Origin of the sequence: Eggerthella sinensis, assembly GCF_003339815.1 — a bacterium.
GTDB lineage: Bacteria > Actinomycetota > Coriobacteriia > Coriobacteriales > Eggerthellaceae > Eggerthella > Eggerthella sinensis.
On sequence record NZ_PPTT01000029.1, the window covers coordinates 1 to 51,268 of the forward strand.

The following is a 51,268-nucleotide window of genomic DNA, read 5'->3' on the forward strand; positions in this document are numbered from 1 at the left end:
GGCGAGGGCTGCGGCTACCACTTCGCCGACGTTCTTGTCGAACACGGTGATGTCGCACACCGCGTTGCCGCCGATACGGTTGTTGCCGTGGATGCCGCCCGTCACCTCGCCGGCCGCGTACAGGCCGGGGATGGCGTTGCCGGACGCATCGAGCGCTTCGTTCTTCTCGTTGATCTTCACGCCGCCCATTTCGTGGTGGATGCCGGGAGCAACCTTGATGGCGTACATGTTGCCGTCGGCGAAGGCGATGCAGCCCTCCGTGCGGCCGAACTCGTCGGCGGCGCCGTCGGTGGTGATGGCATTGTAGGCGTCGATGGTGGCCTGGAGCGTCGCCGGGTCCACGTCGATGGCGGCCGCAAGCTCGGCCACGTTGGCGCCCTTCTGCACGAGGCCCGCCTTGTCGTACTTCGCGATGGCCTTGTTGGCGTCGTACACCTGCTGGTCGAACGTGCACCAGGCGAAGCTGCCCGGCTGCTCGAGCTCGGCCGCCGACACCTTGTCGCGCGTGGACATTTCGTCGAAGAAGCGCTTGCCCTCGCTGTTCACGAGGATGGCACCGCCGCCGCGCACGCCTTCGGCAATGAGCGTCGAGGACGACTGCTCAACCGTCGGGTGAATCTGGATCTGATCCATCTGCACGAGTTCCGCACCGGCGCTCTCGGCCATGGTGTAGCCGTCGCCCGTGGCGCCCGGCTGGTTCGTGGTGACGTAGCCCTTGAGGTCGGGGCGGTACTGAACCACCATGTCGGGGTTCGCACCGAGGCCGCCCGTGGCCAGAATGACGGCCTTCGCGCCAAGCACCTTCTCCTTGCCGTCGGCCTTCACCTTGACGCCCGTCACGGCGTCGCCGTCCTTGATGAGCTCCTTGGCCTCGCAGTTCATCATGACGGGAATCTTGCGCTCTTCGACAGCCGCCAGCAAACCCGGGACCATGGTGAGGCCCACGGCAGAGCCGTCGGTGGGACGATGGCAGCGCTTGACGGACATGCCGCCCGTCAGCGTGATGTTGTCCAACTTGATGCCCAGGCTGTCAAGCCAGTCGATAGCGCCGGCGGAGTTGTCGCACATGAACTTCACCAGCTGCTCGTCGCCCGTGTTGTGGCCGCCGTCGAGCGTCTCCTTCGCGAACAGGTCGTTGCTGTCCTCGATGCCCTGTTCCTTCTGGAACTTCGTCTCGGAGGCGTTCATGCCGCTCGACGAGTAGTTCGTGTTGCCGCCGTTTACGCCCATCTTCTCCAACAGCACGACGTTCGTCAGGCCCTTGTCGTACGCCGCGATGGCCGCGGACATGCCCGCGCCGCCCGTGCCGATGATCACCACGTCGTAGGATTCGCCCTCGGCAGCGCCCTCGCTGCCGCCGTTGGACGCGCCCTCGCTCTGCGGCGAGCAACCGGCCAGGCCGAGGCCGCCGAGCACGCTCAGCGCGCCCATTGCACCCACGCCGGCGATAAAGCTGCGGCGCGTCAGGCGATGCGGTGCCTGAAGCGTCGAACCAATCGTATCGTTTTCGCGTTCTGCCATGTTCCTTACTCCTCCCTTGGACCCGAGTGCATCCGTTCGCACCGGGCTTTGCATTGCAGGTGAAACCTTACGCAATTGGTTGACAATGCCTACACCCACGATGGGTGTATTGCCAAAACCCGTATAATGGGGTGCGGAAACCGAAGCGAAGTCCGGGAGGGAACTCGCATCGCTACGAAGCATACAAGCGCGCCAAGCGCCTGGCAAACCATATCGTTCAGCACGGCGGCCGCGGGACTGGCCTGCTTGTTTGCAGGCATTTGGACAAGCGACGGCGCCGCCCTGACGCTGCTCAACCCGCCGGGCGACGATCTTGCCATGCGCATTTCGTCGCTCATCGTGTACGGCGGGCTGTTCCTACTCGTGTACGGTGCCATGCGCCGCGCCCCGGGCGACCCGAGTGCCCCGAGCGCCCCAACCGCGCCGGGCGCAACGCCGCGCGGCGCCTACCGCCTCTTCAAACTGGCAACTGTGCTGTGCGCCCTCGCCTACGTGGCAGGCAGCGTCATCATGCTGGCAGGCGGGCCCTTCGGCACCAAGGAGCACGCTTCGATGGCCGTCGTCGCGCTGTTTCTGCTCAAGGGCATCGGCGCCCCGCTCAGCGTCGCGCTCGTCTGCCTGTGCGCACGGCTCCCCTATCGGCTGATCGCCCAGGTGTCGACGCTGGGCGTGCTGGGAGCGTTCGTGCTCAAGGAGCTGCTCGGCTACGTTGCCGAGTTCGCCCACCTGAACGCCGTCGCCACCTTCGCGATGGGCAGTGCCCTCATCGTGCTCGCCGTCTGCCTCACGGCTCCGGCCCTGCTGCATTTCGAGAACGCGCCGAACGACGACCCGGAGCACGCAGGCGAACGCGAGCGCGCAACGCCGCTCCAACCGCTCGGCGCGCTGTTCAACCGCAACCTTGCCGCTGGCGTGGTGGTGGCCTCCATCATGCTGGGGTTCCTGCGGGCGAACGCCCCCGACGGCCCCGTGGACCTCACATTCGCCGTGGTGGTGGCGCTCCTGCTCATCGCGCTGGTCACCTGGTTCGTGCCGAACGTGGGCGTGCACGAGCTGTTTCGCGGTGCGCTCATGTGCACGGCGGCCGGATTCCTGCTGGGCCCCGTGCTGCACCTGGTCATGACGGGCGGCGGCGACCTGCTCGCCGGCGTAGGCACGGCGCTGTTCGAGGTCGTGGTGTGGCTCGTGGCCGTCATGCTGGTGCGATCGTGCACCGAGCCGCTTCTTGCCGCCGTCACCGTACGCCTTGTCATCGTGGTGGGCCACCTGGCCGGCGCCGCGCTGGGCATGGGCGCCGAGGCGTGGGCGCGTATCGAGCCGAGCGCACCCGAGGCGTTCTCGCTCGTCATCGTGTTCGCCTACGTCATCATGCTTGCCTACCTGTTCAACGACCCGGTAGCGAAGCTGCCGTTCACGTCGAACCGCCTGCCCGCGGCGGCCGGAGCAGCGATGCCGAGCGAAACGGGCGGCTCAAGCGAGCCTGCCCTCGCCGCTTCCCCGGCGGCAATCGAAGCGCAGCTGTGGCACGACCTCTGCGAAACCGTGGCGCGCAAGCACGGCCTGACGCCGCGCGAGACCGACGTGCTCGAACAATTGGCGCGCGGACGCGACCTCGCATTCATGGAGGAGAAATTCGTGCTCTCGCGCAATACCGTCAAAATGCACATCAAGCACGTGTATGAGAAGCTGGGAGTACACAGCAAGCAGGAAGTTATCGACCTCGTTGAAGCGTCTCGCCCGCCGACGGAGCCTTCGCCCGCTCGTCCGCAGCCGTAAGGTAAGCAACCCCCTGCTGCGTGACGGCATACGAGCACCCCGTCTGTCCCCCATCATCGCGAAAACACATCTGCCGACGGATGAGGCCTTCTTCCTCGAGTTCGCGTACGGTGTAGCGCGCCTGCAATCTCGTCATGTGCAGCGCAGCGCCCAAATCGGCCAGCGACACCGTTGTTTCAGAACCCGCCTCGATCGAGCGATCAAGCAAAAAGCGCAGAACAGTTCTCTTGCGAACTTCAAGATCAGCACGGCTCGTTCGCGCCACCGGGCCTCACCTCCTCGCCCGCAGGCCCCGCCGCATCGGCCGGACCGGGAATCAACAAATCCTTCACTTTGATGCCACGCAAATACTGGTCGATGCCTTCTTGCACCGCCTCGTAGGAGTACCGCACGGGACAGGCATCCCGCGCCCAGCTATCGTCAACGCAGTCTTCTTTGTAGTTGCCATCAATACGCATCGTGCCTTCAAGAGCCCCAACGACGTCGAACATCGTGATCTCGCGAACGTCGCGTGCAAGCGTATACCCACCCAAATGCCCCGCATGCGTTCTCACGATTCCTGCTCGCTTCAGCTTTCCACCCACTTGAACGGTGTAGTCGCGAGGAATGTCCATCGCACGGGATATCTCGCGAGAGTTCATCATGCGCTTTTCCGCGGCAAGGCAGAGGATCATCCGTATTCCGTAGTCAGTTGTCATGCTCAATCGCACATTCCGTCCCCTTTCGAAGCACATCATATTTGGAGGACGCACCGTTCTTGCTCCATCACGTCAGGGCTGATCCCAAAATCGCGCGGTAAACGGCCCATCGAAGATCGCAAACATCATTGATGATAAATTCTGTTCGCAATCCCCAAAAACGACGAAAGACGCCCGAGGGCGTCTTTCTTGTAGCTTTTCTCATTGTCAAAAGGCGCGGACCCTCGTCGCACGTCATCGGTCTGACGAAGGGAACCCAAGCGCTAGGACAATTGTACGCAAATGACAACAACCGTCAATCATGATCGCTGCTGTCCGGTTTGGAGGTCATTGTTCAGCGATCGTGTTTGCAGGCGCATCTACAGCGGCGCAACGACACGGCAAACGTCCGGCGGCACTTCCGTACAACCAGGTACCTTCCCCCTCATTTTCTTCTAAAGTAGTTCCACTCTATCCGGCAGCGCACCGGGAAGCCGCGTGCGCATTTGAGAAGAAAGGCGGCATCTATGGGAAAGTTCAAACGCTTTTGCATGATCGTGTTCGTCATTGCTGCCGTGCTGGGCGTGGGCATCCTCGCGGCCCTGTGGTTTGCGTGGGAACCGCTCTTCCCGGCAATCGCATGGCTCATGGGCATGCCTTGGTTCTTCATCGTCGAGGCCGTGCTGCTGGGCATCACGGCGCTGGGACTGCTGGTCGTGCTAATTCGCGCCATTTCCGCTCCGGGCAAGAACTCGCAGCTCGAACTTGAGCGCGACAATGGCAGCATCGCCATCACGCAGAACGCCATCCAGTCGACGGTCAAGCACGTCATCGACGGGCATAGCGGCCTCGTCACCGACAACGTGAAGGTGCACATCACCAACAAGCACGATCCGCGCATGAGCATCCACGCGAAAATCGATCCGGGCCGCAACGCCGAGCTGGGTCAGCTGGGCGCGAAGCTGCAGGACGAAATTGCCGCGACGCTCGAGGCGTTCACCGGCTACCCGGTGGATTCCGTGCGCATCACGTTCGCCGGCGATGCCGACGTGGTGACCCCCGCGTTCACGCAGCAGGCCACCAAGTTCACCGACGACACGCACCGTCAGCACCATACGCAGCCGGTGCCGGCGCACGTGGTTGAGTAGGTGGTGAGCTCATGACGCAATCCACCATGCGCATCCACGCGAACCCGATGCCGACGACTCCGGCGAAGCCGAAGCCGAAGGCGACGACGCAGGTGCAACCGCAGGTGCACATGCAGGCGAAGCAGCAACCAAAGCCGAAGCCGCAGGCGACGACGCAGGCGCAGGCCCCCACGCAGGTGCAGCAGAAGCCGCAGACGCAGCCGAAGAGCGAGCCGAAGCAGGCCGACACGCCGTCCGACGTCATCGCGAACGCCGCTTCCGAGACGAAGCGCGACAAGGGCGTGTACGCCAGCATGAAGCGCGCGGTTTCGCCGTACGTCGAGCACCACAGCCATGCGGTGCTGTACGGCATCCTCGGCTTCATCGCCGCGGCCCTCATCCTCATCATCGGATTCTGGCCCACCGTGCTGCTTGCCGTGTTCGCCGCCGTCGGCGTGATCATCGGCAAGTATCGCGACGGCGACCGCAAAACCCGCGAGCAGATGAAGCATATCCTCGACCGCATTAATTAGCGACCCGCTTCCGCGCCGCGTTTTTCCCGACACCGAGATCAACGCAGCCGGAGGCGTTCGCACCCTGATTTCTCACGCTACAGAAAGGAACCACCATGACTCAGAGCACTATGACCAAGCCGTCCACCAGCACGTCCACCTACAACCCCTACTCCGGCGTTGACAGCGCCGAGCCGAAGAAGACCGACACCGACGCCCCCACGGCCGATTCCGTGCCCGCCGAGCCCATCTACAAGCTGGTCATCGACGAGAACGTCGTCGAGAAGATCTCCTCGTTGGCCGCGCAGAAAATCGACGGCATCATCGACATGAAGGGCAACGTCCTGTCCCGCATCCAGGAAGGCCTCGGCGGGGACGACAAGACGAAGGGCGTCAGCGCCGACATCGTCGACGACGCCGGTGCCAAGCTCGACCTCGATGTCATCCTCGAGTACGGCAAGTCGGCACCGCAGGTGTTCGACGAGATCAAGAAGGTTGTCGGCGGCGACCTCAAGGATATGACGGGCCTCTCCGTGGTCGAAATGACCGTGAACGTGGTGGACGTTATGACCCCGGAAGAGTACGCCAGCAAGAACGGCTCCAACACCGACGACGGGCAGCAAGACGAGTCGAACAACTAACGTTCGCTCTCGGTAAGCGTCGTGCTGCGGAGCCGTCCCGTCCGCGCTCCGCACTCCGTTCCTCAAGCCCGCCCCGCATCGCTGCGTGGCGGGCTTTCTCGTGCGGCGGCAGCTTGTGCGCCCTTCGACATTCGCTCAGGCGATGGCGCGCACCTCGTCGGTGATGGCGGCGAAGTCGGCCGATGCGGCGACGTAGCGCGCGAGGTCGCGCGTGTTCACGCTCTCCGCGCCGTCGAGGCGCGTGACGGCGCCCAGGCCGAAGCCGATTTGCGGCGCGCCCGCGGCGACGCGCATCGCGAAGGCATCCTCATGCCCGGCGCGCGCGAAGCGCAGCGGCAGGTATTCGGCGAAACCGTGCTCCGTGAGCGCGTCCCGCATGTCGTCCAGCTGACGCGCGGCCTCCTCGGGCGCAGCCGCATGCGCGTCGGCCACCTGCACCAACTCCACATGCACCGCATGCGAGCGCGCCGCCGCAAGCGCGGAGCGCCGCACGTTGAGCGCGCCGTCCCCGCCCTCGGGGGCCGCATGGCCGAAGGCCAGCACGAGGCCCAGCGTGTCGTTCGCGTAGGCGTGCAGGAAATGATCGCAGATGATGGGCAGGTCGTTCAGGTTGTCCACGCGGTTGAGCCGCACGAAGTCGACGGGATTGAGCGACAGCATCTCGAAGTCGAAGCGCGTCACGCCCGCACGGCGGAAGAACGGCATGGTGGCGCCGCTCACGTTCGCAATGGACGAGCGCATGGTGACGGGCGCGCCGTCGGCCACCTCGCAGGTCTGCCGCAGGGCCCGCATGATGCGCGCGACGCCCGCTCCCGCGTTCGATGCCACGCCGCCTCCCAGATGCACGGCGCGCACGCGGCAGTCGTCGAACTGCCCTGCATTCGCCTCGATCTCGGCCACGAGGGCATCCACGTACGCGTTCATGCGCGCGCTGTCCCACCCGAGGATCATCCCTTCGCGCTGCAGCGCCCCGTCGCTCACGCAAAACGGAACACGCACCTGCGCGATGACGTCGCGTTTCTCTGCCATGTTCATGCTCCTTCTCCGTTCAGAACCTCAGAACCGGTGCGAAGCGGCGGCTACCCGAAGGCAACCGCCGCGCGCGATGGGCCGACCGACCCGAGGGAGGGAGGGGTTGGGCGGCCGGCCCCGAATCAGCTTGCTGGGCGGTCGATTACGCCTTCACGTCCTCGATCACGCTTTCAGCGGCGCAGTAGCCCGAGGTGAGGGCCGAAGCGCAGCTGTTGCCCGCCGTGGGCGTGGCGTACTGGATGCCGTAGCGCTGGCCGCAGGTGTTGCCCGCGGCGTACAGGCCGGGAATGGGCTCCTTCGCGCCCGTCAGCACCTGGTAGCGCCCGTCGGTGCAGATGGCCGCATGCTGGCACAGGCCGCCGGAGGGGTTGCCGCCCGTCGTGCCGAAGGAGGCGAAGAAGGGGGCGTCCTTGATGGGGAACAGGTTCTGCGCGTCGCAGCCCCAGTCGTCGTCATGGCCCTTTGCGCACAGCTCGTTGTAGCGCTCGACCTCGGCCAGGAAGTTCGTCTTGGCCTCGCCGGTGTACCCGACGATCTCGGCCAGTTCCTCAAGCGTGTCGGCCGCGTACACCGTGGAGTATTCCTTGCCGAAGCGGGCGAAGGCGCGCACGTCGAAACCGTCCTTGCCCGTCTTGTAGTTCTCCATGTTCTCGCGCACCTCGGCCACCATGTAGTCGGAGCTGCGGTCCATGGTCTCGTGGCCGTAGCCCTGGTGCGACAGGTACTCTTCCCAGTTCGCGTCCGTGACGTTCACCAGCAGCTGACCCGCGGGCAGCATGTCCAGGTAGCCGTTGGAACCGTGCTTCACCATGGTCTCGTTCATGAAGCGCTTGCCGTCGTTGCCGAAGCACGGCCACGCGCCGCCGAACGCGAAGCCCGGCACACCGTTGATGCCCGCGGCCTGGCCGGCGCGGGGGCCGCCCTCCATGGTGCCGCCGGCCCACATGCACATGCGGATGCCGGAACCGTCGCGACCCATGCCGCCGATGCTCGTGGCGTCGGTGCGGTCGTTGCCGTAGGACCAGGCGATGTTGCGCATCTGGTCGGACAGGTCGAGGCGCATGTCGGGATTGCCGCCGAAGTCGCCGGCCGCCACCACTACCGCCTTCGCGTCGATCTGGTGGTAGGCGCCGTCAACATCCTGGAAGATGGCGCCGGTCACGGCGTCGCCGTCCTGCACGAGCACCACGCCCTGGTAGCCCCACTTGATCTCGCCGCCGGCTTCCTCGAACGCCGCGTGCACCGAGCGGATGACGAACGGCCACATGTTGATGTTGCTGTCCTCGTCGCGCCACTGCGTCATGGCAGGCCACGACTTCTGGCCGCAGCACTCGCCGCTGAAGTTGTCGTTGCCCTTGTAGTTGGAGGTCTTGGCGTACTTCTCCACGTACTCGGCCGGAATGTGCTCCACCATCCAGTCGAGCATCTCGCCGGAGCGCGTGGCGTAGTCGCGGACGATCTTCTGGTGCGCATGGCCGCGCGAGAGGCGCATGTACTCGTTGAACACTTCGGTGGTGTCGATCTCGGGCGTGCCCTTGTCCAGGAACAGCTTCGAGTTGTAGCAGGCCATGTCGCAGGCGTACTCGTCGTATTCGTCGTAGGTCTGCATCTCGGCGAGGAACACCTTCGCGCCCGACTCCTGGCAGCGCAGCGCCGCCGTCGTGCCCGCGTTGCCCGCGCCGATCACCAGCACGTCGCACTCCTCGGTGTCGGCGATGTCGCTCACCGTGGGAGCCTCGCCCAGCCACGCCGGCACGTTCAGCATGAAATCGGCAGGCTTGATGTTCAGCTGCTCGCACCCGCCGCCGGCGGCCAACACGCCGTCGCCCTTGAGCGTGATGTACTCCTCGGGCGTGGTGGGCGCCTTCGCGCTGGCATTCTGACCGCGGTTGAACGTGGACAGCTCGCTCATCACGTCGTAGGTGCCCGCTTCGACCGAACCGGTGGCCGCGGTCGCGGTGGACGCCGACTGCTGCGGCGCGCATCCGCCGAGCGCGCCCATGGCGGCGACGCTCATCGTACCGGCGGCAGCGCCCTTCAAGAAGTCGCGACGCGACCAGCTGTGCTTCGAGGTGGTTCCCATGATCCCTCTCCCTTCAATTCATACCTGTGTCATCCGTTCGTTGCCGCGGGGTTTGTTGTGCGGCACCGAACGTTCGGCTACACTACGATTCAGGCTTGGGTTCCGCCATCACTGAAAGCGATGATTTCGCCGGTCGCGCGGCGCGGTGCCTGCATCAAACCTATCGCTGCTTTTGGTGATTTGCGCTATCTACGAGGGAAAACGCTACGGCGTTGCGGGGAGGATATGGAAAGCGCACAACAAGACGTTTCTCAGCGGTCGCATCCTGCCACCGTTTCGTTCAAGCCGGCTCTGTTGGGGGCGGGCGTGCTGTTCTCTGTCTTCCTCAACATTCTGCGCTTCTTTCCGGAAGACGAATCCGCGCTTGCTTTTTCGCTCCACCCCTTCGCGGTGTTCACCGGATGGGGCTTGCTCGGGTGCGGCATCGTGCTCGTGGCGCTCGCGCTTGCGGCGAAGCGCGCCGGACGTGCCCTGCCCGACCCCACCGGCACCGTGCCTTTGCTGGCGGGGGCGTGCCTGACCGCCATCGGCCTGCAGTTCGTGTTGCCGCTGTACGGGCGCTTGGCGCTGCCGTACGTCGAGCCCACCCTGTTCGGCCTGTCGCTGGGCGTGGGGCTCGCCATGCTCACCACGGCGTGGGGTTCGGTGTTCGCGCGCCTTGAGCCGGAGAATCTGCTGTTCAACAGTGCGCTCAGCATCATGCTGGCGGCGGTGCTGCACTTCATCGCCGAGCCGCTGTCACCCTCGCCGCTGGGCCTGGCGCTCATCGCGTGCTCGCTCATCGGCTCGGTGGCGCTGCTGTTCGTCGCCCGCACCTTCGACAAACCCGCCGCGCAGCAAGCGGCCGAAGGCGAGTCGTCCGACGACGCCGACCATCGCGCGCGGCTGCGCAAGGCGCTCGTCATCCTCTGGATGCCGCTCGTGGGCGCCTGCATCACCTGCTTCATCTTCGGGCTCACCTGGGACCCCATCATCTCCAACGAGCACACGCGCCTGCCCGACCCCCTCGGCGCATGGAAGTCGCTCATCGGGCCGTCGCTGCTGGCCATCATCGTGGCCGTCATCGCGCTGCGCAAGCCGGACTCCTCGCCGCTTCGATTGCTCAACCAAGCCGTATACCCCATCGCCGTGGCGCTGCTACTGGCCCTGCCCGTCATCAGCACCGACAGCAACGTCGCCGCGGGCGTGATCGACGTGCTCACGCAGGCCAGCTTCGCCGTTATCGCCTTGGCCATCTGGTGCAGCATGGCAAGCGCCGCCCGCAGCGTGCCGCTGGCCGCGATGCTCGTCTTCCCCGCCTGCCTCGTGCTGCTGGCGCTCGCGTTCGTTATCGGGCTGTGCGGCATCGCCATCATCGGCACCGACGGGCGCACCATCTGCCTCATCATGCTCACGGTGTACCTGGCTCTCATCGCCATCTCGTTCGCGCAGGGCTCGCGCAGCCGCGAGGGGCGACGCACCGAGCCGCGCGTGGCCGACGACTCGCGCACGTACATCCACCGCCGCTGCGACACGCTGGCCGCCGAGCGCGGGCTGTCGCCGCGCGAGCGCGAAGTGCTGTACTACCTGGGACGCGGCTACAACCACGGCTACGTGGCCGAGAAGCTGTACATCTCCGAGAACACCGTGCGCACCCATGTGCGGCACATCTACGGCAAGCTGTCCGTCGGCTCGCGCGAAGAGCTGCTCGCGCTCATCGACGCCATCGAGGAGAAGGAAGAGAAGGCGGTGAGCGCCTCGTGAACCTGCTGGATTACCTGGGCACCGAGTTCGCCACGTTCGAGGAAAAGCCGTTCAATCCCGTAGACTCGGCCGTGCTGTCGCAGTTCTGCATGGTGCGCGCCGAAGGCATCGTGCCGCCGCTGCGCGAGCGCACGGCATTCCGCGCGATTGGAACCATCGTGGAGAACCTGCTGTCCCCCACCGGCCGGGCCGCGCATTTCAGCGACGCGCTGCGCGCCGAGCGCTACGAGCACATGTTCTCGGGCCTCATCCCCGGCCGCGTGAAGGAGAACCTGCTGGCGCTGGCCGCGAGCCCTCGGTTTCGCGAGGTGACGGTGCGCGACTACCTCAGCCTCTTCGACACCGAGCGGCAAACCCAGTTCGCGGCCATGACGTTCGTGTACAAGAAGGACTTCGCCTACGTGGGGTTCCGCGGCACCGACACATCCATCACCGGGTGGCGCGAGAACTTCAACATGGCCTATACCGCGCCCGTGCCGGCACAGGCACAGGCGGCTCGCTACCTGGAGGCCGTCGCTCCGCATCTGCCGCGCCGCCTGTTCGCCGGCGGCCACTCGAAGGGCGCGAACCTCGCGCTGTACGCGGCGCTCCGCGCGTCGAAGGCCGTGCAAGATCGCCTCGAGCGCGTCTACACGCACGACGGCCCGGGGTTCAAGGCGGGTACGTTCACGCCCGAGGACTGGCGACAGCTTGAGGGCCGCATCCATCGCACCGTGCCGCAGGATTCCGTCATCGGCATGCTCATGGAGTCGCACACGCCGCCGCGCGTAGTGCACAGCACCGAGCGCGGCCTCATGCAGCACAGCCCCTTCACCTGGGACGTCGACGGCGACGATTTCGTCTACCTCGACAAGCTCACCGACAATGCCGTGTTCACCGACGAGCTGCTCACCGAGTGGCTCGCGCGGTACTCCGACGACGAGGCCGCCGCCATCGTGGACGCGCTGTTCAAGGCCATCGAGGCGTCGGGCGCGCAGGATGCCACCGAGGTGTTCTTCGGCGGCGCCAAAACGGTGGCCCTGCTCACCGAGGCTGCCAAGAACATCGACGGCACCGCCCGCGACACGCTGCTCACCGCAGCCGGCTCGCTCGCCGAGATCGCCGCCCGCCACGTCGCCCAAGGAGTAGCCAGCTGGCTCCCCGGCACCCGAGGCTAAAAGAGAGCGCATCCGAAGACGCGCTCTCCAAGGGGAGGGAGGGTATGGCTGAATAGCGTGCCTACGCGATGACCGTTTCCGCTGCAAGCTTCTGACCGGCGATGCGACCGAAGGCGAACGCGAAGCTGACGTAGCATCCGCATCCGGGATAGTTGCCCGGTACGCCGAAGATGTTGGTGCCCACATCGTTGCCCGACGCGTACAGGTGGGCGATAGGATTGCCGTCGAGATCGAGCACCTGGGCATCCGTATTGATCTTCACGCCGCCGTGGCATTCGGCCATGTTCATGGCGGGCACTTCCATGTATCCTTCGTCATCCATATTCAGCCATGAGTTGAACACGTCGTTGTACTGCGGGTCGTACTGGTACACCTGCGCCACCTCGATAGGGTAGAAGTTGCACATGTTGTAGAGGTCGGCACCGATGGTCATGGCGGCATTGATGCCGTCGCCTTCGCAGTCGTAGCACATGTACGTGGTGTACGGCAGCGCCTCCTGGCAGAACTTCATCTTCATGTCGTCCGAGGCGCAGTAGCCGCCCGTAGCCAGCATGACGCCCTTCGTGGCCTTGATGTTGATGTCACCTGCATCCGTTTTGGCAACGACCCCGATCACCGTGCCGCTATCGTCGAGGATGAAGCGGGACAACGCCGTTTTGAACGCCGTTTCAACCGTCCCATCCTCCACCTTCTTGTTGATGTTGCGATACAGGGGCTCGAACAGCTCGGGACCCGAGTTCGCAGCATTGCCGTCGGAGTGAGCCCAATGGGAGCGCGCCACCGCTTCCGCTTTCGTAATACCGAAGGAATCGTACTCGCATCCCACCGCGTTGAGGCAGCCCGCGGTCACGCCGTTGCCGCCGTCACCGGTAGCCTCGTTGCCCTGCGCGCCTTCGTTCTCGACGGCCATCCCCACCTCGAACAAGTCGCGCTTGCAGTAATCGGTGCACATCTGCTGCAACCAGTCGACGTTTTCGCCCGCGTGCTCTGCATAGGTTTTGATGATGGCGTCGGGGCACAGATCGTAGTTTTGATTGACGCAGGTCTTCACCCAGTTGTACAACCCGTCGGGTGTGTCTTCCACGCCCAGGTCGGCCTGCACCTTGGTGCCCGCGCCCATGATGGCGCCGCCGCAGCGCGCCATCGAGCCGCCAGGCAAGGCCGCCTTCTCGATGATGAGCACCTTGGCTCCGTTGTCGGCCGCCTCGATGGCGCAGGATGCGCCCGCCGCTCCGTAGCCGCACACCAGCACGTCGGTTTCTTTATCCCACGCGATGTCCGACCCCGAGCTTGCCGCACTCGCCGGCGTCGAGCCCGACGAGCATCCCGCCAAAGCTCCCGCGCCAACGGCGCCGAAACCCATCACGGCGAGCGACTTCACGAACGAGCGACGCGATAGACTCTCTTGCTTCATGATCTCCCCTTTCAGGCGCCTCTGCGGCACCAGCTTATAGGCACGGGACTCCTTGATTCCCGCTGCTGCTCTCACACGGCGTGGCAGGTGCCGCATTCGTACACGTTGGCGTGATGGCACGACGAACAGGTGCGCTGCGCGGATTTCTCGGCTGCGGTGGACGAGTGCACCTTATGGCAGCTCGCACAGTCAATCTCCGCATGATCGGCGTTTTCGGGCAGGGCATGAGGGTTCACCACCGTGCCGTTTTCATCGGTCAGCGCGGTGCTCGCCGCCGTCGCTGCAACCAATTCCTCGATGGTATGGCACGACTGGCACACGGCTTCCGTATCGACGGACGTCTGCTTGAGCGCCGAGGGGATGGCATCTCCCGCCGTTGCAGCAGCGTGCGCGGTTTCGAGCGCGCCCGTATCCGTATGACATTGCACGCACTTTTGATCTGCATGCTTCGAAGCCAAGCACGCAGCATCGGCCTGACTCTCAGCCTGCTTGCTGTGACATGTCGAACAGTCTCCCTCAGCGGACCACGCCACCGTGACGGCCGGCTGCTCTGCGCCGCCGCCTTCCTCGGCCGATGCCTGCGTGCGATCGGCCTGCTGAGGGCTGCACGCCGAAAGCGCCGCCACCGCCACGATCGCCGCAAAGGTCACGATTCCCCATGTCAGACGCGTGCGAAGACTCGCCGTCTTCCCCATTGCATCCCCTTTCCCCTGGTATCGGGAAGCGCGTTCGCCTCCCTCTTCGCCCTCCATGATAGAAGGGCACCACGCGCTGCGTTTCGCCGACAATCGCAGCCCTCCCCTCGAAGTCGGCCACGCCGCGCTCCGTTCACACGGAGGCGCGTTGCAAATGCTGCAATCGACTTTTCGCGGTGTCGCAGGTAGTTGCGGGACCGACTGAGCTACCATGGAGGCAGCAGGATGCTGGGGAGAGCACGACCTGCGAGATTTCACTGGCAAGGAGGGGCTATGGAAATCGATATGCTGCGTGAGTTCATCACGTTCTCTCGTCATATGAACGTGACGAAGGCCGCCGACGAGCTGCATCTTGCTCCTTCGTCGTTGAGCAGGCACATCTCCATCATGGAGCGGGAGCTGGGCATTCCCCTCGTCGCGCATAAGGGTGCGCGCCTGTTCCTGACCACGGCGGGTTCGCAGCTGCTCGACGAGGCGAGCGCCATCACGGCGCGCTATGATGCGCTGCTTGAGCGCATCAGCGGCTTGAAGCATTCATGCTTCGAAGACGTGCGTATCGCGTATGCGCTGGATGATCGGTCGGTCATCGACACCGTTTCGCTTGCGTACATCTCGCTCAAAGACGCGCTGAACGGCATGTCGGTGCGCTCGGAGAACATCCGCGTCAAAGGGATTTTCGACGCGCTCAAAAACAACGAGATCGACATCGCCATCATGTACGACCTGGCAGACGTCGATCTGGCCATCTATTGCGCCGTCCCCCTCATGGACGACTCGATTCTCGTTGCGTTACCGAAAAGCGCCGCCACCGCGAGCCTGCGCGAAGTGACGCCGTCCGACGTCATGAACCGCATCGTTCCTTGGCCTTCGGCATCGCGCGACAACTACCTGCAGCGCGCCTTGCGCTTGTTCGACGCCTGCGAGAAGAAGCCCGCCATCCATTGGGTGGACGCCGACAACATGGATACGTTCTTCATGCACATCCTCGACGAGCAGGAGATGTGGTTCTTCTCGAAACGTCAGTACGAGTCGTACGCGAACTGCGTACCCACCTGCTTCATGAGCTCCATCGTTGTGTGCGAGGTCAAGGATGCCGATGCGGCCTTCAAGCGCTACGCCGTGTACAGGCGAGACACGCGAAACGAGGCCGTTCCCCTGTTCGCCCAAGCTTTGGCGGACGTACTCGAAGACGAAGCGTGACGTCAGTCCAAGAACACGCCGCTCAGGGAGTGGTGGCGGAGGGCGAGTTCTACGCGCGGGGTGAGACGCCTCGCGAGCGACGACAGGTACGCCTGCGTGTCCGCGTCGACGGCCAACGCCGCCCCGGTGCGCTCCGCGGCGCCGACGAGCACGCGCTGCAAGCGAGCGCCCGCGAGCCCTTCGAGCGCGCTCGCGATCCTCGCGCGCGCCTCGTCGTCCAGGTACAGCTTCCGCACGTCGCACCCTGCGAGCGTGCAGCCGATGGCATTCGTGGCGATGGGTTCGAACAGGTTGAGAATCAGTTCGCCGTACTCGGGGTGCACGTTGCGCAGCAGATGCGTGCAGCGCTCGAGGTCGAACCGTTGCAGGAAGCGGCACTCGATAAGCAATCGCTCCAGGTAGGCGGTCACGTAGTCCACGCCGAGCGTCGTCTCAGGGACGGGGCGGCACAGGGGGTAGTCGATGTCGGCGGGAATCTCGTGCGCGAAGAACCGCGGCTCGTAGCGCGCCGCGAAGTCGCGGAAGCTCTCGAGCGTGTCCTTGAGCGCGACGCTTTCCAGCAGCGGCATGCTCAGGCACGCCTCCGTCCACAGCTCGCTCACGCGCGCCGCCTGTTCTTCGACGCGCCGCAGATTCCGCGAGAACACCGCGTCGGCACCGCGCTCCACCACATCGCGCATGATTTCTACATCCGCGTCGTCAGGATCAACGCCCAAGATGTAGCAGGTGGAAGCCAGCAAGCGATGCGCGTCGTACTCGGGAAGCGACGTGCTCTCCCCCATGGTATACAGCTCCACCTGCTTCGACAGCACGCCCCACACCTGCATCTGGAAGGTTGCAGCCACATCCGCTTCGTCGTCGAGGCGCGTGCGCAGCCCGCGCCCACCCTCGTCATCGCGAGAGCGTTGAGCCTCCGATGCGGCTGTTGGTGTCGAATCCGATACGGTACAGCTCGTTGTAGCCGTCGTAGAAACCGGCGGCGTAGTCGTTATCGGGTCGCTCGAGGCGATCTTCGTCGTACACGCGGTCGAGTTCGTCGTGCGGTCGCTCGTCATCTTCGTCATCAGCCTGCTCCTCTTCCGCCGCTTCGCGCTGCGTCGTCCCGTCGTATTCCCCCGCGCGTTCGCGCTCGGCTTGCACGCGCAGCTCCGCCAGCTTGATGTCCTCGAGCGCGTCCGTCGAGCCATGCACGCGCTCGTCGAACGCAACGCGCAAGGCGCTCAGCAGCTCCTCGTCGGCGATACCGCCGTCTGCCTCCGCTTCTTCCTTGAAATGGTAAAACGCATCTTGCAGATCCACGAGCGTCTCTTCGTAGGTTTCCTGGTGCAGATACGGCGAATCGCGAAAGGTCGTCACGATATCACGCAGCGCCCCGCGCCCGAATTCCACGCGCCCCGTCGCCCGCAACGCCTCGCGGCGGCGCTCCACGATGCCCGTCATCTGCTCTTCCGTCAAAGACAACCCGTACGCCGCCGTCGCCTCGTTGCAGATCGCCAAATCCTCTCGCGCCGCCGCCACCTGCAACGCCTGCTGCCACCCCGCCGACAATTCCATACCCATGCGCATCACCTGCCCGTGCATCCGTCGCATCTGCCGCGCCCGAAGCGCGGCCCTCCCATAAAAGTGCGTGCAGCTATATATACCGCGCACAACGGCAAAACGCACGACTCGACTTTTTCCTCATTTTGTGGTAATATATCCCCAGATCAGGGGCGATTTATTCCAATTGTCAAGCCTCTTTTTCACATTTTGTTTGCTCCACAGACGCTTCGATTTCGTTGCGAGCGCTCCCCGCCACCATCATCGAACGTTTCGGGTTCCGACTTCCTTCACCCTCGTTCCACAGCGCGCGATTGCGAGACCCCACCCACAAACAAATGTTTCACGTGAAACATTCGACTCCTACAGAAACCACTCCAGGTGGCCGCAGGTTTGGTGGATCCTCCCTATAGGTCGGCCATGATTTCTTGTTTTTTGGCTTCGAACTCTTCTTCGGAGAGGACGCCGCGCTTGCGCAGGTCGTCGAGCTGAGAAAGGCGCTGATACGCCGCCGCACTCGCGCGCTGCGTCTCGTCAACCGGGTTGCGCCGACGCGTGATCGCGCGGACGATCACCACCACGATAAGAATCGGAACCGCCATGGTGCAGAGGATGATCAGCATCTCAGGGAACCCCATACCCAGGATCTTCATATCATCCGCCTTTCTCTCGGTACCCCCAGTATACCAAGGGCAGCGCACCCTCAGGATGCGCCGCCCTTTGAATCTCTGCGTTTCGGTGGATGTTAGTCCGTGAAGTAGCTTACGCCGCCTTCGAACAGCTGCTGGTAGCGTTCGCCGGGCACGTTGTGGTACAGGCCGTAGCCGCGACGCTCGCTGTGGCCCATCTTGCCCAGGATGCGGCCGTCGGGGCTCGTGATGCTCTCGATAGCCAGCACCGACCCGTTCGGGTTCACATCGAGGCCCATCGACGGCACGCCCGCGGCGTCCACGTACTGCGCAGCAATCTGGCCGCTCGCGGCCAGCTTGGCCACCAGTTCGGGCGATGCCACGAAGCGGCCTTCGCCATGGCTCACCGGCACCGTGTGGACGTCGCCCACCTCGCAGCGGCTCATCCACGGCGACAGGTTCGACGCCACGCGCGTGCGCACGAGACGGCTCTGGTGGCGGCCGATGGTGTTGAACGTGAGCGTGGGGCACTCCTCGTCCATGGGACGAATGTCGCCGTACGGCACGAGGCCCAGCTTCACGAGCGCCTGGAAGCCGTTGCAGATGCCCAGCATGAGGCCGTCGCGGTTCTGCAGCAGGTCGCGCACGGCCTCGGTCACCGCAGGAGCGCGGAAGAAGGCCGTGATGAACTTCGCCGAGCCGTCGGGCTCGTCGCCGCCGGAGAACCCGCCGGGCAGCATGATGATCTGGCTGTTGTTGATGGCCTTGACCAGCGCCTCGGTGCTCTCGGCAACCTTGTCGGGCGACAGGTTGTTGATGATGAACGTCTCAGCCACCGCACCCGCCTGCTCGAACGCGCGGGCGGAATCGTATTCGCAGTTGTTGCCGGGGAACACGGGGATGATGACGCGCGGCTTCGCGATGGTGCCGTTGTACACAAGCGGCAACCCGTCGCGGAAGCTCACCGCTTCCACGGTCTCGCCGGCGGCGCGATACGGGAACACGGGCTCGAGCTTGCCCTCCCACGCTTCCTGCAGCTCGGCCAGATCCACCACTTCGCCGCAGGCGGCGAACTCGTACGCCTCGGTGGTTTCGCCCACCTCGTCCACACGCACCGCTTCGGACGACGCGGGCAGCTCCGCGCACGCCGCCAGCTCCACGAGGAAGCTGCCGTACGCGGGCGCGAACAGCTCGTCGGCACGCACGTCGTCGGCCAGCTTCACGCCGACGCCGTTGCCCAGGCACATCTTGAACAGCGCCTCGGCCGTCGCGCCGTATCCCGGCGTGGACACAGCCAGCGCGCGCTCGTCGCCAATCAGACGCTCCACCAGCTCGAACGCCTCCACCAACCCGGCGGCATCGGGCGTCACGCCATCGTAGACGGCGGGCGCGATACGCACCACGCGGCTGCCAGCCTGCTTGAACTCGGGCGACGTCGCGCGGTCGACCGACCCGACGGCCGTCGCGAACGACACGAGCGTCGGCGGCACGTCGAGCTGCTCGAAGCTGCCCGACATGGAGTCCTTTCCGCCGATGGAGCCGATACCCAAATCAACCTGCGCCATCAAGGCGCCCAGCACGGCCGCCATGGGCTTGCCCCAACGCGCGGGCTCGTCGCGCAGCTTCTCGAAGTATTCCTGGAACGTGAGGTACATATCCGCATGGAGGAAGCCGGCCGCCACGAGGCGCGCCACGCTTTCCACCACGGCGATATAGGAACCGGTGAACTGGTCGGCCTCGGTGAGGTAGGGGTTGAAGCCCCAAGCCATGCCCGAAACCGTGGTGGTCTCGCCGAACACGGGCAGCTTGGCAACCATGGCCATGGACGGCGTCAGCTGCCGTGATCCGCCGAACGGCATGAGCACGGTGGCCGCGCCGATGGTGGAGTCGAAGCGCTCCGACAGGCCCTTGTTCGAGCACACGTTGAGGTCCGTGACCAGCGAGGTCATACGCTCGGCCAGCGTGTCGCCCGCCCACGTACGCTCGTAGGTGCCGCCTGGTAGCACGCGCACGTCCTGGTGCTTCGGCGCACCGTTGCTGTTGAGGAACGCACGGCTCACGTCCACGATGGTGTCGCCGTTCCACTCCATGCGCACGCGCGCCTCTTCGGTGACGGTGGCGATGGGGGTAGCTTCGAGGTTTTCCTCGTGCGCGTAGCCGATGAACGTCTCCACGTCCTCAGGGGCCAGCGCCACGGCCATGCGCTCCTGGCTCTCGGAGATGGCGAGCTCGGTGCCGTCCAACCCGTCGTACTTTTTCGGCACGCGGTCCAACACGACGTGCAGGCCGTCGGCCAGCTCGCCCACGGCAACCGACACGCCGCCGGCGCCGAAGTCGTTGCAGCGCTTGATGAGGCGGCACGCATCGCCGCGGCGGAACAGGCGCTGAATCTTGCGCTCGACGGGCGCGTTGCCCTTCTGCACCTCGGCGCCGCAGCTCTCGAGCGACTCCAGCTTGTGCGCCTTCGACGAACCCGTCGCGCCGCCGATGCCGTCGCGGCCCGTGCGGCCGCCCAGCAGCACCACCACGTCGCCCGGCGCGGGCGTCTCGCGACGCACGTGGTCGGCCGGCGTGGCGCCCACCACGGCGCCGATCTCCATGCGCTTCGCGGCATAGCCGGGATGGTACAGCTCGTTCACCTGGCCCGTTGCAAGGCCAATCTGGTTGCCGTACGACGAATAGCCGGCGGCCGCGGTGGTCACCAGCTTGCGCTGGGGCAGCTTGCCGGGCAGCGTCTCGGACACGGGCACAAGCGGATCGGCCGCGCCGGTCACGCGCATGGCCTGGTACACGTAGCTGCGGCCCGACAAGGGGTCGCGGATGGCGCCGCCCACGCAGGTGGCCGCGCCGCCGAAGGGCTCGATTTCGGTGGGATGGTTGTGCGTCTCGTTCTTGAACAGGTAGAGCCAGTCCTGCTCTTCCCCGTCCACGTCAACCTTCACCTTCACGGTGCAGGCGTTGATTTCCTCGGACTCGTCGAGGCCGGTCAAGATGCCGCGGGCCTTCAACCAGCGCGCGCCGATAGTGCCCATGTCCATGAGGCACACCGGCTTCTCGTCGCGTCCCAGTTCGTGGCGCATCTCCAGGTACTTCTCGAACGCGGCCTGCACGGCCTCGTCCTCCACCACCACGTTGTCCAGCACGGTGCCGAACGTGGTGTGGCGGCAGTGATCGGACCAGTAGGTGTCGATCATCTTGATCTCGGTGATGGTGGGGTTGCGCCCCTCCTCCGCGAAATACTGCTGGCAGAACGTGACGTCGGCCACGTCCATGGCCAGCCCGCGGTCGGCGACGAACGCGGCAAGCCCCGCCTCGTCCAGGTCGAGAAAGCCCTCGACGACTTCCACCGCGCCGGGCACCGGCTGCTCCATATGCAGCGTCTCGCGCTCTTCGAGCGACGCCTCGCGCGCCTCGATGGGGTTGATCACGTAGTGCTTGATGGCCGCGACGTCCTCATCGGTGAGCGCGCCCTCGAGCAGGTACACGCGCGCGCTGCGCACCTCGGGGCGCTCGCCCTGGCTGATCAGCTGGATGCACTCGCTGGCCGAGTCGGCGCGCTGGTCGAACTGCCCGGGCAGGTACTCCACCGCGAACACCACCGCGTCGCCCGCGTCCGGCAGCGCAGGCGTTGCCACGTCGGACTGCGGCTCGCTGAACACTATGGGCACGCACTGCGCGAACAGCTCGTCGGAGATGCCCTCCACGTCGTAGCGATTCACCATGCGCAGGTTCGTCAGCGCTTCGACGCCCAGCAGGCTGCGCACCTCGTGCGCGAGCGCCTGAGCTTCGCCGTCGAAGCCGGGCTTCTTCTCAACGTAGACACGAGAAACCATGGTTCCCACCTTTACTTCGTCGAATCCTGAGCGTCTGACTTCTCGTTTGCCTTCGCCGCTTTGGCCTCCTGCTTCTCAGCTTTGGCCTCCTGCGCCTTGCTCAAGCGGAATCCGTTGCCGAACAGGCCGCGCTTCTTCGGCGCCTCCTCGACGGCGGGCTGCTCGGGCTGCTGCTTGGCGGCGCGTTGCGCGGCCTTCTGCTGCTTCTCGGCGGCGCGCATCTCCTTGGTTTTCTTCGCCATCATCTCTTCCTGGTACGCACGACGCACCTTGCGAATCTTGGAGAAGTCGACGTACAGGGCGCCGATGATGCACACGTACGCCAGGCCCAGCACCACATACGTGGCGGCTTCCGGCAGGAAGGAGCGGCCGACCCACGACAGCGCCGTCATCACGATGGCGCCGATGAGCAGGCCCCACCAGATTTTGCGCAGGCGCTTGTACTCCGCCGTGGGCGGGTTGTAGTACTGGCGATCGATCTCGGTCTGCTTGGTGCGCGCAGCCTTCTTATCGGCCTTCTTCTGCTGCTTCGTCTTCACCTTCGGCGCCACGCGCACGGAAGAGGCGGCTTTCGTCTTCGGCTTCATGGACGCAGCGCTCTTGCGCGTCTGGCCCTGATGCTCGTCGGTCTGGTAACGGTCGTTCATGGGATTACGCTGAGACATGGTGCTCCTTCAAACGACGGAATGCGCGCGGCTGACGGCTGCGCGCATTCCGCTCGGTTTCTCTCTCGTCTAGTACGTGAACGGACGGCCGGTGATCTTCTCAAAGGCCTGGATATACTTCTCGCTCGTGCGGTCGATGACCTCCTGCGGCAGACGGGGCGGGTTGCCCTGCTTGTCCCAGTTCGCGGTGAGCCAATCGCGCACGAACTGCTTGTCGAAGCTGGGCTGATCCTTGCCCTCGACGTACTCGTCGCCCGGCCAGAAGCGGGACGAATCGGGGGTCAGCACCTCGTCGGCAAGGATGATATTGCCGTTCAAGCGGCCGAACTCGAACTTCGTGTCGGCGATGATGATGCCCTGCTTCTCGGCATGGTCGCGCGCCGTGGTGTACACCTTGAGCGCGAGGTCGCGCAGCTGCGTGGCGTCGTCCTCGCCGATAATCTCCACGAGGCGCTCGAAGCTGATGTTCTCGTCATGATCGCCGATGTCGGCTTTCGTGGACGGGGTGAAGATGGGCTCGGGAAGCTTCGAGGAGTTCACGAGGCCCGCGGGCAGCTCGATGCCGCACACCGTGCCCTGCTTCTGATACTCCTTGAGGCCGCTGCCGGCCAGGTAGCCGCGCACGATGCACTCGGCGGGGAACATGTCGGCCTTCCTCACCAGCATAAAGCGGCCGCGCAGGTAGTCGGCGTAGGGCTTGAACTGCTCGGGCAGGTCGGCCACATCGGAAGAGATGAGGTGGTTCTCCACCACGCCGTCCAAGAGTTCGAACCAGAAGCACGACAGCTGCGTGAGCACTGCGCCCTTGTGGGGGATCTCGTCTTCCAGGATGTAATCGAACGCCGAGATGCGGTCCGTCGCCACAAGCAGCAGCTTATCGCCCAGATCGTACAGGTCGCGAACTTTCCCTTGCGCATCAGGCTTGATGTCGATTCCGGTCATGCTGGTCCTTTCGTTGCTCTCTCAACCGCGTCGCACGTGCCGCAACGCTCGACGCGCCCCTTCTCCCAAGGCGCGCCTTATTATCGTCTATTTCTGGTCTTTACGCGACTTCCCGCGCGATTTTTGCGATTTCTGCCCCTTATGCTGCTCGTCGCCCGGGCACAGCGGGATGTGAATGGTGAAGCACGCACCCTCTCCCTTGCGTCCTTCCACCTGCACCCAGCCGTTGTGACGCTCGACGATTTCCTTCACCACGGACAGGCCGATACCCAGGCCGCCGCTCTCGCGCGTGCGTCCTGCATCGGCGCGCCAGAAGCGGGAGAACACCATCTTCGCCTCGTCGGGCGATAGGCCGATGCCCGTATCCTGCACCACGATGGAGCCCATGATGTCGCCGCGCTTCACGCGCACGGTGATGAGGCCGCCTTCGGGGGTGTAGCGCACGGCGTTCGAGATGAGGTTGGCGGTGGCCTGGCGAATCATGTCCGCATCGCCCTGCACGCACACGCCCGGCTCCATCTCGTACTTGAGCGTGAGGCCCGAATCGGCCACGAACGCCTCGTGCGTGGCCACGATGCCGGCAATGAGGTTGCCGAGGTCGACCACTTCTTTCTTCATGGGCGTGGAGCGGTTCTCCAAACGCGACAGCTTGAGGATGGCGTCCACCAGGCGGCTCAAGCGCTGCACCTCGGAGTTCACCGTTTCCAGACGCTCCTCATCGGCGGCGAACACGCCGTCCACCATCGCCTCCACCGTCGATTGGATGGCCATGAGCGGCGTGCGCAGCTCGTGCGCCACGTCGGTGGTGAGGCGTCGCTCGAGCTCGCGGTCGCGCTCGATGGAGTCGGCCATGGCGTCGAACGTCTCGCCCAAGTGGGCAATCTCGTCCTCGCCGTGCAGCTCAGTGCGCGCAGACAGGTCGCCTTCCTTGATGGCCTTCGCCGTGGTGGTCATGCGGTTGATGGGACGCACGAGCGTGCGGGCGAACAGGAAGCCGATGCACGAGGCAAGCACGATGGCAAGCACGGTGGCGAAGATCATGGCTTGGTACGAGTTGTCGCGGAACTCTTCGTCGGTCTGACGCAGCAGGGCCTCGGAGCCGTACACCCATACCTGCACCGAGCCGATGGCCACGTTGTCTACCACGATGTTCGCACGAGCACTCTGGTCGCTCGGGGGCGCGAGCGATCCGCGATCGTACGAGAAGTTGCTGTTCGGACCGGCGCCTACGCCGCGGGACACGTCGGTGGAGTCGTAGACCACTTTGCCCGAAGGGCTTTCGATGATCATCACGCCCACGCTGTTGAGCAGCGCCGCGTACTGCGCCGCGCTCCGCACCTGCTCGTTGTTCTCAAGCGTGCCGCCGGTGTCCTCGTAGATCTCCTCGATCTGCCTGGCCGTGGCCTCTGCAAGCGTTTCCATGTTCGTCTGCGTGTAGGCCTGGAAGTGCTGCTCCCACACGAACGACAGCACGCCGATGGCCACGAGCGCGGTCATGGCGGCGACGAATGCGAACGCCATCGTGACGCGCGTCGTGTACGTGAGGTTGTCCCACCCGAAGCGGCGCTTGCGCTTGCGATTCGCTTCCTCGCCGTCGTGCGGCATGAGGATAGGACCCGTGGTTTCGGAGTCCACGTCAACCGTCAAGCGCTCGACAACCTGGGCGCGCGACGCATCGTCAAGCGCATCTGAGGCTGATGGGGAAGCCTGTTTGTTGGTTTCTTGCACGTTGGTCTACTGCGCAACCTTCGTGGGGTCCTCGAAGCGGTAGCCCACACCATGGACGGTGTGCAACCACTTCGGGCTCCTCGGGTTGTCGCCGATCTTCGCGCGCAGGTTCTTCACGTGCGAATCGATGGTGCGCTCGTAGCCCTCGAAGTCGTAGCCGAGCACCTTCTCCACGAGCTCCATGCGCGAGTAGACGCGGCCCGGATAGCGCGACAGCGTGGTGAGCAGCTTGAACTCGCTGGCGGTGAGGTCGATTTCCTCGTTGTTGACCAGCACTTTGTGGCCCGACACGTCGATGGTGAGCTCGCCGAACTCAAGCACTTCGCGCTGCGGTTCGGAATCGGCGTGCACGCGGCGCAGCAGGGCGCGAGCGCGGGCAACCAGCTCGCGGGGGCTGAACGGCTTCACCAGGTAGTCGTCGGCACCCAGCTCGAGGCCGATGATGCGGTCTTCCACCTCGCCCTTTGCGGTGAGCATGATGATAGGCACATCGGAGTTGTCGCGGATGGCGCGGCAGACGCGCTCGCCCGGCACGCGGGGCAGCATCAGGTCGAGGATGACCAGGTCGAAGTGGTGCTTCGAGAATTCCTCGAGCGCCTCCTGACCGTCGCCGACCGCCGTCACCCAGTAATTCTCGCGTTCAAGATACGCCGTCACGGCGTCACGGATGGCTTTTTCATCTTCAACCAAAAGGATGCGTCGTGTTTCGTTGCTCATGGATCACTCCTCAAGCTCGCTGTCACCTCGGATCGAACAGGGCTACGTTCCCTTTGCAGACCAGATCCGAGCGTATTGGTCGTGTTTGCGTTTATTGTAGCAATTAGACGAGAGGGCGCTTTAACCTGTGCGTGAAATGACACAATAAACACCATGGTAACCCGCAGACCAACACACGCTAACCACGCGAAGCCCACCGTTGCAAAGAAACGCCTTGCGAACAGGCGCGCTGCCTCAAGCGGAGGCACGCTCTACGCAGGCGGCAAGTCGAGCTCGCGCGGCGGACACGTCAGCAACGTCGCCGGATTCGGCGGCGCGCATAGCAACGGCACAAGCCGCTCGGGCGGCGCGCCGAACGTGGGCAACGTCGCCGGCTACGGCAGCGGCGGCTCCGTCGGATCGTCCGGTTCGCACCGGCGCTCCTCCGCATCGAACGCCGCACGCGGCTCCTCGAACGGCAGCCCTACCGCCCGCTCGACAGGCGGCGGCGACGGCATGCGCATGCCCACGCCGAACGGCGGGGAGATCCTGCTCACCCGGCGTCATTTCCTGTACGGCGCGCTGGGCGCCGGCGCGCTTGCGGCCATCGGCGGCGGCGCATCCGTCATCATCGAGCAGACGAAGCACGACCCCGACGACGACATCGTGGTGCTCGAAGTGCCCGAAAGCGCCGTCATGGCATCGGGTTCCGAAGCGTTCGAAGCCACCTACACCCTTGCCGAAGACCCCGCCACCCTCATGAGCCTCGCAGGCTCCTTCGAGCTGCCCTACGGCACGCTCGTGTGGGCGAGCGACGACAGCATAGCCGCGTGCCTCGTTCCCACCGATCAGGGAACGCCGCTCACGCAGGTCGCCCTGCTCAGCCTGGGTTCGGGGGCCTACCCCATCGTGCTCGAACAGGCCGTCGGTTCCGACCTCGGGTTTGAAATCTACGACGTGCGCGCCACGTCTTCGACGCTCGTTTGGACGGAAGCCGACATCCTCGACGGCGTATGGCGCGTGTACACCGCTCGTCACGACGGCGGCTCCATCGGCACCCCCGCCCTCGTGGAAGAGGGCGACGAGAACTGGGAGATGCCCACCATTGCGGCTGTGGGCACCCACGCGTTCTGGCAGGTGCTGCCGAAGCTCGACGGCGAAAAGAAGGCCGAGCCGTCGCTGCTCAAGCGCGCCACCGCCGGCGCGTCCGACGTGGAAACCGTCTGGACGTCGAACGGGCGCATGGCCTCCGCGCCCTATGCCACGGAAGACGCGGTGATCATCACGCCGCGCGCGGCCACCACGTCCATCCACTACCAGCTCACCTGCCTCGACGCCAGCAGCGGAGAGGTGCGCGACACCATGGTGCTGCCCACGTCCATGAAGCCGCTCGAAGCGGGATACGGCGACAAGGGCTTCATGTTCTCGTTCGATGCGGGCTACTCGTACGGCGACGGCATTGCCAGCTTGGGCACGTACACCCCGGCGAGCCCCGTCACCGACGGCGACTACAGCAGCGCGCCCTGGTTCCGCTTCAGCCGCAACCCCACCGCCGCCCCCGCCTGGTGCGGGCCGTTCTTCATGGTGAAGGCCACGAAGCAGGTGGTGGGCATCAACTTCGACACGAACGAGTACTTCCAGCTCGACGTGAAGGACGGGTCGGACAAGTACGGCGACTACCTGGCGTCCACCGGCACGCGCAACGCCGTGGTCACGTTCGCGAACGTCGACGACAAGCCGCTCGGCGGCGAAGCCAAGAAGTACTGTCTCGTGCGCGTGTGGACGCCAGCGTAACGTCCGAGCGACGTCACGCGCGCATCGCAACCCGCTTCACAACGAAAAGGCCGGACGCGTTATGCGCCCGGCCTTTTCGTCTGCGGGTTCTTGAAACCGTTTAGAACTCCAGGTCCTTGAGGCGGTCGAACACGACGTCCTTGCGGCTGAGGAAGTCCCACGGGTCGAAGATCTTGTCGAGGGTTTCCTTGCTGAGGTTCGCCTCGGGATCGGCCTCGAGGTTCTCGCGGTAGGTGGGACCGTCCACGGCATTCTGGATGTCCGCCCACACCTTCATGGCGTTGCGCTGCACGATGACGTAGGCGTCCTCGCGGCTGATGCCCGTGTCCACAAGCGCCAGCAGCACCTTCGAGCTGAAGATGAGGCCCTTCGTGCGCCACAGGTTGTGCTCCATCTTGGCCGGATAGGTTTGCAGGCCGTCCAGCATCCACTGCATCTTGCCGAACATGTAGTCGAGCGCGATGAAGCTGTCGGCCAGGGCCACGCGCTCGGCGCCGGAGTGGCTAATGTCGCGCTCGTACCACAGCGCCACGTTGTCGAAGGCAACCTGCGCGTTGCTCTTGACCGTGCGGGCCAGGCCGCACACGCGCTCAGCCGTGATGGGGTTGCGCTTGTGGGGCATAGCCGAGCTGCCCTTCTGGCCCTTCGCAAACGGCTCTTCGGCCTCGATGACGTCGGACTGCTGCAGCAGGCGCACCTGCATGGCGATGGATTCCAGCGTGGAAGCCGTCACCGCGAGACCGGCCATCACCTGTGCGTGGCGGTCGCGGGCCAGCACCTGCGTGGACAGCGGGTCGGCCGTGAGGCCGAGGCGCTCGCACACGAACTGCTCGACGAACGGGTCGATGCTGGAATACGTACCCACCGCGCCGCTGATGGCGCCCGTCGCGGCAACCTTGCGCGCCTCCTCCATGCGCTCCTGCGCACGCTTGAGGGCCCAGGCCCAGCTGCCGAACTTCATGCCGAACGTCATGGGCTCGGCGTGGATGCCGTGCGTGCGACCGACGCACAGCGTCTCCTGGAACTCGAAGGCGCGGCGCTTGCACGTCTCGCCCAGCTGCTTGATGTCCTCGAGGATGATGTCGATGGCCTGCGTGATCTGGTAGGACAGCGCCGTATCGCCCAGGTCGGACGACGTCATGCCGTAGTGCACCCAGCGGCTCGGCGGCTCCTGGCCCTCCGGCACGTCGGCGTCGATGTACTCGGCCATGTTCGTGGTGAATGCGATGACGTCGTGGTTCGTCACCTTCTCGATCTCGTCGATGCGCTCCACGGTGAAGTTGGCGTGCTCGCGAATCCACGCGGCCTCTTCCTTCGTGATGCCGGACTTCCCCAGCTCGGCCTGCGCCTCGCACGCCAGCACTTCGATTTCCTTCCAGATGGAGAACTTGTTTTCAAGCTCCCAGATGGCGCCCATAGCCGGGCGCGTGTAACGGTTGATCACGCCGATCCCTTTCCACGTCGTACCTGATGGCAACAGCATACCGCAAACAGCGCGCCCCGCGAGGTTTTCCACGGAAAGCGCGAGGAGGGCTTACCGCTTGACTTCCCTATCCTCCATCGAGTACCATATTTCCCACTATTCTGCTAGGTTTTAGGAGGAACCCCGTCATGGAACAAGCACGGCAGCACGTGGGGATTGCCGCGGGGCGCGTTCGCTCTATCAACGTGTCGAAGCGCAAGGGCACGCGCAAGACGCCGTGCGACGGCGCCGTGACCGTCGTGGCGCATCAGGGCGTGGCCGAAGACGCGCACGCAGGCGACTGGCATCGTCAGGTGTCGCTGCTGGCCTGGGAATCCATCGAGAAGGCGCGCGCCACGGGCCTCGATGTGGTGGAGGGCGATTTCGCCGAGAACATCACCACCGAGGGCATCAACCTGCTGGCGCTGCCGCTTGGCACGCGCGTGCGCGTGGGGTCGGACGTGCTGCTTGAGCTGTCGCAGATTGGCAAGGTGTGCCACACTAAGTGCGCCATCTATCACCTGGCCGGCGACTGCATCTTCCCACGCGAGGGCATCTTCTTCGTCGCGCTCGAAGGCGGCCCCATCAACGTGGGCGACTCCGTCGAGGTGCTCTCGCTCGGCGACGGCACCTGCGCCTACACCCCGCCCGAAGCCCTCGCAGAACTCGCCGCCGCCCAGCGCTAGCTGAGTCGAGGGGTTCCGCCGGTCGACCGACCTGCCGAACCTACAACCCCTTGAACAGGGCGCGCACCTCGTCGAGCACCTCGTTGTCCGCGACGACGATGGCTTTGTCGCCCGGGTAGAGCACGGTTTCCTCCGTTGCCACTTCCACGTTGTCGTCGTCTTTCGGCGACACGGCGGCAATCAGGCTCTGCTCCGGCATGGGCATGGACGACACGAGAATGCCCGCCTCGTTGGAATGATGGCGCATGCGCGGCACCACGATCTCGGTGAGCATCACGTTGCCATGCGTCAGCGACGAAGCCACGCTCACGCTGCCCAGCAGCGTTTCTTCCTCGATGAGGTTCGCGATGAGCGTGGTGGACGACACGCACTCGATGCCCACCTCCTTGAAGATGCGGAGGTTCTTCGGGCTGTTCACGCGCGCGATGCAACGCGGCACGTTGAACACGCGCTGCGCAATCTCGCACGACACGAGGTTGTCGTCGTCCTGGCCCGTCGTGGCCACGAACACGTCGGCGCGGCGGATGCCGGCGTCCTCCTGATACTTCGAGTCGCAGCCGTCGCCGTGAATGACGAGATAGCGGCCCTGCAGCGCCACCGACAAGCGGTCGGCCGTCGCCAGGTTCTCCTCGATCACCGCCACGTCGTTGCCGCTCGAGAGCAACACCGAAGCCAGATATTCGCCAACCTTACCGCCACCAGCGATAACGATGTACATGGCTCATCCTTTCGTACAGGTCCAAATATGACAGCGAGGGCGGCTGCGGTGCCCGAGATTCGTGGGGCGGCGCGGGCGAAGCGTACTTCGGTACGCGAGTCCGCGTCGCCGCGCGAAGATCGGGTGCCCCAGCCGCCCGCAGTGTCGGCGGGGCCGGCGGTCGTCAGACCGCCGGAACGATCAATCCTGAATATAGCGCGCGAAGGATTCGATGAGTTCGTGTCGGACGCAGGCGAGCACGGAGTCTCCGTTGTACAGAATGGAGTCGCGCGTGGGGATGGAGCTTGCGGAGCCGTCGCTGCGTTCGAACGCGATGATGCGGATGTCGTGGTCGCGCTCGAGCTCGGACACGCGGATGGTGCGCTTGTCGGTCCAGCTGAGGTCGAGCGAGAAACGCAGCACCTCGAACTCGCCGAACGTGTCGAGGTGGGCACCGTGACCCGAGACCACCTTGCTGAACACGTCCTCGGCCACGAGCGACGTGCCGCACACGTAGTCGATGCCCAGCTGCATGTAGGCGCGCTCGTGGTCGGGGTTGTACAGGCGCGCGATGACGTGCGGCACGCCGAACAGGCGGCTGCCCACCTCGGCGCACATGAGGTTCGTGTTGTCGTACTGCGTGACGGCGGCCATGACGTCGCAGTCGTCGACGCCCGCCTTGATGAGCGTTTCCTCGTCGAAGCCCACGCCCTGCACCGTGGAGCCATTGAAGTTGCGCCCGAGGTTCGCGAAAGCGTTGGCGTTCTTGTCGATGACGCACACGTTGTTGCCGTTGTCCGACAACATATTCGCCAGCTGAGATCCGACGCGGCCGCAGCCGACGACGATCACGTTGCTCATACTGATCCTTTCACCAGGTTCTTGCTCGGCATAGCATACTGCAAGTAGCGCACGCGCGGCCAGCCTCGCCACCGAACGGCAACAAACACAGGGAAATAAGAACGAATGTTTCACGTGAAACATTCGGGGCGGAGCACCGGGCGCGATGTCGGGCCGCAAAAAAGAACCGGCGGCCATCGGCCGCCGGGAGGTTAGATCTTCATCATTTCTGCGATGGTCTTATCGTACCAGTCCATGTACGTAGGCGGACAGTACTTCTGCGCCGCTGCTATGGTGATGGAGTAACCGTAACCGGATGCCAAGCCTGCCACATGGGCGTTGATGGCCTCTTCCCAACTGTTCCACGTGGTTGAAGTCATCCAACCCCAAGCGTTGAACTGCTTGTAGGTTGCAGCGCCCTTCGAGCTTTCGGTGTTGGAGATGGCGGGCGACCAACGGGGGTCGACGCCGTTGTTCCAAGCGGCCTCGGCGAACGTGGCACCCTGCCCCGCCAGCGGGGAGCCGGCCAGGTAAACATTGATGCGATCGGCCCACTCGGTGATGAAGGCATCCTTGCCTACGGTGAAATCAACTTCGGGGAGCGCGGCGGCTGCATTGTTGGCAGCTTCGCGCGCGGCGGCGGCTTCTTGCTCGGCCTTCGCCTGCTCAGCGGCGGCGATGCGAGCTTCCTCTTCAGCGCGGGCCGCTTCTTCGGCGGCGATGCGTGCGGCTTCTTCCTCGGCCTCGATGGAGGCGATGCCCTGCGAGATGTCACGCGAGGCGGTGCTGGAAAGCACGGTGGCCTCACGGGTGGAAGCTTCGGAGGTGGCGGCGGAGAGATCCGCAGCCTCGGTATCGGACACGGTGGTGCTCACCGCATCGATGCCGAACGAATCGATATCGTGCGAGGCGCCGCTTCCAGCAGAGGCGAACCCGAAGCCGATGCATCCGGTGAGCACGCAGGATGCGCAGCCAACCGCGATGATCTTCGCAGCGAGGTTCGACTTCTTTTGTATGTAACGCTTCTTAGCCAAACGTCAGTTACCTTTCGTTGAACAGCGCACGACCTGCCCGCCGGAGCGGTTGACAGCGTAGTAAGTTGTGTGGGGGTTTGCTGCCGGGTGGGCGATATGCTGTTTTGACAGGTTGTATTCTAGCTGAGAAGGGGGGTCGAGGGCAAAAAGATGTGGAGACGGCCTACACGATTTGTTCGCTTGACAATACATAAAACAGCAAATCAGCAGGTGAATTGCCATACTTCGCCGAGCGACAAAAAACGAACGTACGATGTTTTCTCAAACGCCGAAATGCGCGCTTCAAGCGATGGTGAAAGTTGACACGGCCTCGCCGCGCTCAAAACCCTCCCAGGGTTGCACATCGAACCGGTAATCGCGCCCGTACGGAGTGGAAACGACGAACTCCTCGGTAGCGCCCGGCACCGAATACCACACCACGCCCGCAACGCAAAAGCCCACGAAGAGCACCCCGGCCAGCAGCGTCAGCGAAGGAGATTTCAGCGCGCCGCCCAGCAGGAGCAACCCGAGCACTACGAGCAAAAGCGGCCACAAGCTGGTCAGCATAAGCTCGATGGATTCCCACGCCAGAACGCCCAAGCTCATGGTGAGCAGCACCGAGCCGATGCCGAACGCAATAAGGCCGTCAACGAACTTGCGCATGCGGTGGCCCTCTTCGCCGGGCACCACCATGCGCACGATGCCGAGGATCACGAAGATGAGCGGCCAATACTGCCACCACGCCACGTCTTCCACCATACTTGCCACCATGGCAGACACGCCGAAGAACAGCAAGAACGAGCCCACCCACAAAGCAGCCTTCACTCCGGCGCGCGAGGGCTCGGCAGGGGGCTGCAGGGGTTGATGCGCGTGCTGCGACGCCCATCCTTCGTACGCGGAAGGCGTCGGCGGCGTGAAGGACGCCTGCTGCGCGTCCTGCGCGTTGCCGGGAGGCACCGGAGTCGCGGGCGGCGTCGGGATGGGACGGGTGCGCGTTGCGCCCGCCGGGGGCTCTGGCGGCACATGGGCGGCCGATGTGTACGACGGGTGCGTGTAGTGCCATCCGGCAGCCTGAGCTGCGCTCGCGCCCTTCGGCGCGCCCTGCTCGGCCTTGCGCGACGCATCGACGTCAACGGCACCGTAGGTTTCGGAATGCACGGCTTGCGGCTGCACGTCGAGCGGCAGGACCTCTTTCGGCTCGAGCGGAACCACCACCCACATGGCCACATAGGGAACGGCAAGGAGCCCCGCCGAAGCGAAGGTGAACACCACTACAATGATGCGGACGATGACGGGATCGACGTCGAAGTAATCGGCCACGCCTGCGCATACGCCGCCTACCAGCGACTTTCGCGAACGGAGCAGCCGTTTTTCACTCGTCACGCTTCCTCCTGGTCGATCACCTCGGCAGTATCGTCAGGGGATAAGGAAGGATCGTCCAGCCGTTCGACGCGCACCGTTGAAATGCGGCGGCGGCGCATGGCCTGAATCTTGAACGCGTATCCGTCGTGCACGAGCTCCTCGCCCACCTGGGGAACCGAGTCAAGCGTGCTGAGCAGCCAACCCGCGATGGTCTCGTAGTCGGCCGAATCCTCAACCGGCCATCCGAGCTCCACTGCATCCTCGACGGGGAACCGTCCGTCCACAAGCCAGACGCTTTCGCTCTCCTGCTCGATAAACGGGTTCTCTCGATCCGTTTCGTCAACGATTTCGCCAACGATTTCCTCCACAATGTCCTCTACGGTAATTAAACCATCGGTTCCACCGTACTCATCCACGACGATGGCCATCTGTTGACGATTCGTTTGCATCTCCGCAAGCAAGGGGAAGATGTCCTTCGACTCGGGCACGAACATGGCTTCGTAGGCGTACCCCACGACGGAGTCGGATTCCTTTCCGTCCATGAGGGGCCCGACGAGATCCTTGAAGTGAACGATGCCCACAATGCGGTCGATGTCTTCGTGGTACACCGGCAAGCGCGAATAGCCCGTGCCGCGCATACGCTCCACCGCCTGACGCACGGTGTCGGTGTCCTCGACAAAGATCATGTCCACGCGGGGCTGCATGATTTCGTGCACGCTCATGTCGCCGAGATCGAGGATGTCGTGGATCATGCGCTTCTCGTCGTCGAGCAATTCGTCGTTATCCGTGACCATGTACTTGATCTCTTCTTCGGACACGCTTTGACGCTCGTCGGCGTTCTTGATGCCGAACAGGCGCGACAGGCCATTCGCCGACGCGGACGTGAGCGCCACGAGCGGCGAGGCGATTTTCTGGAACACGATGAGCGGGCCGACCACCATCTTGCTCACGCGCTCGGCATCGGCCAGCGCGATGCGCTTCGGCACGAGCTCGCCCACCACGATGCTGAGGTACGACACGATGAGCGTGATGAGCACGGGCGCCAGACCGGGAGCGATCACCGACAGCCACGCCACGTTGAAGCTGGACAGCCACTGCGCCAACGGATCGGACAGGTTCGTGGCGGCGGCTGCCGACGCGAAGAAGCCCACGAGCGTGATGGCTACCTGGATGGTTGCGAGGAACTGCCCCGAGTCGGACGACAGGCGCAGCGCACGTTCGGCGCGCTTGTCGCCTTCGTCGGCATCGTGCTGCAGCAGCACGTGGCGCGCGTTGACCAGCGCCATTTCCGACATCGAGAAATACCCATTCACCAGCACGAGCACGAACGTGACGACGATGCTAATCCAAATATCCATGTAGGTGATGCAACTCCTTTTGCAAGCGGATGATGCGCATTTCCTGCGCCCTCTCGTTGCGAGCGGCCAGCCCTCGCAACAACCGTGGGGCTGTCATGCCCGCGCGCTTGTGCACGCAGCCGCTTACATAACGTACAGGGAAATGGCCAGGAATTGCAGAACGCTTCCTGCGAGCACCCACAGGTGGAAGATGGAGTGCATGTACGGCACCTTCTTCAACACGTAGAAGATGCACCCGATGGAGTAGCACACACCGCCGCCCACGAGCAGCCACAGGCCCGTCGCCGGGATGGCCTCGATGAGCGCGGGCAGGAACCACACGACGCACCAGCCCATGAGCAGGTACAGCACGGCCGAAACCCAGCGCGGGCGAAATACCCAGAACGCCTCGCAGGCAACGCCCGCAAGCGCGACCACCCACACGAACGCGCACAGCCCTATGCCGCCGGAGTCGGCGAGCGAAATGAGGCAGAACGGCGTGTAGGAGCCGGCGATGAACAGGTAGATGCAGCTGTGATCGAGCACCTTGAACACGCGTTTCGCCCGTTCAACCGCAATGGCGTGGTACAGCGTGGACATGGTGTACTCAAGCAGCATGGTAAGCCCGTACACGAGCGCGGCGAACAGGAAGATGCCGCCGCCGTCATCGAGCGCGCGCATCACCAGGATGGGAATGGCGGCGATAGCCAGCAGGATGCCTAGGCCGTGGGAGATGGAGTTCGCAATCTCCTCGCCCAGCGTGTATTCGCGGATGTTGCGCGCCTTGTTCGCAGCGCTTGCCGAGGTGTTGGACACTTCGTCCCTCATCGAGCGCATGCCGGCGTAGTCGTTCGGCTTGAACTGCGACGGCGTCCAGCCAGGGACGGGCTGCTGCCGCGGCTCGGGTGCAGCGGCAGGCGGGCGCTCGGCCCCGCGATCGGGTTTGGCATTGCGAGCACCTCGTGAGTCTGATGTTGCTGATGCATTCATGATGTTACTGTATCACATTTCCGTGGGGCTTGAGCCAAGCAAGCCACGCACGGGCATCATCCTCTCGGGCATCGATAAGCCTGATGGTAGTGCCACCGATGCCTGCAGCGGTGCGCGCATTGACCGTTGCGGTGCCTGCATTGCGTTGAAAAGGATTCGTCTTCGTGTAACCGAACTGTATTTTCTTACGCGGGAAGCTGATGGTTTCGCGCGCGAAACCGCCGTTGCTCACCTGCATGAAGCGTTCGTTGTAGGCGAAGCCGGAGCCGCGGAACCACAGCACGGCGCCCACCGCGTCGAGAACGAGCAGCACCACGGCCAGCGCGTAGCCGAACATCGAGCCGTTGTTGACGAAGAACAGCATGGTGGCCTCGTCGGGCACGGCCGGGTTCGCCACCATGTTCGCGATGATCTGGCCGATGGCCACGATGACGGCCAACCAGAACCCGGAGCCCTGGATGAAGCACCGGCGGATGAGCGCGCGGCGCAGGCCCACCGGCGCCACCGGGATGTTCTCGGTGGGAACGTCGGCGAATTCCGGAATGATGCCGGCCAGAATTTCGGGCACGCGGTTCAGCTTCACGAACGGATGGATGATGAGGCCCTGCTGGTTGAGGCTCTTCTGCTGATCCTCGGAGCCTTCGGTTGCGGCGTCGATCTTGCCGAGCGACAGCTCGCAGTAACCCAGGATGCGGCGGATGAAGCTCTGCTTGATGACCACCGACTGCACGCGATCGACGTCGACGCCCTGGAAGCGATGCTGCAGCAGGCCGTGCTCCACCTCGATGCGGCTGTCGCGACGGCAGGCGCGGAACCCGCCGTAGGAAATGCAGGACCCGATGGCCGAGATGGCCCACAGCACCACGGACGCGCCGAGGAACGCCGCAACGCCCGCTGCGATGATGTTGCCGCCGAACAGCTTCACGCTCGAGGCCACCACGTTGCCCACGAGCGGCTCCATCGAGCCTGACAGGATGGGCGCCATCTGGCTCATGAACTGCGCAATGGCGCCGACAATGCCGATGACCACCACGAAGAACGCCGTGTTGTTCGACAGGCCGGTGAAGATGAGTTCTTTGTTGGACATGCCGTACTCGTAGGTGACGCGTCCCGTGTCGACGGCCGCACCGCCGAACACGCCGCGCACATCCTGCCAAATTTCGGCCGGGGCGTCCAGCACGTTGTTTCCGTTGTGCGGAACCGGCACGCCCGCCGCGACGGCAACCGCGGCGGCGGCAGCGTCGGGCGCCACGCCGCGCTGCACGGCAGCGACGTACTGCTTGCGCGCGAACAGCTCGCGGCGCAGCTCTTCGGCCTGCGTCTTCTGCACGTAGGGCACCATGACGGCCTTGTTCGAGGCGCCGCCCGCCGTGTCGATGCTCACGTTGCACACGCCGAAGATGCGCTGGATGAGCGACGCGCGCTGATCGACGGACTGGATGCGCTGGTAGGGCACGTGCACGCGCTTCTTGTTGAGGATGCCCGCGTAGAGGTTGAACTCCTCGGGACCCAGCTCATAGTAGAGGTGCTTGTACGATATCACCTGGTAGATGGCCGTGAGCCCGATGATCAGGACGAGGCCGCCGATGACGCACGCGATAACGATGAGCAGCGTGGGAAAATCGTTGCGCGTGATGACCTCGCCGTCGGAGATGGCGCCCATGATGGCGGAGAACGACGAGAAGAACACCACCACGAGCAGCATGAACGCGATGCGCAGGCTACCGAGCCAGATGTAGCTGTGGTGCACGTGGTGCTTTTGCAGCTCTTGGGGCTGGGGCGCGGGTTGCGGCACAGGTTGCGGCGGCATGGCGTCGCCGGGTGCGGGTTGGTAGTCCGTCATCACACGTCCTCCTGCGCGAGGCGCGCGAGCTCAGCTGCGCGGTCGCGCAGCTGCTCGGCTACGTCGGAGCCGAGGCCGGGAATCTCGTGCTCGCCCGCCGCCGTGGCCACCGTGACGCTGGCCAGGCCGAACGCGCGCAGGATGGGCCCTTGGCGCGTGTCGGTGTTCTGCACGCGGATGAACGGGATGATGAAGCGCTTGCGCCACACGATGCCGCGCGCGATATCGAGGTAGTCGCTGGACAGCTCGTAGCGCCACCGCACGAAGCGGATGGGCGGCAGCACGACCAGCCACACGACGAGGCACACCACGTACACGACAGCGATGGCCGCGAGCACGATGACTATCCACGATGCGGGCTCGACCGCTGCCGCGATGGCGAACGGTACGAAGCAGCAGAGGAACACCACGGTGAGCCAGATGGCGTCGTTGATGCGCCAGACGGTTTTTACCTTTGGATCGAGTTGGTTTGCCGGCAAATCTCTCATGTGTGTCCTTCGCGTCAGAGCCCTCATGTTTCGTTCGAACATCATACCAGAGCAGCGCCGAAACTCGTTGTGCACGACACCAAGACCCGCTATGATGCATCCAGTCGTGAAGGAGCCCCCATGCCGCATCGCTTGCCCGCATATCGCACTACTCGCAACCGCACGGACGGGTTCACCTTGGCCGAGCTCCTCGTGGTGGTAGCCATCGTGGCCATTCTCGTGGCCATCGCCGTGCCCGTGTTCACGAGCGCCCTGGGCAACACCGAAGAAGCCACCTGCTCCGCCAACCGCCGCTCCGTAAAGAGCCTCTACACCACCACCTGGCTCTTGGATCAAACGACGAATCGGGACAGTCAGGTCAAGATGTTCGACGATTGCGTCGCCAAGCTGAAAGCGCAGAACAAAGGCGTGCTGTGCCCGAACGACGGAAAGTATCGAGCATCGTTCAACAAGAAAACCGGCGCTATATCAGTGACATGCCTCATTCACGGCGCCTCCGATGAAGACAGGGTCAACGATTTCATTTCAAGCAATTCATGGTCGGGCGGGAACGATTCCGACCATCGCGATGCGTATGCGAACGCCAACGACATAGACAAATGGCCCGATGTGCTTGGCACCGACAACAAACCTGTCTATCTCGCTTTCAAAACCTACGGTAACAGTTCAGATACTGCCTATCTGTTCGCAGGCAAAGCGCAATCGACTTCCGACTCGAATCCATGGCGCGCGAACTACATCTGCGACACTACGGGAGAAATATTCGGAACACCAGGTCAATGGTATGCACTCCCAAGCGAAATCAACCTGGGCACCAAACCCGACAGCACTGGAGCGAACCTCAAAGCCAAGCTCGCCGAAACATACGGAGAGAACTTTGCCGAAACGTTGGATAAAGTCAATCTTGAAAACGGAAAGTTCGTTAAAGGGTAGGTGCAGTATACTCGGGGCATTAGCTACGAGCGAAATGAGGCCCCTATGCGCTATGACGAACTGCAGGACGAGATCAAGAACGCGATGCGCGCGAAGGACAAGCCGAAGCTGTCCATCCTGCGCCAGGTGCACGGCGAGATCAAGAACATCGAGGTGAACGAGCGTCGCGAGATCACCGACGCGGACGTGGACGCCATGTTCAAGCGCCTCATCAAGCAGACGAAGGAGACGCTCGACGGCTCCATCAAGGCCGGCAACGACCAGGAGCGCACCGACACGCTGACCGCGCAGGTGGCCATCCTGGAAAGCTACCTGCCCAAGCAGGTGTCCGGCGACGAGCTGACCGTCCTCATCGACGAGGTGCTGGCCGAGACCGGCGCTTCCACGAAGAAGGACATGGGGCGCGTCATGGGCGCGCTCACGCAGAAGACCGGCGGCAACTTCGACAAGGCGGCCGCCGCCAAGGAGCTGGGCCAGAAGCTGGCGTAGCCGCGACTACGCCCTCCCCTCCTCGCGCAGGTCGACCTCGCGCAGATACGGCGCGCCATCGTCGGTGGGTTCCAACACGTTGAAGCTCACCCCGATGGTCGCGCCCGGCCGCGCCTCGCGCGCCGCCGACGCCCAGGCAAGCGGAAACGCCAGGCACGGAACGTCCTCGTCGTACGCGCTTTCGCCTTCCGCACGGTCTTCCGCCCAGGCGCGCAGGCCTTCCGCATCCTCGCCGAACACCTTGCCGCACTTGAGGAAGTAATCGCGCTCGTCCATGCTGAGCCACGCGTGCTCAGCGGCGAAGCGCCTATCGAGCAGGAACGGCTTGTTCTGCTGAAACACCTGGCCCGAGTGCTTGTTGTCGAGCGAGCAGTAGTGCACGCCCAGCCGCAACCCCTCGTCGGCGGCGAAACGCAGCAGCTCGAGCGATTCCGTCTCGCTGCCCGCGATGGGCAGACCCCCGGCGTACCAGTAGTTGTACAGCACCTCGTACGGGCGCTGCCGCAGCATGAACCCGCGCGCGAGGAACTCCTCGGCGTTGCACAGCGGGAAGCAGAATTCCAGCAGGTTGATGCCGCGCACGCCCAGGTTGTCGAGGGTGCGGAGCAGCCGCTTCATCTCGTCGAGGGTGCCGGGGATGACGGGCATCTCCACCATCACGTCGGGAAGGGCCGCCACGGCGGCGGCCATACGCGCGAACAGCTGTTCCTGATCGCCGTCGGTTTCCGCGGGCTTCACGCTGAAGCGCAGCTCGTCGAGGCCCGCCGCGCGAAGGTCGTCGAGCAGCGCATCGTCAAGCAGGTCGCCGCTCGTGTAGATGCGCACGTGCACGCCCGGGTACAGCTCTTTGGCGCGGCGGACGAACGCGAGCACCTGCTGGCGATGCAGAAACGGCTCGCCACCGGTGATGGCGAGGTGCCTGAACGTCGCGCCCGCCGCGTGCGCCTGCTCAAGTTCGGCCACGATATCGCGCTGATGGTGGCGGAAATACTCGTAGTCTTCCTGATTGGGATTGAAGCAGAAGTAACAGTCTTTCGTGCACTTGAGCGAGACGAAGAACGTGGCGGTCTCCTCGCCGGTGCGGCACGCGACGCACGCCGGCGAAATCCACGAGCGCCACAGGCTGGCATGGTTGTTGTCGCAGTGCGGGCACCCGACCTGCGCACGCGCGCTGCGCGGCGACGACTCCTCGTCCTCGAACGGAATGCCGAACGACCGCACCGTCTCCTCGAAGTCCTCGCGCACCTCGTCAAACGCCTGCGCATATGCCTTGAAATCCATCCGACTCCCCCGTCGAACAAACGCGCCTACACGCGCTCCGCGAATTTGTATCCCACGCGCCACACCGTGAGCAGGTACTTCGGCTGCGAAGGGTTGTCCTCTATTTTCTCACGAATCTTGCGCATGAACACCGTGATACTGCTTTCGTCGACTTCGCTTTCGAGACCCCAGATGTGCTCGTAAATCTGATTGCGCGTGAACACCTGGCCGGGGCTTGCGGCCAGCAGCGCCAAAATCTCGAACTCCTTCGCCGTGAGGTCCACCGTGACGCCGCGCAGGCGCACCTCGTACTGGTTGAACAGGATTTCCAGGTCGCCGGTATGGTTGCAGCCCTCGCGGCTCACGGCCTTCGCGAACGTGAGGTCCTCGCGATGGCGCCGCAGGTGCGCCTCGATGCGCAGCAGCAGCTCGTCCGAGCTGAACGGCTTCACCACGTAGTCGTCGCCACCCGCTTTGAAGCCGATGCTCTTGTCCACGATATCGCCCTTCGCGGAGAGGAAGATGATGGGGATGCGCCGCCCCGACTCGCGCATGGTGCGGCAGACGTCGAAGCCGTTCATCCCCGGCATCATCACGTCGAGCAGCAGCAGGTCGGGATGCTCGTCACCCAGCAAGGCCAGCCCCTCGGCGCCGCTGAATGCTGCGCAGAACTCGTAGCCCGCCTCTTCCACGATGCGCTTCATGAGCACATGCAGGCTCTCGTCGTCGTCAATCAACATCACTTTCGCTGCGCTCGTCATTGCATCTCCGTCCCCTCAACCGGAATACGCACCGTGAACACGCTGCCTGCCCCCAGGTCGCTCTCGACCGACAACGTGCCGCGATGCATTTCGGTGTACTCCTTCGCCAGCGCCAATCCCAGCCCGGTGCCGCTGTAGCGGCGCGAGGTTGACGAATCGGCCTGTACGAACCGTTCGAATATTTTTTGCTGATCCTTCTTCGCGATGCCGATGCCGTTGTCCGCCACCTGCATCCACACCTGATGGCATTCGGGATGGTACGTGATATGCAGCTCCACCCAGCCGCCTTCCTGCGTGAACTTGATGGCGTTGCCCGTCAGGTTCTCCAGCACGTGCCGCAGCTTCTCGAAATCGCCTCTGACCAGCGGCACGTCGGGGTCGACCACGCACGAGAACGCGATGTTGTTGCGCTCGGCGAGCGGCTGCACCACCGATTGCACCATGCCCACGATGTCGCCCAGGTCGACGGTTTCCACGGCGAACTCGATCTTGCCCGCATCGAGCCTGCTCATCTCAAGGATATCGTTGATCATGAGCAGCAGGGCGCGGCTGTTCGTCTCGATTTCGCGCCGGACCTCGGCCTCGCGCTCGGTGCACGGCTCGTCTTCGCGATTGAGCATTTCCGAGAACGCGATGATGGACGTGAGCGGTGTGCGCAGCTCGTGGCTCATCATGGCGAGGAACTCGGACTTGTAGCGGTTCTCGCCCAGGAGGCGCTCGTTTGCGCCCTCGAGCTGCGCGCGCTGCTCCTCGAGCAGGAGGTTCGCGCGTTCGAGCTGCGCGGTGCGGTCGGCCACCTGCGCTTCAAGGTTGCCGTACATCTGCGACAGCTCGTGCGCCATGCCGTTGAACTCCTCCACCAGCCGGTTCACCTCGCGCGACGATTCCGTGTGGGCAAGCTCCACGTTCAGATTGCCCGCTTGGATGGTTTCGACGCCGGCTTGAATCTTGCTGAGCGGGCGCGTCACGAGGTAGCTGAGCGCTAGGTAGATGATCACGAGGCACACCACCAGCATGCCGCCGAAGAACACGACGTCCTGCATGACCGCGCTCTGCTCGTTGTCCTGGTACACGTCGAGCGGCATGATGATGCTGATGGCCCCGCCCATGTCGCCGATGCGCCAGCCCTCTTTGGCGAAGCCCGTCACGTCCACCTCGCCCGCCGGCTCCCCATGGCAATCGAGGCAATTCTGCTCGATCCGCATAGGGGCAAGATAGCGGAAGACCTCGACGCCCTGATATTCCGTGATGCCGTAATACTCTCGACAGGCGGGGTCGGCCAAAAACGCGTCGAGCGCCTTCGTTTCGAATTCATCGGGCTCATCCGCATCGTTGCGCGGGTTGAAGTTCACGAATCGCGTAGTGTACGACGACTCGGACGTGAAAAGCTGCCCGATGCTGCGCCCTGCAATGGCGCAGTGCAAGCCCTGGTACACCCCGTCATCGGTGAAGGAAATCTGCGCGAGACGGTCTTGATTCGACGCCATGAACTCCCAGACCGCGTCCATCTGCTGCGCAAGCACTTCCCCCTTCTCGCGCAACTCGTTCTCCATCTGCGCGCGCTTGTTCATGGAAGTCCAGGCCAGGTTCGCCCCCAGAGACACGGCGATGAGCAGGATGATAAGTCCTGCGAATTTGGTTTTGAGTTTGATGTTCCCCATAGGAAGCCCCTCCCCCGAGCTTCGCACGGCGAGAAGCCGTGTGCGCTCCCCGTCTTCCGGTCATGGTAGCACGACCTTTCGGAAAACCTCCTGTCGCGTTTTCGATCGCGCCCCTACGCGTCTGCCATCAGACCCGACACGCGCTCCTCGTCGGCAGCGCAAACCTCAGCGCACAGCTGCGCGAAGTGCACGTACAAGCCGCCGGCGTCTTTGCCCGCAGCGCGTTCGAGCCGATCGGAGAACGGCTTCGCCCAGGCGTTGAGATGCTCGGAAAGGAACTGCCGCTGAACCTGCAGCGACGCGTGCGCACGCTCGGCATCTCCCGCCTCGTATGCGGTGCAGGCTTCTTCCGCCAAGGCGGCCATGAAGTCGAGCTCGGTGGCAAGGTGATCATCAGCCTCGCGAGGGTATCCCGCGGCAACGTACCCCGCAGCCCGGTATGCGGCGCGCACGGCAAGCGTGCTTTCTTGGAAGATGAGGTTCTCCCCCGTCGTGAACACCGACTCCCATGGAGGCGCGGGCAACGAAGCGGGGCCTATCAGCACCCGCGTATACTCGGCTTCGAGCGACGCCACGCCATCCGCGGAGGCATCCGCACGCGCGAGCTGCGCGATGGCTTGCTGGATTCGAGCCGCTGTATCGCTGACGAGTCCACACGCCTCAAGGGCATGCTGACCTCGGGCAACCTCGAGCAGCGTTTCGTCGGGTTTGGCCGCGAACGCGCGCCACAGATAGCGGTAGAGAAAATGGCGGTTCGCAAGCACTACGCCTGTTTCGTCATCGTCGATTCGCATGATTCTCCTTTACGTGCAAGCCGCAGCGGCTGGGAGGGAGGCGCCGCTGCGGCTTGTCGTCGAGTGTTACATGAGCACCGATGCTGGATTGGGCTCAAGCGCCGCCGGCTTCGCTTCAACCGCGATGCTGGGGCCGGTTGACGGCTCAGGGAGCACGGTGATGGTATCGGTGGCCTCGGGATGCGCCGCACGCAGTTCGTCGATGGGCCCGAACTCGAGGGCGCGCATCGGACACGCGGCCACGCACGCGGGCTGATCGCCGTTTTCGCGCAGCGGCTTGCATGCGTCGCACTTGTGCGTCTTCTGGATGGCCTCGATGTACTGGGGCACGCCGTAAGGACACGCCTTCACGCAATACTGGCATCCGATGCACTTCTCGTCGTTGTGCTGAACGGTTCCGTCGTCTTCGTCGATGTACATGGCCGCATTCGGGCACGCGGCCACGCACGCAGGCTTCTCGCAGTGGTTGCACGACGAAGAGTAGTGAAACGTTTGCACGGTGGGGTACGAGTCCACTTCGAAATCGGAAAGCCGCCTGAAGATGGTGCCGATTTCCAGATTGTTCTTATCCTTGCACGCGACCTGGCACGTCCTGCAACCGATGCAGGCGGTCATATCGAAGTAGAATCCGTTTCTCATAGTCGATCACCTTCCCTACATCTGGGCTTCGGGGACGCGCATGGGCAGCTCGACATCGGGCGTCAGCGCTTCTTGGTACTTCTCGATGGTGCACATGCAGGTGTTCCAACCCGAGACGCCCTGACCCGACTGAATCTGCCCGGTAAGCATGTTGTCGGAGCCGGCATGGTCGATGCCGGTCTTCTCATCAACGTCAACCCAAGCACCGTGCGGCAGGCCGATCACGCCCGGCATGAAGCGCTCGGTGGGGCACGCGACGCGCAGCACCTTGCCATGCGGGCTGGTCAAGAGCACCGTATCGCCTTCCTTGATGCCCTTCTCCTTGGCGTCGTCCGCGTTGATGAACACGGGGTTCGGCCAGGTTTCGCGCAGCCACTGCACGTTGTCGAACACGGTATGCGAGCGACGGAGGTAATGCGGGTTGTACAGCTGGTAGGGATACTCGCCCTTCGTTCCAGCCTCGAAATCGCTGTAGGTTGCCTCGACGCCCTCTTGCGGCGGGATGTACGTGGGGATGGCTTCGATGGTGCTGTACCCGATGGCGTTAATGGTGTCGCGCAGGGTTGCCGAGTAGATTTCCTGCTTGCCGCTGGCGGTTTTGAGCGGGTTCGCCTCAGGGTCTTTCACGAACTTCTCGTACGCGATGTAGCCGTACGCGTCGCCGGGCTTGCGGGGAATCTGGTAGAGACCCTGCTCGATGAGCTCCTTCATGGAGACGACGCCCTCCTGAGGCTCGCCCTCGCATTCCCACTCCGCGATGTCGTCGGCCGTGATGGTGACGAGCGGCTTCTTCTCGCCCGTTTCGTCCACGATGTAGGCGCCAACGAACTGGTTGAACAGCTGCTGCTTCACGCCGAACGGATACACCTCCTCCACGTTCAGTCCGAGGCGCTTGCCAATTTCGGCCGCGATCTCTTCGTCGGAGAGGCATTCGTACATGCGGTCGACAACTTTGGAATGGTAGATGAGCGCCTCGCGGTTGCCCTGGAGAAAGCCGCCTTCCTTTTCCCAGTACGACTCGATGGGCAGCACGATATCGGAATACTGTGCGTTCGTGGTCATGAAGAGCGAATGAGTAACCACCAGATCGACCTTGCGATGGGCTTCGATACCCTTCGCCTGGCCTTCGATGGTTTGCAGCTTCGCGTTCATGCTGTCGTGGTAGATGAGCTTGATATCCACTTCGCGCGGCTCGCCGGCAACCTTTTTGGTCGAACCGCCGGCATACGTGTACGAACCTTCGGCGATAGCCTTCCACAGCTCGGTATCGTTGATGCCCTCCGAATCGCCAAGCGGGTTCTTGACGGAAGGAAGCCCGTCTGCACCGGAGCCGATGAGGTATCCGCCGCCGCTGAACGAACGCGAATGGCACGACAGGCCGCACATGTGACCCGACTTGCCGTAATGGCCGCCCATGGCTCCCATCGTCATCACCAACTGCGGCAGGCAGTCGGCGTTGTGCGTACGGGCGGACGCCCAGGCCATGAGGATGGCCGCCTTGTTGTCCTTGCCCATGAGCTCGGCCAGGTAGCGGATGTTCTCGGGGCTCACGCCGCAGATACGGGATGCCCACTCAGGGGTTTTCGGCGTGCCATCGAACGTGCCCAGCACGTAGTCCTTGAAGTTGCCGTTCGGGTCTTCGCCCTCCGGCATATGATCGGCGTCGAAACCGATGGTGTGCGTGTTGAGGTAGTCCCAGTCGATGAGGCCCTTTTCGGCATCCATCTCGAGCATGGCGTTGGCAATGCCCAGAAACAGCGCCATGTCGGTGGACGGACGACACGGAATCCACTCGGCATCCACCAGGGAATACGAATCGTTGTAGAAGGGGTCAACCGCCACGAATTTGGCACCGGCCTTCTTCATTTGCAGCAGGTGGTACGCGGGGTTACCGGCCGAAGACCATGCGGGGTTCGTGCCGAACATGATGACCACTTCGCTGTTGCGCATGTCGAGGCGGTCGTTGATGCCCTCGTTCGTCTGGGGCGCGATGCCCACCACGTCGGGCGTGTACGTCCAAGCGCCGCGGGACGTGGTGCCCCAATGGCCGATGTAGCCGCCATACAGGCTGAGAAACTTGGACACTTCGCCGCCGTCCGCGAAGAGGGCGCGGTTGCCATAGGTTTCTTTGATGCGTTTGATTTCGTCAGTGATGTAGGTGTACGCCTCATCCCACGAGATGCGCTCCCACTCGTCCTTGCCGCGCAGCTCGCCCTTGGAGTTGTCGCCGCCGCCCGGCTGCCACGACGTGCGTTTCATGGGGTACTTCAAACGATCGGCGGAAAACACGTGGTTGCGCTGTGCGCGGCCGCGCACGCAAGCGCGCTGCTGCGGATAGTCGGGGCTGTCTTCATGCGTGTCGTCGGTTTTCTGGCGAACGACCACGCCATCTTTGACCAGCGCCTTGTTCAGGCAACGGCCTCCGCAGTTGTGCCAGCATGCAGCCGTGACCCAGGTACCGCTGATGATGTCGGCAGCCGGCGCGGCTTGCTGATCTTCCTCAGTCGGTTGCACCTTGTTGGGACCGCATCCGGCAAGACTGCCCGACACGGCCAAAGCTGCCGCGGCCGTAGCACTCGCCTTGACGAACCCCCTTCGGCTCATCCCGGAAGACTGCCGAACCTCGTCCTTGTAGTCAGCCATCTCTCCTCCTCTGATTCTCATTCCCCCAAAACCTGACACCTTGGGTGCCTAGGTACGAGATTACAAAGCGTGAAGATTAATAACAATACAGCCGTCCTTGCGTGTTTCTTAAAGCGATCTTTCCGAATTATTAATGAGCGCGCGCATAAGCGCATCTCCTTGAAGCAAGAAGCCGGGCACAAGGCCCGGCTTCCGGTCGATGCTGGCGCCGCGCTGCGCGATCGCCTACAACCCGAACAAATACTCGAGTTCGGAATCCCACGAGTCTTCGTCAACCTGCCACGCGGTGCCCTCTTGCACCATGTTCAGGCTGATGTAGCTCGTGGTTGTGGCGGTGGTCTTGTCCATGGCGGCGCGGTAGAGCTCGCCGAGGAGCGCCTTCGCGCCGGCTTCGTCGAGGGTGTCCATCTCGCCGGCGTCGATTGCGGCTTGCGCATCGGCTATGAACGTGGTGGCGAACGCCATCGAGTCGCGCAGGGTCAGGTCGGCGTAGACGACGCCGGTGCCGTCGCCGTAGTCGAAGGCACCGTCAAGCTCGTACTCGAAATCGGTCAACATCCACTCCACGAACAGCGCGGGGTCGACGCCGAGGTCGGTGAGGCTGTAGTCGGTTGCGTTCTCGAGGGCCTCGTCGGCATCGGCGGCAAGCTGCTGCACGATGGCGGCGTCTTTGGCCTTGAGCTTGTCGAGCTGCGCGGCCGCGGCGGCCTCGATGTGCTGCTCCTCCTCCGTCGCGCTCGAAGACGAGTCGGAATCGTACGGGGCAACCTGGGAAGAGCCGGAGTATGAGTCGGAGGACTCGGCGGCCATGTACAGCGCGATGCCCATGCTCAACGCCATCCAGGCGAAGAACGCGAGCACCGACAGCACGATGCCGATGATGCCGCACACCTTGCCTCCGGTGGCTTTGCCGTCCTTGCCCGCCTGCTTGACGGCCTGCACGGCAAGCACGATGGCCACGATACCCAGGATTACGCCGAGCAGCGGCAGCCACGAGAACAGGATGGCCAGGATGCCGCAAATGAGCGCGCCGAGAGCCTTGCCGCTGGATTGCGGCGCCGCCGGCTGGTAGTAGGGAGCCGTGGGTTGCGAGCCGGGAACCTGAGGCTGGCCGTAAGGCGCCGTGGGTTGGCCGTAGGGCTGCGTGGGCTGGCCGTAGGCCGCAGGGGGCACGGGTTGCGGCGCGCTCGGCGCCGGAGGCTGCACGGGTTGCGTGGGCGGTACGGGTTGCTGCGGGGCGTCGGAGCCGGGCAGGGATTGATCGTTGGTGTTCTGGTCGTCCATGGTGGGTCCTTCGGTCGTGTGCTGCGCAAAACAGGCAGCGCGTCGTTGCCGACAGTATAACGTAAAACGGGTCGTCGGAAGCTTCCGACGACCCGTTCAACAACGAGCTTACGATGGCGCTTGGAACTTCGAAAGGCCTAGTAGTGTGCCAGATCCTCGTCCTTCACGCGACCGCGGAACGTGCGGTAGATGATGACGTGGTAGATGAGCACGAGCGGCAGACCCACGCAGGTGATGATGGTCATCCACATGAGCGTGAGCTCCGAAGACGACGCGTTCATGGCCGTGATGGCGGGACCGATGCTGTCGGCTGTCGCGAACACGAAGTTCGGGAACATCGAAGCCGCAAGCAGCAGCACGAGCAGCGCCGCCGCGCCCGACTGCGCGATGAACGCGCCCAGGTCGCAATCCTTCTTCTTCGCGAAGAAGACCGACACGACGATGGCCGCCACGAACAGGATGGCCAGCACCCAGCGCACGGCACCGAGCATCGGGTCCATGGCCGGCTGCACGCCCATCAGGACGAATGCCGTCACAGCGACGAACAGCACGAGCGAGACGATCTGCAGCGGGAAACGCAGCTTCGCCACGCGCGCCTGCATGTCGCTGGGCTTCGGCGCCTTGAGCGCCAGCCACGACGCGCCCTGCGTCAGGAACATCGACAGACCCAGCAGACCGCACAGCAGCGTGAACGGAGTGATGAGGCCGAGCAGCGGAACGCCCGCGTAGTCGCCGTTCGCGCTCATGGGAATGCCCGCGAAGATGTTGCCCACAGCCACGCCCAGCAGCAGCGCCGGCAGCAGCGAGCCGATGAAGAAGCAGATGTCCCACACCTTCGCCCACTTGAGGTCGTGACCGCGATATTCCACGGACACGGCGCGTACGATCAGGCCGAACAGCACCAGCATAACCGCCAGGTAGAACCCGGAGAATGTGGTGGCATACGCCGCTGGGAACGCCGCGAACAGCGCGCCGCCTGCGGTGAGCAGCCACACTTCGTTGCCGTCCCACACGGGCCCGATGCTCGTGCGCACGACGGCCTTCTCTTTATCGTTCTTCGCCACGAAGGGATACAGCACGCCGGCGCCCAGGTCGAACCCGTCGAGCACGAAGTATCCGGCAATCAGCACGAAGATCAGCAGGAACCAAAGCCCTTGAAAGAACGTGATTTCCATGATTACTCACCTTCCTTCACAGCAGCGCCTGCCAGAGCCGGCTCGTCCTTCTCGACAACCGGGCCTTCTTTGATGAAGCGGCCCATCGTGCGCGCCCACGCAACCATGAGGAACGCGTACACCACGAGGAACAGCACCATGGTGATCATGAGCTCGGGAGCCGAAACCGACTGCGAGACGCCCTCGTTCGTGAGTAGGCTCACGCCGTCGGGGCCGGTCGCGGACGGGTAGACCACCCACGGCTGACGGCCGACTTCAGCCGTGAACCAGCCGGCCTGAATGGCGATGAGCGGGAACACCGGCGAAATGAGCACGAGACGCTGCAGCCACTTCATGTCCTTGATCTTGCCGCCGCGCAGCGTGAACACGAGCGCGAGGATGATGGTGAGCATGATGAGGCCGTACATGGCAACCATGATGTGGTAGGTCTGGAACACGAAGTTGACCGGCGCGTTCTCCACATCGAGAGCGCCGTACTCCTCGGTTTGCGCCAGCTCGTTGAGGCCGGGGAACTCGGTGTCCCACGTGCCGGTTGCGAGGAAGCTCGTGCCGCCCGGGATGGAGAACGGCGTGAGCACCTTCTGGCCGTCTTCGTCAACCCACCCGAAGGCGAACAGCGGAGGCACTTCGGAATCGTACATGCCCTCCATCATAGCCAGCTTCGTGGGCTGCTGCTCGGCCACCACCACGGCGGACGAGTGAGCCGTCACGATCATGACGCAGCTCACGATGATGCCCACCACAGCGCCAAGCTTCATCGTCTTCATGGCGAAGTCGGAGTGCTTCTTCTTGATGAGGTACCACGCGGACACGGCCATGGCCACGAACGCGCCCATGATGAGCAGCGCCACGATGGTGTGCGAGTAGCGCGGCCAGATAGACGGGTTCGCAGCGGCGGCCAGGAAGTCCGTGATGACGGCTTTCGAGCCGTCGGCGGACAGCTCCGCGCCGGCGGGCGTCTGCATCCACGAGTTCGCGATGAGAATCCACAGGGCCGACAGAGCCGAACCGATCCACACGAGCCACGAGGACACGAGGTAGAACTTCGGCGACACGCGCTTGCGACCGAACAGCAGCACGCCCAGGAACGTGGATTCGAGGAAGAACGCGAGCAGCGCCTCGGCGGCAAGCGGCGCACCGAAGATGTCGCCGACGAACCTCGAGTAGTCCGCCCAGTTCGTTCCGAAGGAGAACTCCATCGTGATGCCCGTGGCCAACCCTATCACGAACGTCGCGGTGAAGATCTTCACCCAGAACTTTGTGGCCGCCGCGTCTTTGGGGTCACGCGAGCGGTAGTACCGTGTTTCGTTGATGGCAAGGATAAGTCCCAAACCGATGGTCAGCGGCACAAAAATGAAGTGATAGGCCGCCGTGCAGGCGAATTGCAAACGTGCCAGCATCACGGGATCGGAAAAGATATCCATCGCACACCCCCTTACTTTCGTCTGTACCGACAGATGTCTATGGGGGTCATTGTATCACCATTTGTTGAAGTAATGTTATCAGA

General features: G+C 63.9%; 43 protein-coding genes. 11 read left to right on the top strand and 32 right to left on the bottom strand.

Features of this window, described 5'->3' with window-relative positions; genetic code table 11:
* On the bottom strand, nucleotides 1-1,521 hold a 1,521-nt coding region (locus tag C1876_RS13950; protein WP_114547336.1), incomplete at its 3' end, for a flavocytochrome c.
* A gap of 246 nt (nucleotides 1,522-1,767) precedes the next feature.
* Here C1876_RS13950 and C1876_RS13955 point away from each other — a divergent pair.
* Nucleotides 1,768-3,297 carry a helix-turn-helix transcriptional regulator gene (locus C1876_RS13955; RefSeq protein ID WP_158544701.1) on the top strand — a complete coding sequence of 510 codons (1,530 nt, stop codon included), beginning with the start codon at nucleotides 1,768-1,770 and terminating at the stop codon, nucleotides 3,295-3,297.
* A 242-nt stretch (nucleotides 3,298-3,539) separates the two neighbouring features.
* Here C1876_RS13955 and C1876_RS13960 read toward each other — a convergent pair whose 3' ends face one another.
* On the bottom strand, nucleotides 3,540-3,995 hold the full coding sequence (locus tag C1876_RS13960; RefSeq protein WP_158544702.1) for an RrF2 family transcriptional regulator: 456 nt from the start codon (nucleotides 3,993-3,995) through the stop codon (nucleotides 3,540-3,542).
* Nucleotides 3,996-4,501: 506 nt separating this feature from the next.
* Here C1876_RS13960 and amaP point away from each other — a divergent pair.
* From amaP to C1876_RS13975, 3 genes are all read left to right on the top strand, one after another.
* Nucleotides 4,502-5,122: an alkaline shock response membrane anchor protein AmaP gene (amaP, locus tag C1876_RS13965; RefSeq protein WP_114547339.1), complete on the top strand. Its 621-nt coding sequence runs from the start codon at nucleotides 4,502-4,504 to the stop codon at nucleotides 5,120-5,122.
* Between the two features lie 11 nt (nucleotides 5,123-5,133).
* Complete coding sequence (locus tag C1876_RS13970) at nucleotides 5,134-5,634, top strand: DUF2273 domain-containing protein (RefSeq protein WP_244910162.1); 501 nt, start codon at nucleotides 5,134-5,136, stop codon at nucleotides 5,632-5,634.
* 95 nt (nucleotides 5,635-5,729) lie between these two features.
* The gene (locus tag C1876_RS13975; RefSeq protein ID WP_114547340.1) at nucleotides 5,730-6,254 is read left to right on the top strand and encodes an Asp23/Gls24 family envelope stress response protein; all 525 of its coding nucleotides are present in this window, start codon (nucleotides 5,730-5,732) and stop codon (nucleotides 6,252-6,254) included.
* Between the two features lie 135 nt (nucleotides 6,255-6,389).
* Here the strand turns inward: C1876_RS13975 and C1876_RS13980 are convergent, their stop codons facing one another.
* Complete coding sequence (locus C1876_RS13980; RefSeq protein WP_114547341.1) at nucleotides 6,390-7,283, bottom strand: coproporphyrinogen III oxidase; 894 nt, start codon at nucleotides 7,281-7,283, stop codon at nucleotides 6,390-6,392.
* Between the two features lie 145 nt (nucleotides 7,284-7,428).
* On the bottom strand, nucleotides 7,429-9,369 hold the full coding sequence (locus C1876_RS13985) for an FAD-binding protein (protein ID WP_114547342.1): 1,941 nt from the start codon (nucleotides 9,367-9,369) through the stop codon (nucleotides 7,429-7,431).
* 225 nt (nucleotides 9,370-9,594) lie between these two features.
* Between C1876_RS13985 and C1876_RS13990 the strand changes: the two genes are divergently transcribed.
* On the top strand, nucleotides 9,595-11,112 hold the full coding sequence (locus C1876_RS13990; protein ID WP_114547343.1) for a helix-turn-helix transcriptional regulator: 1,518 nt from the start codon (nucleotides 9,595-9,597) through the stop codon (nucleotides 11,110-11,112).
* On the top strand, nucleotides 11,109-12,269 hold the full coding sequence (locus C1876_RS13995) for an Mbeg1-like protein (RefSeq protein WP_114547344.1): 1,161 nt from the start codon (nucleotides 11,109-11,111) through the stop codon (nucleotides 12,267-12,269). Before C1876_RS13990 ends, C1876_RS13995 begins: the two co-directional genes overlap by 4 nt.
* A 61-nt stretch (nucleotides 12,270-12,330) precedes the next feature.
* Here the strand turns inward: C1876_RS13995 and C1876_RS14000 are convergent, their stop codons facing one another.
* Nucleotides 12,331-13,683: an FAD-dependent oxidoreductase gene (locus tag C1876_RS14000; protein WP_158544703.1), complete on the bottom strand. Its 1,353-nt coding sequence runs from the start codon at nucleotides 13,681-13,683 to the stop codon at nucleotides 12,331-12,333.
* A 71-nt stretch (nucleotides 13,684-13,754) separates the two neighbouring features.
* On the bottom strand, nucleotides 13,755-14,333 hold the full coding sequence (locus tag C1876_RS14005; RefSeq protein WP_148044531.1) for a cytochrome c3 family protein: 579 nt from the start codon (nucleotides 14,331-14,333) through the stop codon (nucleotides 13,755-13,757).
* Nucleotides 14,334-14,651: 318 nt separating this feature from the next.
* Here C1876_RS14005 and C1876_RS14010 point away from each other — a divergent pair, with 318 nt between their 5' ends.
* Nucleotides 14,652-15,578, top strand: coding sequence for a LysR family transcriptional regulator (locus C1876_RS14010; protein ID WP_158544704.1), 927 nt, complete (start codon nucleotides 14,652-14,654; stop codon nucleotides 15,576-15,578).
* 2 nt (nucleotides 15,579-15,580) lie between these two features.
* Here the strand turns inward: C1876_RS14010 and C1876_RS14015 are convergent, their stop codons facing one another.
* The 8 genes from C1876_RS14015 to C1876_RS14050 all read right to left on the bottom strand — a co-directional run bounded on the left by C1876_RS14015 (nucleotide 15,581) and on the right by C1876_RS14050 (nucleotide 25,631).
* Nucleotides 15,581-16,423 carry a DUF6179 domain-containing protein gene (locus C1876_RS14015; protein WP_114547348.1) on the bottom strand — a complete coding sequence of 281 codons (843 nt, stop codon included), beginning with the start codon at nucleotides 16,421-16,423 and terminating at the stop codon, nucleotides 15,581-15,583.
* 46 nt (nucleotides 16,424-16,469) lie between these two features.
* The gene (locus tag C1876_RS14020; protein ID WP_148044530.1) at nucleotides 16,470-17,138 is read right to left on the bottom strand and encodes a DUF6323 family protein; all 669 of its coding nucleotides are present in this window, start codon (nucleotides 17,136-17,138) and stop codon (nucleotides 16,470-16,472) included.
* A 386-nt stretch (nucleotides 17,139-17,524) separates the two neighbouring features.
* Nucleotides 17,525-17,770, bottom strand: a complete 246-nt coding sequence (locus C1876_RS14025; protein ID WP_114547350.1) for an SHOCT domain-containing protein — start codon at nucleotides 17,768-17,770, stop codon at nucleotides 17,525-17,527.
* A 92-nt stretch (nucleotides 17,771-17,862) separates the two neighbouring features.
* Complete coding sequence (locus C1876_RS14030) at nucleotides 17,863-21,579, bottom strand: phosphoribosylformylglycinamidine synthase (protein ID WP_114547377.1); 3,717 nt, start codon at nucleotides 21,577-21,579, stop codon at nucleotides 17,863-17,865.
* An 11-nt stretch (nucleotides 21,580-21,590) separates the two neighbouring features.
* Nucleotides 21,591-22,244: a hypothetical protein gene (locus tag C1876_RS14035; RefSeq protein WP_114547351.1), complete on the bottom strand. Its 654-nt coding sequence runs from the start codon at nucleotides 22,242-22,244 to the stop codon at nucleotides 21,591-21,593.
* A 69-nt stretch (nucleotides 22,245-22,313) separates the two neighbouring features.
* The gene (locus C1876_RS14040) at nucleotides 22,314-23,186 is read right to left on the bottom strand and encodes a phosphoribosylaminoimidazolesuccinocarboxamide synthase (RefSeq protein ID WP_114547352.1); all 873 of its coding nucleotides are present in this window, start codon (nucleotides 23,184-23,186) and stop codon (nucleotides 22,314-22,316) included.
* A gap of 87 nt (nucleotides 23,187-23,273) precedes the next feature.
* Entirely contained in the window at nucleotides 23,274-24,791 is a 1,518-nt protein-coding gene (locus tag C1876_RS14045; protein ID WP_420870317.1) for a sensor histidine kinase, read from the bottom strand.
* A 129-nt stretch (nucleotides 24,792-24,920) separates the two neighbouring features.
* Nucleotides 24,921-25,631 carry a response regulator gene (locus C1876_RS14050; protein WP_009305830.1) on the bottom strand — a complete coding sequence of 237 codons (711 nt, stop codon included), beginning with the start codon at nucleotides 25,629-25,631 and terminating at the stop codon, nucleotides 24,921-24,923.
* Nucleotides 25,632-25,784: 153 nt separating this feature from the next.
* Here C1876_RS14050 and C1876_RS14055 point away from each other — a divergent pair, with 153 nt between their 5' ends.
* Complete coding sequence (locus C1876_RS14055; RefSeq protein ID WP_244910163.1) at nucleotides 25,785-27,404, top strand: Tat pathway signal protein; 1,620 nt, start codon at nucleotides 25,785-25,787, stop codon at nucleotides 27,402-27,404.
* A 100-nt stretch (nucleotides 27,405-27,504) separates the two neighbouring features.
* Here the strand turns inward: C1876_RS14055 and purB are convergent, their stop codons facing one another.
* Nucleotides 27,505-28,848, bottom strand: a complete 1,344-nt coding sequence (gene purB, locus C1876_RS14060; RefSeq protein ID WP_114547355.1) for an adenylosuccinate lyase — start codon at nucleotides 28,846-28,848, stop codon at nucleotides 27,505-27,507.
* A gap of 167 nt (nucleotides 28,849-29,015) precedes the next feature.
* Between purB and C1876_RS14065 the strand changes: the two genes are divergently transcribed.
* Nucleotides 29,016-29,552, top strand: a complete 537-nt coding sequence (locus tag C1876_RS14065; protein ID WP_114547356.1) for an MOSC domain-containing protein — start codon at nucleotides 29,016-29,018, stop codon at nucleotides 29,550-29,552.
* 40 nt (nucleotides 29,553-29,592) lie between these two features.
* Here C1876_RS14065 and C1876_RS14070 read toward each other — a convergent pair whose 3' ends face one another.
* The 8 genes from C1876_RS14070 to C1876_RS14105 form a co-directional block, all read right to left on the bottom strand.
* Nucleotides 29,593-30,270, bottom strand: a complete 678-nt coding sequence (locus C1876_RS14070) for a potassium channel family protein (RefSeq protein WP_114547357.1) — start codon at nucleotides 30,268-30,270, stop codon at nucleotides 29,593-29,595.
* Between the two features lie 180 nt (nucleotides 30,271-30,450).
* A complete protein-coding gene (locus C1876_RS14075) occupies nucleotides 30,451-31,110 on the bottom strand; it encodes a potassium channel family protein (protein ID WP_114547358.1) in 660 nt (219 codons plus the stop codon).
* Nucleotides 31,111-31,301: 191 nt separating this feature from the next.
* Entirely contained in the window at nucleotides 31,302-32,123 is an 822-nt protein-coding gene (locus tag C1876_RS14080; protein WP_114547359.1) for a CMP-2-keto-3-deoxyoctulosonic acid synthetase, read from the bottom strand.
* A 282-nt stretch (nucleotides 32,124-32,405) separates the two neighbouring features.
* The gene (locus C1876_RS14085; RefSeq protein ID WP_114547360.1) at nucleotides 32,406-33,485 is read right to left on the bottom strand and encodes a PspC domain-containing protein; all 1,080 of its coding nucleotides are present in this window, start codon (nucleotides 33,483-33,485) and stop codon (nucleotides 32,406-32,408) included.
* Nucleotides 33,482-34,822, bottom strand: coding sequence for a hemolysin family protein (locus tag C1876_RS14090; RefSeq protein WP_114547361.1), 1,341 nt, complete (start codon nucleotides 34,820-34,822; stop codon nucleotides 33,482-33,484). The genes C1876_RS14085 and C1876_RS14090 overlap by 4 nt, the downstream gene beginning before the upstream one ends.
* A gap of 123 nt (nucleotides 34,823-34,945) precedes the next feature.
* Nucleotides 34,946-35,638, bottom strand: coding sequence for a PAQR family membrane homeostasis protein TrhA (trhA, locus tag C1876_RS14095; protein ID WP_170139526.1), 693 nt, complete (start codon nucleotides 35,636-35,638; stop codon nucleotides 34,946-34,948).
* A gap of 157 nt (nucleotides 35,639-35,795) precedes the next feature.
* The gene (locus C1876_RS14100; RefSeq protein ID WP_114547363.1) at nucleotides 35,796-37,634 is read right to left on the bottom strand and encodes a PH domain-containing protein; all 1,839 of its coding nucleotides are present in this window, start codon (nucleotides 37,632-37,634) and stop codon (nucleotides 35,796-35,798) included.
* Nucleotides 37,634-38,122, bottom strand: coding sequence for a PH domain-containing protein (locus C1876_RS14105; protein WP_114547364.1), 489 nt, complete (start codon nucleotides 38,120-38,122; stop codon nucleotides 37,634-37,636). The genes C1876_RS14100 and C1876_RS14105 overlap by 1 nt, the downstream gene beginning before the upstream one ends.
* 120 nt (nucleotides 38,123-38,242) lie before the next feature.
* Between C1876_RS14105 and C1876_RS14110 the strand changes: the two genes are divergently transcribed.
* On the top strand, nucleotides 38,243-39,055 hold the full coding sequence (locus C1876_RS14110) for a prepilin-type N-terminal cleavage/methylation domain-containing protein (RefSeq protein ID WP_114547365.1): 813 nt from the start codon (nucleotides 38,243-38,245) through the stop codon (nucleotides 39,053-39,055).
* A gap of 45 nt (nucleotides 39,056-39,100) precedes the next feature.
* Nucleotides 39,101-39,544, top strand: coding sequence for a GatB/YqeY domain-containing protein (locus C1876_RS14115; protein ID WP_114547366.1), 444 nt, complete (start codon nucleotides 39,101-39,103; stop codon nucleotides 39,542-39,544).
* Nucleotides 39,545-39,550: 6 nt separating this feature from the next.
* On the opposite strand, the gene C1876_RS14120 is transcribed toward C1876_RS14115, so the two are convergent.
* The 9 genes from C1876_RS14120 to C1876_RS14160 form a co-directional block, all read right to left on the bottom strand.
* Nucleotides 39,551-40,825, bottom strand: a complete 1,275-nt coding sequence (locus C1876_RS14120; RefSeq protein ID WP_114547367.1) for a radical SAM protein — start codon at nucleotides 40,823-40,825, stop codon at nucleotides 39,551-39,553.
* A 26-nt stretch (nucleotides 40,826-40,851) separates the two neighbouring features.
* A complete protein-coding gene (locus C1876_RS14125; protein ID WP_114547368.1) occupies nucleotides 40,852-41,565 on the bottom strand; it encodes a response regulator transcription factor in 714 nt (237 codons plus the stop codon).
* Complete coding sequence (locus C1876_RS14130) at nucleotides 41,562-43,226, bottom strand: ATP-binding protein (protein ID WP_114547369.1); 1,665 nt, start codon at nucleotides 43,224-43,226, stop codon at nucleotides 41,562-41,564. Before C1876_RS14130 ends, C1876_RS14125 begins: the two co-directional genes overlap by 4 nt.
* Nucleotides 43,227-43,339: 113 nt before the next feature.
* Nucleotides 43,340-44,020 (bottom strand): TorD/DmsD family molecular chaperone, encoded by a 681-nt coding sequence (locus tag C1876_RS14135; RefSeq protein WP_114547370.1) that lies wholly within the window; start codon nucleotides 44,018-44,020, stop codon nucleotides 43,340-43,342.
* A 66-nt stretch (nucleotides 44,021-44,086) separates the two neighbouring features.
* Nucleotides 44,087-44,659: a 4Fe-4S dicluster domain-containing protein gene (locus C1876_RS14140; RefSeq protein ID WP_114547371.1), complete on the bottom strand. Its 573-nt coding sequence runs from the start codon at nucleotides 44,657-44,659 to the stop codon at nucleotides 44,087-44,089.
* A gap of 15 nt (nucleotides 44,660-44,674) precedes the next feature.
* Nucleotides 44,675-47,302, bottom strand: coding sequence for a molybdopterin-dependent oxidoreductase (locus tag C1876_RS14145; RefSeq protein ID WP_114547372.1), 2,628 nt, complete (start codon nucleotides 47,300-47,302; stop codon nucleotides 44,675-44,677).
* 225 nt (nucleotides 47,303-47,527) lie between these two features.
* Complete coding sequence (locus tag C1876_RS14150) at nucleotides 47,528-48,586, bottom strand: DUF4190 domain-containing protein (protein WP_114547373.1); 1,059 nt, start codon at nucleotides 48,584-48,586, stop codon at nucleotides 47,528-47,530.
* A gap of 137 nt (nucleotides 48,587-48,723) precedes the next feature.
* The gene (gene cydB, locus C1876_RS14155; RefSeq protein WP_114547374.1) at nucleotides 48,724-49,761 is read right to left on the bottom strand and encodes a cytochrome d ubiquinol oxidase subunit II; all 1,038 of its coding nucleotides are present in this window, start codon (nucleotides 49,759-49,761) and stop codon (nucleotides 48,724-48,726) included.
* Between the two features lie 2 nt (nucleotides 49,762-49,763).
* Nucleotides 49,764-51,185 carry a cytochrome ubiquinol oxidase subunit I gene (locus tag C1876_RS14160; protein ID WP_114547375.1) on the bottom strand — a complete coding sequence of 474 codons (1,422 nt, stop codon included), beginning with the start codon at nucleotides 51,183-51,185 and terminating at the stop codon, nucleotides 49,764-49,766.
* Nucleotides 51,186-51,268 lie beyond the last annotated feature (83 nt).

Coding starts and splice junctions, on each gene's coding strand:
- C1876_RS14070 (WP_114547357.1), bottom strand. CDS start 30,270: ATGTACATCGTTATCGCTGGTGGCGGTAAGGTTGGCGAATATCTGGCT.
- C1876_RS13960 (WP_158544702.1), bottom strand. CDS start 3,995: ATGACAACTGACTACGGAATACGGATGATCCTCTGCCTTGCCGCGGAA.
- C1876_RS14055 (WP_244910163.1), top strand. CDS start 25,785: ATGGTAACCCGCAGACCAACACACGCTAACCACGCGAAGCCCACCGTT.
- C1876_RS14030 (WP_114547377.1), bottom strand. CDS start 21,579: ATGGTTTCTCGTGTCTACGTTGAGAAGAAGCCCGGCTTCGACGGCGAA.
- C1876_RS14120 (WP_114547367.1), bottom strand. CDS start 40,825: ATGGATTTCAAGGCATATGCGCAGGCGTTTGACGAGGTGCGCGAGGAC.
- C1876_RS13970 (WP_244910162.1), top strand. CDS start 5,134: ATGACGCAATCCACCATGCGCATCCACGCGAACCCGATGCCGACGACT.
- C1876_RS14105 (WP_114547364.1), bottom strand. CDS start 38,122: ATGAGAGATTTGCCGGCAAACCAACTCGATCCAAAGGTAAAAACCGTC.
- C1876_RS14145 (WP_114547372.1), bottom strand. CDS start 47,302: ATGGCTGACTACAAGGACGAGGTTCGGCAGTCTTCCGGGATGAGCCGA.
- trhA (WP_170139526.1), bottom strand. CDS start 35,638: ATGCGCTCGATGAGGGACGAAGTGTCCAACACCTCGGCAAGCGCTGCG.
- C1876_RS14115 (WP_114547366.1), top strand. CDS start 39,101: ATGCGCTATGACGAACTGCAGGACGAGATCAAGAACGCGATGCGCGCG.
- C1876_RS14035 (WP_114547351.1), bottom strand. CDS start 22,244: ATGTCTCAGCGTAATCCCATGAACGACCGTTACCAGACCGACGAGCAT.
- C1876_RS13990 (WP_114547343.1), top strand. CDS start 9,595: ATGGAAAGCGCACAACAAGACGTTTCTCAGCGGTCGCATCCTGCCACC.
- C1876_RS14040 (WP_114547352.1), bottom strand. CDS start 23,186: ATGACCGGAATCGACATCAAGCCTGATGCGCAAGGGAAAGTTCGCGAC.
- C1876_RS13985 (WP_114547342.1), bottom strand. CDS start 9,369: ATGGGAACCACCTCGAAGCACAGCTGGTCGCGTCGCGACTTCTTGAAG.
- C1876_RS14010 (WP_158544704.1), top strand. CDS start 14,652: ATGGAAATCGATATGCTGCGTGAGTTCATCACGTTCTCTCGTCATATG.
- C1876_RS14065 (WP_114547356.1), top strand. CDS start 29,016: ATGGAACAAGCACGGCAGCACGTGGGGATTGCCGCGGGGCGCGTTCGC.
- C1876_RS14000 (WP_158544703.1), bottom strand. CDS start 13,683: ATGAAGCAAGAGAGTCTATCGCGTCGCTCGTTCGTGAAGTCGCTCGCC.
- C1876_RS14050 (WP_009305830.1), bottom strand. CDS start 25,631: ATGAGCAACGAAACACGACGCATCCTTTTGGTTGAAGATGAAAAAGCC.
- C1876_RS14075 (WP_114547358.1), bottom strand. CDS start 31,110: ATGAGCAACGTGATCGTCGTCGGCTGCGGCCGCGTCGGATCTCAGCTG.
- amaP (WP_114547339.1), top strand. CDS start 4,502: ATGGGAAAGTTCAAACGCTTTTGCATGATCGTGTTCGTCATTGCTGCC.
- C1876_RS14135 (WP_114547370.1), bottom strand. CDS start 44,020: ATGCGAATCGACGATGACGAAACAGGCGTAGTGCTTGCGAACCGCCAT.
- C1876_RS14130 (WP_114547369.1), bottom strand. CDS start 43,226: ATGGGGAACATCAAACTCAAAACCAAATTCGCAGGACTTATCATCCTG.
- C1876_RS14125 (WP_114547368.1), bottom strand. CDS start 41,565: ATGACGAGCGCAGCGAAAGTGATGTTGATTGACGACGACGAGAGCCTG.
- C1876_RS13980 (WP_114547341.1), bottom strand. CDS start 7,283: ATGGCAGAGAAACGCGACGTCATCGCGCAGGTGCGTGTTCCGTTTTGC.
- C1876_RS14025 (WP_114547350.1), bottom strand. CDS start 17,770: ATGAAGATCCTGGGTATGGGGTTCCCTGAGATGCTGATCATCCTCTGC.
- C1876_RS14100 (WP_114547363.1), bottom strand. CDS start 37,634: ATGACGGACTACCAACCCGCACCCGGCGACGCCATGCCGCCGCAACCT.
- C1876_RS14090 (WP_114547361.1), bottom strand. CDS start 34,822: ATGGATATTTGGATTAGCATCGTCGTCACGTTCGTGCTCGTGCTGGTG.
- C1876_RS14140 (WP_114547371.1), bottom strand. CDS start 44,659: ATGAGAAACGGATTCTACTTCGATATGACCGCCTGCATCGGTTGCAGG.
- C1876_RS14160 (WP_114547375.1), bottom strand. CDS start 51,185: ATGGATATCTTTTCCGATCCCGTGATGCTGGCACGTTTGCAATTCGCC.
- cydB (WP_114547374.1), bottom strand. CDS start 49,761: ATGGAAATCACGTTCTTTCAAGGGCTTTGGTTCCTGCTGATCTTCGTG.
- C1876_RS14045 (WP_420870317.1), bottom strand. CDS start 24,791: ATGCCGCACGACGGCGAGGAAGCGAATCGCAAGCGCAAGCGCCGCTTC.
- C1876_RS14150 (WP_114547373.1), bottom strand. CDS start 48,586: ATGGACGACCAGAACACCAACGATCAATCCCTGCCCGGCTCCGACGCC.
- C1876_RS13975 (WP_114547340.1), top strand. CDS start 5,730: ATGACTCAGAGCACTATGACCAAGCCGTCCACCAGCACGTCCACCTAC.
- C1876_RS14020 (WP_148044530.1), bottom strand. CDS start 17,138: ATGGGTATGGAATTGTCGGCGGGGTGGCAGCAGGCGTTGCAGGTGGCG.
- C1876_RS14110 (WP_114547365.1), top strand. CDS start 38,243: ATGCCGCATCGCTTGCCCGCATATCGCACTACTCGCAACCGCACGGAC.